The sequence below is a fragment of the Sphingomonas populi genome (genome assembly GCF_004208535.1).
GTDB classification, from domain to species: domain Bacteria; phylum Pseudomonadota; class Alphaproteobacteria; order Sphingomonadales; family Sphingomonadaceae; genus Sphingomonas; species Sphingomonas populi.
In genome coordinates this window covers 1-54,062 of the sequence record NZ_SGIS01000035.1, presented here as the reverse complement: position 1 = coordinate 54,062, position 54,062 = coordinate 1, and the positions used below count along the sequence as shown (strand labels likewise).

The window sequence follows — 54,062 nt, the reverse complement described above, 5'->3', positions numbered from 1 at the left end:
CACAACTTCGAACAACTCTCGAAAACCACGCACCTGCATCTCCCGGTCTTTCCAGAAGACGCTTCAGAATCCTTTTTCCTGCCCGGCGCTACTCCCTCCAGCTCAAATGCGATTCCCCTGCCCCGGAAGGGAGGGGCGGGGGGTGGGTCGGGGAATGTCGCACGGCAGCACCCGCCCCAAGCCAACCCACCCCCAACCCCTTCCTTTCAGAGAGGGGAGATATGAGCGTTCGACACTGCTGGTCTCAAGGCTCCCGAGTCCCTAGATCAGCGGCATCATGTCCGTGCCCAATGCCCCCGATCGCTTCAACGAAGAGAAATCGACCTACACCGTCCGCGGTTCCGACACGCCCGATCTCGAAGCGGGCGTCGCCGCGATCCGCAACGTGTTGAAAACGCTGCCGGTTCGTCCCGGCGTGTACCGCATGCAGGATGCGCGCGGCGACGTGTTGTATGTCGGCAAAGCGAAGGCGCTCAAGAACCGCGTCACCAATTACACCCAGATCGACCGGCTCTCGAAGCGGTTGCAGCGGATGGTCGCGCAGACGCGGTCGATGACGATCGTCACCACCAACAACGAGGCCGAGGCGCTGCTGCTCGAAGCGCAGCTCATCAAGCGCTACCGACCTGCCTACAACGTGCTGCTGCGCGACGACAAATCGTTCCCGTTCATTCTATTACGCGCGGATCATGAGTATCCGCGCATCCAGAAGCATCGCGGCGCGCGCAAGATCAAGGGCGACTATTACGGCCCGTTCGCGAGTGCCGGATCGGTCAACACCACGCTCAACGCGCTCCAGAAGCTGTTCCTGCTGCGCTCCTGCACCGACAGTTTCTTCAAGACGCGCGACCGACCGTGCCTGCTCTATCAGATCAAGCGCTGCTCGGCGCCGTGTGTCGAACGGATCGCGCAAGAGCCGTATCTGGAGCTGGTCGCCGATGCCAAGGCGTTCCTCGCCGGGAAATCGACCGAAGTGCAGGCCAAGCTCGGCCGGCAGATGGAGGCGGCGGCGGAGGCGATGGATTTCGAACTCGCCGCGATCCTACGCGACCGGCTGCGCGCGCTCACCTTCATCCAGGGCAGTCAGGCGATCAACGCCGAAGGCGTCGGCGATGCCGACATCTTCGCGATGGCGTGCAAGCAGGGCGTGATCGGCATTCAGGCGTTCTTCATTCGTGGCGGCCAGAATTGGGGCCACCGCAGCTTCTTCCCCGCGCACACTGCCGACGTGCCCGAGGACGAAGTGCTGACCAGCTTCCTCACCCAATTCTACGAGGAAGTGCCCCCCGCCAAAACGGTGTTCATCGATCGGGAACTGCCCGAGGCGGACTTGCTCGCCGAGGTGATGGCGACGCAGGCGGGGCGCAAGGTCGAGCTGTCCGTGCCCCAGCGTGGCACCCGGCGGCGGCTGCTCGATCAGGCCAAGCGCAACGCCGAGGAAGCGCTCGACCGCCGCCTTGCCGAGAGTACGACGCAGGCCAAGCTGCTACGCGAGGTCGCCGAACTGTTCGGACTGGGCGAACCGCCCGACCGGATCGAGATTTACGACAACAGCCACATTCAGGGCACCGCCGCGCTCGGTGCGATGGTGGTCGCGGGGCCGGAAGGGTTTCGCAAGGGCCAGTATCGCAAGTTCAACATCAAGACGGCGGCGACCAACGACGATTTCGCGATGATGCGCGAGGTGTTCCAGCGCCGCTTCGCCCGCGCGCAGAACGAAGACCCCGATCGCGATTCGGGCGACTGGCCCGACCTCGTGCTGATCGACGGCGGGCGCGGTCAGCTCAACGCGGTCAAGGACGTGCTCGAGGAAATGGGCATCGAGGACGTCTGCCTCGTCGGCATCGCCAAGGGGCCGCACCACGGCCGCGACGGGCGCGAGGTGTTCCACATGCTCGACGGGCGCGAATTCCAGTTGCCGATCAACGCGCCGGTTTTGTTTTACCTCCAGCGCTTGCGCGACGAAGTCCACCGCTTCGCGATCGGCGCGCACCGCGACAAGCGCAGCAAGGCGATCGGCGCCAGCCCGCTCGACGAGGTGCCTGGCATCGGCCCGGCGCGCAAGAAGGCACTGCTGATGCACTTTGGTACGGCGCGGGCGGTGCGCGGGGCGAGTCTGGAGGATTTGCAGAAAGCGCCGGGGGTGTCCCAGGCGGTGGCGCAGCAGGTGTACGATTTCTTTCATACATCATGATGACTTGAGCGCTTCTTGGGGCGCGTTATAAAAACGGACTGGCGAGGCCCGCTAGCGGTTGGTTGTGAGGTAGCGTTGCATTGAGAGGAAAGTGCGTGCGTGCCCCGTCCTGCCGCGCCGTCTTGGTCAAGTTTGAGACCATGCGAGTGAAGCGGGGCGTTTACGTTGGACCCTAACCATATTGTCGAAGCGTTTCGCCAAGCCGCGATCGGAATGACGAGTTGGACTCACGCGCTTCATCTCCTCAGCCAAGCCACGCATGCCAGAATCGGGCAATTAGCGGTCGCAAACGATGTCGGCGGGTTGGCGCTCAATCTGCTTGCAGGCGCAAGCGAGGATGAAACCGCAGCCTATCTTGCCGCTGGCGGACCTGACCCGGCGCTAAATCCGCGCACCCGCGCCGTAATGCGCGCCGCGGTGGGGCAAACCATCGTCGATGCGCAATTCATCGACGCGGCCGAAATTGATCGTACACCGATCTATCGATCGCTGTTTGCGCAATGCGATGTGCCATTCTCTTTGCAGGCGCGGCTACCCATTCGGGGTAAGTTGGCGGTTCTGTCGTTACATCGTTCCCGCTTTGCAGGGGAAGCGGACAGGTCGGAACAAGATTGGCTCGATTCGCTCATACCGGCCATCGCTGGAGCCGTTGATGCCGGCCTGACGTTAGGCCGGGATCGCAATGAGACGCTGTTGACCGTGGCCGAGGGGCTGACGGGACCGGTACTGCTGCTCGGCTCGGAGATGACGCTCATCGCGCATTCTCCAAGCGTCGAACCACTGTTCCGGGATTTACTGACTCTTCGCGATGGGCGCATCGCGGCGATCGACCGACTGGGGCAGTCCCGTCTGAATCAGGCCTTCACCCGTGCCTCCGGCACTCCCCTGTCTGGATCGGCGCGCACTATGCTGCGACGTACAAATGGTACGGCGGTGCCGATCGACTTGGTCGCGTTGCCGGAGAAGGTGTCCGGCCCGCTGTCCGCTGCGCGCGTATTGCTTTCGGTCCAACTCCCGCGTTTATCGGACGAGCATCAGGCGCGGCAGGATCTACGCGATATCTTCGGATTGACGCCGGCCGAAGCCGAAGTGGCGCTGTTACTTGCGGAGGGGTATTCGGCAGAGGCGGTTGCCGTTCACCGGCGATCGAGTGTCGCGACGGTGAAGAGCCAGGTGAAAATGATCTTCGGCAAAACTGGTGTCCAGCGGCAGGTCGATTTGGTCATTATGCTACGCCCGTTTCGATTTTTGTGACCAGCCCATCGAGTGCGTGCGCTCAGGAGATCATTCAACCGGCATTCGTCAGGTTCTTCACAAGGCTACCATACCCTCTTCGGGGGATGCGCTATCCCTTTTTGTCGGCAATTCGAGCCACGTACCGCGGCGCTGATGACGTGGACACTTCGAATTGGGGATGAAATATTATGACGCGTATCAAGGGCTTTATTCAGGTTTGTACTGGCGTCGGGTTGCTGGTGGCGGCCACGCCCAGCTTTGCCGGTGTGACAACCCAAGTTGGGTATGGCTTCACCCGACCGGTGGCCTGTGCGTCAGCAAAGAGAAGCGGCGCCATCGCGGCGCTGAGGCGCGGTGAGGTTACAGGCTATAGCGAATGTCAGTGCGAAGATTCCGGGGTTAACACCCAGCAAAGATGGTCCTGCAACGTCGATGCGTTTTATCGCGATCGGGATTGAGCGGCTCGCGATCACTGATCGCTGATTGGAAACTTCCGTCGAGAAATTGGCGGAAGTTTTTATGTATGCCGGTTCGACGATCCACTGGACACGGCGTCCGTAAATAGCGCTGCATTTTGAACGCACTTCATGGGCTTGCCGTTGCGAGCCACCCGGCTCACTCCTCAATCCCGCCCCTTCAACAGATCGCGATACTGGCGCGGTTGTGAGCGCAGATACTGGTTCGGCGCGGTCACTGTCGCGCCGAGTGCTGCCGCCGCGTGCCAGGGCCAGCGCGGATCGTAGAGGATGCCGCGCGCGAGCGCGATCAGGTCGGCGTCGCCGGTGGCGACGATCGCTTCGGCCTGTTCGGGTTCGGTGATGAGGCCGACCGCGACGACCGGCATCGCCACCGCCTGCTTCACCGCGCGGGCGAGCGGCACCTGATAGTTCGGGCCGACCGGGATCGCCTGGCGCGGATCGAGGCCGCCGCTCGATACGTGGATCGCCGAACAGCCGTGTGCTTCGAGCGCCTGTGCGAAGGCGATGGTCTGTTCGGCGTCCCAGCCGCCGGCCACCCAGTCACTGCCCGAAACGCGCATCGTCACCGGCTTGTGCGCGGGGAAGGCGTCGCGCACCGCATCGAACACTTCGAGCGGGAAGCGCAGGCGGTTTTCGAGGCTGCCGCCATAGTCGTCGTCGCGCTGGTTGGAGAGCGGTGAGAGGAACTGGTGGAGCAGATAGCCGTGCGCGCCGTGGAGCTGGATCGCGTCGATGCCGATCCGCGCCGCGCGCTTCGCCGCCGCCGCGAACGCATCGCGCAGGCGCTTGAGATCGTCACGGTCCAGCGCGAGCGGCGGCGTGTCGCTGGCTGCGAAGGGCAGCGGCGAGGGGGCGTACGTCTGCCAGCCATTCTCGGTGCCGGGCGCGATTTGCTTGCCGCCGAGCCAGGGCAGCTCGGTCGAGGCTTTGCGTCCGGCGTGCGAGAGTTGCAGCGCGATCGGCATGTCGGAGTGGCGGCGGACGCTTTCGAGCGTCCGCGCCATCGCCGCCTCGGTCGCCTCGCCCCACAGGCCGACGTCGCCGTAGGAGATGCGTCCCTCCGGCACCACCGCGGTCGCCTCGATCGTCAGCAGCGCCGCGCCCGAGAGTGCGAGCTGGCCGAGGTGGATGACATGCCAGTCGTTCATGCACCCGCCGACCGCCGAATATTGGCACATTGGCGCGATGACGATTCGGTTGGCGAGCGTGAGCCCGCCGAGGGTGAAAGGCTCGAAAAGTTTGGGGCCGCTCATCATTGCCTCGTTTGCGGGAGGGACGTTATCGTGTCGGAAGAGCCGCTGTGCGCGAGCCGCTCAATAATATCTCGGTATAGGTCCGCGTTGCGGGGTCTGGTCGGGCAGGTCGATCCCGATCTCGTCGACATAGCACCAGCCCCAGCCCTCGGGCGGGTCATAGCCCTCGATGATCGGATGGTGAGTCGCGTGGTAGTGCGCGGTGGCGTGGCGGTTGGGCGACTGGTCGCAGCAGCCGACATGCCCGCAGGCGCGGCACAGCCGCAGATGCACCCACCAGTCGCCGGTCTTGAGGCATTCCTCGCACCCTTTCGCGCTCGGCGTTACATCGGTGATCGTGGCGCTGTGCTGGCAACTGGTCATGCTGGCCTCCGTTCGATATTGCGCCGCACTACCCAAACGTCTCAAGCGCAGAAAGGGTGGCGATGCCGATTTTCCCCGAAGATGTCTTCACCGAGCTGACCGACGTCGATCCCGATACGCTCGCCAATCTCGGCCCGCTGACGCGGCTGGCGGGCGGCTGGCAGGCGCGCAAGGGTGTCGATGTGAACCCCAAGGCCGATGGCCCCGAGCGGCGCGTGTTTATCGAGACGATCCAGTGCGATCCGATCGACCCGCAGGCCAACGGCCCGCAATTGCTCTACGGGCTACGCTATCACATCCACATCACCACCGAGGAAGAGGATATCACCTTCCACGATCAGGTCGGCTATTGGTTGTGGGAGCCGAAGACCGGCGTCGTGATGCAGACGCTCGCGATCCCGCGCGGGCAGGTCGCGCTCGCGGGCGGGCAGGCCAAGCCCGACGACGACCGGATCATCGTCAAGGCCGAACGCGGGCAGACCGAATATGGCATCTCCTCGACCGCGTTCCTCGAATATGCGTTCCGCACCGACAGCTACCAGATTGAGGTGGTGTTCAACGCCGACGGTACGTGGAGCTACACGACGGACACCGTGCTAAAGGTCCACGGTCAGGATGCGCCGTTCGCGCACCGCGACCAGAACACGCTGACCCGGATCAGCGATCCCAAGTCCAACCCGTTGAAGGCAATCCTCGACGCGAAGGCCGCCAAGGCGTGAGCGACCGTATCCTGATCTTCTACGGCTCGTATCGGTCCGATCGGCAGGGCATCAAGCTGGCGCGCTTTCTGGTCGATGGCTTCGCGGCGCGCGGCGCGGATGTCGAACTGATCGACGCCAAGGCGATCGACCTGCCGATGCTCGACCGGATGTACAAGGAATATCGTCCCGGCACCGCTCCCGCCAGGCTGGAGGCGCTGGCGGGCAAGATCCGCGCGGCGGATGCCTTCGTGTTCGTCACCGGCGAATATAATTGGGGCATCCAGCCCGGCCTCAAGAACCTGACCGATCATTTCCTGGAGGAATGGTTCTGGCGGCCAGCCGCGATCGCCAGTTACTCGGCAGGGCGGTTTGCCGGCGCGCGGGCGGCGACGGCATGGCACGGCACCCTCTCGGAAATGGGGATGGTCGTCACCTCGACACTGCTCGCGGTCGGCGGGATCGGCGGGGCGTTCGATGCCGAGGGCGTACCGACAGGTGAGGGCGGTGCCGCCGCCGCGCGCGCCTTCCCGCGCTTCGCCGATGATCTGGCGTGGTGGACCGAGGCGGCGCGCGCGCAGCGCGCGCGCCGTGACCCGCCATATTGATGTGGACAGCGCCAACCCCGACATAAGCCGCCCGAACCCGGAGCCTCAGCATGTACGCCTTTGATATCGACGCCGCCTCGAAGACCGATCTTTACCGCGATCTCGCCGGCGCGCTCGACGCGCTGACCGCTGATGAGGTCGATCCGATCGCCAACATGGCGAACATGGCGGCGCTGCTGTGGGAATATCTGCCCGATCTCAACTGGGCGGGCTTCTACCGGCTGGTCGATGGCGAACTCGTGCTCGGGCCATTTCAGGGCAAGGTCGCGTGCATCCGCATCCCGCTCGGCAAGGGCGTGTGCGGCACGGCGGCGGCAACGCTGGAAACGCAATTGGTCGAGGATGTCCATGCCTTCCCCGGCCACATCGCTTGCGATGCCGCGAGCCGGTCGGAGCTGGTCGTGCCGATCGTCTATCAGGGGCAATTGCTTGGCGTGCTCGATCTCGATAGCCCGCTGCCGGCGCGCTTCGACGCGGGCGATGCGGCGGGATGTTCCGCCCTGGTACGATTGATTGCGCCCCGTCTGGTCGGCTGATCCGTTTCGGCACACAATCCTCAACCCGTCGCTGGTGAACGCGGCATCGATTTGATAGCCTGACCGTTATTCAGTCGAAACGGTGCGCGGGGTTTGTGGCGCCGAACGGGAGTGTTTTGACCATGCGAAACCAGACGATCGCCACTTTGGCGCTGATCGGTGCTGCCCTTGCCGCGCCTGCGGGCGCGCAACGTGTCGGCATGGCGCCGAACGGCGGCTTTCAGGGCGCGATGCCGGGACGGCCTGCGCCATCGATGCCCGCGCCCGCAGCGTCGCAGCAACCGCATTGGAACGGTGGCGGCGGCCAGCAGGGCTGGAACGGGGGTGGCCGCGCGGGCTGGAACGGCAACGGCGGCCAGCAGCATTGGAATGGCGGCGGTCAGCAAGGCTGGAACGGCAATGGTGGCCAGCGTTGGAATGGCAATGGCGGCGGTGTTCGTCCCGGCGGCTGGAACGGGCGGCCCGGTGGCGGCTCACATTGGGGCGGGCGGGTCAATGGCCGCTGGTCGGGCGGCTGGAACGCGCCGGGTGGATGGAACGCCTATCATCGCCCGTCGCGCGGCTGGCGCCTGCCGAGCTACTGGTTCACGCCGAACTTCTACGTCAGCGATTACGGCCTCTACGGCCTCGCGCCGCCGCCCTACGGCTATACCTGGACCCGCTATTACGACGACGCAGTGCTGGTCGACGGTTCTGGGCGCGTGCGCGACTATGTCGGCGGGCTCGACTGGGACCAGTATGACACTGGCTATGATTCGGGTGATTATGACGACGGCTATCAGAGCGACGGTGGCTATGGCGCATCATACCCCGCGCCGCCGGCTGGACCGGGCTATGGAGCGCCCGGCTATGTTTCGGGTGGCAGCGGCGTGACGAGCTATTCGACCAGCGGCGGCTATTCCGCGAACGGCTATTATTATCCGCCCGCGACGACGACCACCGTCACCATCCAGCAGGCGCCTTCGGTGACGACGACCACCACCGAATATGTCGAGACGGTGAAGACCCGCTATGTCGCGCGCAAGGCGTGGAAGCCCAAGCGCAAATGGCACCCCAAGCCGCGGATCAATTGCCTCTGCGGTAGCTGAAGTCGGCCGCTTTGATACACGGTTCTCCCGCGAAGGCGGGAGTCCAGAGCGGCGAACGTTGACGCTTGTGGCTCTGGACTCCCGCTTTCGCGGGAGAACGGTTTATGTATCGGCGAGAGTCGTGGAACGATTTCGGGGTGACGAAGTGTTCCTGGCGATCCGCCGACCTTTGCAAAGTCTTACGAGGTGTCGGCGTTCCGCCCGGCGGCGGATTGGCCTAACGTGCCGCCATGCAATTCCGCGCCGAAGCCATCGTTCTCGCCGTCCGCCAGCATGGCGAGCATGGCGCGATCGTGCGCGCGCTGACCGCCGAACATGGTCTGCAGCCCGGCTATGTGCGCGGTGGCCGTTCGCGGCGGCTGCGGCCGATCCTGCAACCCGCTAACCTCGTGCTGGGCGAATGGCGCGCGCGCACGCCCGACCAACTCGCCCAGCTTTCGGTCGAACTGGTCGAGAGCCGCGCGGCCTCGCACGCCGAGCCGCTTCCCGCCGCCGCGCTCGAATGGGTGACGGCGCTGACCGCGAGCGCATTGCCCGAGGCTCAGCCGTACCCGCGTATCTATGCCGCGCTGACCGGCGTGATCGGCGCGATTGCGGCGGCGCCGGCCGCGCGCGATTGGGCACTGGCGCTGGCGCGGTACGAACTGCTGTTGCTGGCGGAGCTCGGCTTCGGTCTCGATCTCGGCGTGTGCGTCGCGACCGGGGCGAGCGGCGATCTCGCCTTCGTCAGCCCAAAGAGCGGTGGCGCGGTGAGCCGTGGGGCGGCGTTCGGCTATGAGGACAAGCTGTTTGCGCTGCCGCCGGCTTTGCTCACTGGCGGCGAGGCCGATTGGTCCGATATCCTCGCGGCGTTGCGCATCACCGGGCATTTTCTCGCGCGCGATATCCTCGCCGGGCAGGTCGCCGGCCCCGCCGATGCCCGCGCCCGGCTGGTCGAGCGGTTGAAAAGGGCGGTTGCGTGATGCGCGCGGCGGCGGCAAAGGCGGCTTCGCTCCGCTCGTGACGGAGCATTGGCAGGCTCTGTCCGAACGGAAACGATGTGACGACGATTGCGATTTTGGCCGGTGACGGCATCGGCCCCGAAGTAACCGCACAGGCGCGCCGCGTGCTCGAAGCGCTCGATCTCGATCTGACGTTCGAGGACGCGCTGGTCGGCGGCGCGGCCTATTTCGCGGCAGGCCATCCGCTCCCGCCCGAAACGCTCGACGTCGCCAAGCGCGCCGACGCGATCCTGTTCGGCGCGGTGGGTGATCCGCGCTGCGACGCGCTCGAACGCAGGTTCCGGCCTGAACAGGCGATCCTCGGCCTGCGTGCCGCGCTCGGCCTGTTCGCCAACCTCCGCCCGGCGACGTTGTTCCCGGGACTGGAAGACGCGTCCGCGCTCCGCCCGGAGGTCGCGCGTGAGATCGACATGGTCATCCTGCGCGAACTCAACGGCGACGTGTATTTCGGCGAAAAGGGCTTTCGCACCGCAGCCAACGGTACGCGCGAAGGCTATGATGTGATGTCCTACAACGAAGCCGAGGTGCGCCGCATCGCCGTGGTCGGTTTCGAAATGGCCAAGCGCCGCAAGAACAAGCTCTGCTCGGTCGACAAGGCCAACGTGCTGGAAACCTCGCAACTGTGGCGCGATGTCGTGGTCGAGCTGTCCGCCGACTATCCCGAAGTCGCGCTGACCCATATGTATGTCGACAACGCCGCGATGCAGCTCGTGCGCAATCCCGGCCAGTTCGACGTGATCGTGACCGGCAATCTGTTCGGCGACATCCTCTCCGATCAGGCAAGCATGTGCGCGGGTTCGATCGGCATGCTGCCGTCGGCTTCGCTCAGCGCGTGGAGCGGCGCGAATGGCCTGTACGAGCCGATCCACGGCTCCGCGCCCGACATCGCCGGCCAGGGCAAGGCCAATCCGTGTGCGGCGATCCTGTCGGCGGCGATGCTGCTGCGCCACTCGCTCAATCAGGAAGAGGCGGCATTGAAGATCGAGGCGGCGGTGTCGGCGGCTTTGGTCGCCGGCGCGCGCACCCCCGATCTGGGCGGCACCATGACCACCAGCGAGATGGGCGACGCCGTGCTGGCCGCACTGGTGTGAGCCAGCCGCTCGACGTCGCGGTCGTCATCCCGACCTTCAACGAGGTTCGCAACGTGCCCGTGCTCGTCGCACGGCTCGATGCGGCGCTCGCAGGTCGCGCATGGGAAGCGATCTTCGTCGATGACGACAGCCCCGACGGCACTGCCGACGCCGCGCGCGAGATCGCCCGGCGCGACAGCCGGGTGCGCGTGATCCAGCGGATCGGGCGGCGTGGCCTGTCCTCGGCGTGCATCGAAGGCATGTGCGCGACCGCTGCGCCTTTGGTGGCGGTGATCGACGGCGATCTCCAGCATGACGAGACGATCCTGCCGGCGATGGCCGATGCGCTTAACGCCGACGCGAGCCTCGACGTGGTGATCGGATCGCGCTTCGTGAGCGGTGGCGGCACCGGCGACTGGGATCGCGACCGGGTGGCGAAATCCGCTTTCGCAACAAGGCTTTCGCGGCGGGTTCTCAAAGCCGATCTCACCGATCCGATGAGCGGTTTCTTCATGATCCGCACGAAGATCGTGCGCGATCTCGCGCCGCATCTCGCCGCGATCGGCTTCAAGATCCTGCTCGACATCATGACCGGCGCGCCGCACCCGCTCAAATTCCTCGAACTGCCCTATACCTTCCGCGTCCGCAGCGAGGGCGAGAGCAAACTCGATCATGTCGTCGCGATGGAGTTCCTTATCGCGCTCTACGACCGGATGTTCGGGCGGATCGTGCCGGTGCGCTTCGCGATGTTCTCGGCGATCGGCGCGATCGGGGTGGGGGTGCATATGGGCGTGCTCACGCCGATCCTGCTGGTGTGGGGCGACCGCGCCTTCCTGCTCGGGCAGGTGATCGCGGCGATGGTCGCGATGACGGTGAACTTCTTTCTCAACAATGCGCTCACCTATCGCGACCGGCGGCTCACGGGCTGGCGGCAGTTGCTTGATGGCTGGGTGTCGTTCTGCGTCGTCTGTGGGGTCGGGCTGGTCGCCAATGTCGGCGTCGCCGGCTTCCTGCACGAAGCGCGCGACGGCACCTGGGCGACCGCCGCACTGGTCGGCGTGCTGATCGGCGCGGTGTGGAATTATGCGCTTTCCTCGCGGTTTACGTGGGGACGTTACTAACGGATCGGAGCTGCCATGACGCCGGAAATCCTGATCGGAGCGCCGATGCCGCCCGCTGTCGTCGCTGCGCTGGAGGCGGCGTTCACGGTCCACAAGCTCTGGGAGATCGAGGACAAGGCGGGTTTCTTCGCAGGTGCCGGCAAGCGCGTGCGCGGGCTGGCCGCGAGCACTCTGGCCGGCCGCATCGATGGCGCGCTGATGGACAGGCTGCCGGCGCTGGAGATCATTTCGAACTTCGGCGTCGGCTACGACACTGTCGATGCGGTCGCTGCGGCCGAGCGCGGCATCATCGTCACCAACACGCCCGGCGCGCTCGATGATGAGGTGGCGGATCTGACGGTCGGGCTGCTGCTCGCGACGCTGCGCCAGCTTCCGCAGGCCGATCGCTTCGTCCGCGAGGGGCAATGGCCGCAGGGGCCATTCCCGCTGTCGCCGACGTTGCGCGGGCGGCGGATCGGCATTCTCGGCCTGGGTGCGATCGGCAAGGCGATCGCGCAGCGGCTGGAAGCGTTTGGGGTCGAGATCGCCTATCACACCCGATCGCGGAAAGACGACGTAAGCTACGGATATCACGACACTTTGATTTGGCTTGCGGCGGCGAGCGACGTGCTGATCGCGATCGTGCCGGGCGGCGCAAGCACACGCCATATCGTCGATGCCGAGGTGCTGGCGGCGCTTGGTGCGGACGGTGTGTTCATCAACGTCGCGCGCGGCAGTGTCGTCGATCAGCCCGCGCTGATCGCCGCGTTGCAGACGGGTACGATCCTCGCCGCCGGCCTCGACGTGTATCAGGACGAGCCGAATGTACCGGAGGCGCTGATCGCGCTCCCGAACGTCGTGCTGCTGCCGCATCTCGGCTCCGCATCGGTACATACGCGCGCGGCGATGGGGCAACTCGTCGTGGACAATCTCAAGACGTGGTTCGCCGACGGCAAGCCGCTGACGCCGGTCGCCGAGACGCGGCATCTGTTAGCTTAGGGCCAGCTCGGAAACCACATCCAGCGGTGGAAGCTCTGCGGCCCCGCCAGCGGCGCGGCGGAGAGGATCGGGTAGAAGAAGGCGAATAGCCCCAGCGCGACCAGCAGCGCGCCCTCGTCCCACCGCGCGAAGCGGCCCTTGCAGAAACGCTGCAACGTGGCGGCGATCGCGACCGGCAGGAATATGCTCGGCAGATAGTAATAATAGAAAAAGCCGAGCGATTTCGGGATGATGATCCACGGCAGATATGCGCCCGCCCACAGCGCCGCCGCGCCGAGCAGCGCGAGTGATCGCTCGCGCCAGCCGACGTAGGCGCAGGCCGCCACGGCGACGAGACCGCCCCACAGCACCGCCGGGTTGCCGATCATCAGCACGCCGCGCGTCGCGCCATCGACATATTCGTAGAGATACCAGATCGGCCGGATCATCAGCGGCCAACTCCACCATTGCGACTGGTAGGGGTGGCTCGGCAGCACTTCGGTCTGCTGCGCGTACATATTGCCCTGGAACCACAACAGCCGATCGAGGCTGAGCGGCATGTCGTGATAGTAGAACATCGGCGCGAAGGTCGCGAAATACACCCCCACCGAGACGATGCCGAGCGTCATCAGCGCCGGGACCGCCGCCAGCCCCGGCCAGTGCCGATGCCCGCGCGCGTTGAGCGCCCACCAGACCGAGCGGCCGGCGCGACGCGTGTCGACCAGCCGGATCGTCAGGAAGGCGAGCCCCGCATAAGCGACGAACGGCACCGCCGTCCATTTCGCCCCGACCGCGAGGCCGAGCAGTACGCTTCCCGCCAGCCAGCGCGGCCACGCGGCCGTGGCGGACTCCGCCCGCATCGACCACAACAGCATCGCGGTCGCCAGCACGACGAACATCGCCATGAAGCCATCGAGCATCGCGATCCGCGCCTCGATGAAGATCGTGAAATTGAGCAAGGCGAACGCCGCGCCGAAGGCCGCCGTGCGCGTGCGGCCGAACATCAGCCATACGATCCAGAACACGCCCAGCACCGTCGCGGTGCCCGCCACCGTCGAGAAAGCGCGCCAGCCGAGCGGGTTATCGCCGAACAGCGCGATGCCGGCGGCGATGATCTCCTTGCCGACCAGCGGATGCTCGGTGTTGGCGGGCGCCGCCAGCGTGAGCAGCTTTCGCGCGGCGGGCACGTAATGGACCTCGTCGAACATCACCGTATGCGGGATCGTCAGCCGGTAGCTGAACAGCGCCTGCGCCGTGATGCCGATCAGCGCGGCGACTCGGGCGGGACGCCTCCAGCCATGTTCCCCCGCGAAAGCGGGGGTCCAGAGCCACGAACGCAGCGCTGCTTGGCGCTGGACCCCCGCTTTCGCGGGGGAACGGGATTCATCGGTCGCTGGCATCGCCCGGCTATTCCCGCTTCCACCCCCGGTTTCAAGCGAGCCATTGACGGGAAGGGACCGCGAGCGGCAAAGCGGCTCCCATGAAACGCCGTACCGGACAAGACCAGAGCATCACCCGCCAATGGCGCCCCGCGACTCAGGCCGTGCGCGGCGGAACAGCGCGCAGCGAATTCGGCGAAACCTCCGAGGCGATCTTCCTCACCTCGGGCTATAGCTATGATTGCGCGGGCGACGCCGCCGCGCGCTTCGCGGGCGAACAGGTTGGCATGACCTATTCGCGGCTCCAGAACCCGACCGTGGAGATGCTCGAAGGCCGCATCGCCTTGCTCGAAGGCGCCGAGGCGTGCCGGACGATGACGACTGGCATGGCGGCGATGACCGCCGTTCTGCTTTGCCAGTTGCAGCAGGGCGATCACCTCGTCGGCGGGCGCGCCGCGTTCGGATCGTGCCGCTGGCTGACCGACACGTTGCTGCCGAAGTTCGGCATCGAGACCACTGTCGTCGATGCGCGCGACCCGCAACAGTGGATCGACGCGGTGCGGCCCAACACCAAGGTGTTCTTCTTCGAGACGCCCGCCAACCCGACGATGGACGTGGTCGATCTCAAGGCGGTGTGCGGCATCGCGCGCGAGCGCGGTATCACCACCGTGGTTGACAACGCCTTCGCCACGCCAGCGCTCCAGCGCCCGATGGAATGGGGCGCCGACGTCACCGCCTATTCCGCCACCAAGATGATGGACGGGCAGGGCCGCGTGCTCGCCGGGGCGGTGTGCGGGACGAGCCAGTTCATCAACGACGTGCTGCTCCCGTTCACACGCAACACCGGGCCGACGCTCAGCGCGTTCAACGCCTGGGTGGTGCTGAAAGGGCTGGAGACGCTCGACCTGCGCATCCGTCGCCAGAGCGAGAACAGCATGAAAGTCGGCGCGTTCCTCGAAGCGCGCGTGCCGCGTATCCTCCACCCCGGTCTCGCCAGCCACCCGCAGCACAACCTCGCGATGACGCAGATGGACGCGTGCGGGCCGATCTTCGCGTTCGAGGTCGATGGCGGCCGCAAGCAAGCGCACGGGCTGCTCGACGCGCTCGCGCTGGTCGACATCTCCAACAACATCGGCGATTCGCGCTCGCTGATGACCCACCCCGCATCCACGACCCATTACGGCGTCGCCGAGGAGAAGCGGATCGAGATGGGGGTGACCGAAAACCTGTTGCGCCTCAACGTCGGCCTCGAAGATCCGCAGGACGTGATCGAGGATCTCGATCAGGCCCTGACGAAAGTCGGGTTATGATCGGCGATATGGTGAAGTCTCTGTTCCCGCACGTCGCCGAGACGCTGGGCGTGGTGGTGCGTGTGTCGGTCAGCTATTTGCCCGAACAGTCCGAGCCGGCGCGCGGGCGCTGGTTCTGGGCCTATCATATCCGCATCGAGAACGAGGGCGACCAGACCATCCAGTTGCTGACCCGCCACTGGGTCATCACCGATGGACGCGGCGCGCGCCATTCGGTCGAGGGTGAAGGCGTGATCGGCGAACAGCCGCTGATCGCGCCGGGCGCGAGCTACGATTACGTGTCGGGCTGCCCGCTCGCGACGCCGACCGGCGGAATGCAGGGGACGTATCACATGGTCGGCGCGGACGGCGAAGGGTTCGACGTGGAGATCCCCAAATTCGCGCTGCTCGCGCCGGCGGTGGGGGCGTGAGACTCCCCTCCCGCTTGCGGGAGGGAAGCGACATTCTCCCCTCCCGCTTGCGGGAGGGGCTGGGGGAGGGCATGTGCGCCCGATGATGCGTATTCCCGGACAGGCCCTCCCCCGACCCCTCCCGCGAGCGGGAGGGGAGAAGGTGGCATGAAACGCACCCATCTCCCCTTGAACGGCCTGCGCGTGCTCGATGCCGCCGCGCGGCATTTGTCGTTCACCCGCGCCGCCGACGAGTTGGCGGTGACCCCCGCTGCCGTCGGCCAGCAGATCCGCGCGCTTGAGGATACGCTCGGCGTCGTGCTTTTCCGCCGGACCACGCGCGGGCTGGAGTTGACGCCCGAGGGCGAGGCCGGCCTCGAGGCACTCCGCACCGGCTTCCTCCAATTCGAGGAAGCCGTCCGCGCGATGCAGGCCGGGCAGACCTCCAAGTCGCTCACCATCGCCGCGCCACGCGACTTCACCGAAAAGTGGCTGATGCCCCGGCTCGCCGAGATCGCGCGCGGCGACGGCGAATTGCGCTTCGCGATCGTTTCGGCGGACGAGACGATTGACTTCACCGAGGCCAATCTCGATCTCGCGATCCGCTGGGGCGACGGCCCCGGCGAGCATGAGGGCGAAGCGCTCGAATCCGAGGGCATGGTCACGGTCGAGCGGCCGGGCGGTGGCGTCGATACGCGGATTTCCTGGCCGGGCTGCCTCAACGACGAGTCAGTGTCACTGGTCCGTGTCGGCGATGCCGGCCTCGCGATCGATGCTGCCGCCGAGGGGCTAGGCCGCGCGACCGTGCCCGAACTGCTCGCCGCCGCCGATATCGCGGCGGGGCGTGTGGTGGTCGCGAGCGGCCCCAAACCCTTCGCCAAGGGCTATTGGCTGATCGCACCCTTGCCCCAGTGGCGGCAGAAGAAGGTACGCGCGCTGGTCGAAGCGCTGATCGCATGAGCGACGCGACACATGACTCCGCCTGATCTCAACGACCCCGCCGCGCGCGCCGCTTATGCCCGTGAGCTGCGCGCGATTGCCCGCCCGGTGCGGCTGATGGGCGTCGCGCTGGCGGTCGCGGGCGCTTTGCTCGCAGCGCTCCAGCGCACGCGCTATCCGGCGATCCCGACGGTGCTGCCGCTGGTGTTGCTCGCGCTCGGCGCGCTGCACATGCTCGCCGCCGTGGCGGTACGGATGAAGTACCACCAGCGGCGCATGAAGGGCGATCGTTAGAGCCTGATGACATCACCTTCCCCCGTTCGTGCTGAGTAGGGATCGAGTAGGCGCTGGCGCCGTATCGAGAGCCCGTATCGAAGCGCAGGTGGCGCGCGGGGCCTGTCCTTCGATACGCTACCTCGATACGCCCTTCGGGCTACTCGGCAGCTACTCAGGACGAGCGGGGTTACTTAGCGTCATCGCGGGATAGGTTTACGCCGAGGCGACGAGCAGCCCGTGATGCTTTTTGCCGGCGGCGATCCGCACCGGCTCGGCGCCTACCGCGACGATCAGCGCCTCGTCACTCACCTTGTCGTCGCCGACGCGCGCGCCGCCGCCCTTGATGAGCCGCTTGGCCTCGCCCTTCGACGTGACGAGGCCAAGCCCGACCAGCGCGTCGAGAATGCCGATGCTGCCATCCACCGCCAACGTCGGCAGCGAATCGCCAGCGGCGCCTTCCTCGAAGGTACGGCGTGCGGTTTCGGCCGCCTCGGCGGCGGCGACTTCGCCGCGGCACAGAGCGGTGGCGGCGTCGGCGAGCACCTTCTTGGCGTCGTTGATCCCGGCGCCTTCCAGCGCCTCCAACCGCGCGATCTCGTCGAGCGGCAAATCGGTGAACAGCCGCAGGAAGCGTCCGACGTCGCGGTCGTCGGTGTTGCGCCAGAACTGCCAGTAATCATACGCCGAGAGCTGCTCTTCGTTGAGCCACACCGCGCCCGACATGGTCTTGCCCATCTTGCCGCCGTCCGCCGTGGTGATGAGCGGCGTGGTGAGGCCGTACACCGTCTCGCCCGCGACGCGCCGGGTCAGCTCGATGCCGTTGACGATGTTGCCCCATTGGTCCGATCCGCCCATTTGCAGGCGGCAACCGGCGCGGCGGGTCAACTCCAGGAAGTCATAGCCCTGCAGGATCATGTAATTGAATTCGAGGAAGCTCAGCGATTGCTCGCGCTCCAGCCGCAGCTTGACCGAATCGAAGCTCAGCATCCGGTTGACCGAGAAATGCTGGCCGATCTCGCGCAGGAACGGGATGTATTCGAGCTTGTCGAGCCAGTCGGCATTGTCGACCATCACCGCGTCGGTGGGGCCGTCTCCGAAGGTCAGGAAGCGTTCGAACACGCGCTTGATCGAGGCGACGTTGGCGGCGATCGTGTCGTCGGTGAGCAGCTTGCGCGCCTCGTCCTTGAACGAGGGGTCGCCGATCTTGCCGGTGCCGCCGCCCATCAGCACGATCGGCTTGTGGCCGGCCTGCTGGAGCCGGCGCAGCATCATGATCTGGACGAGGCTGCCGACGTGGAGCGACGGCGCGGTCGGATCGAAGCCGATATAGCCGGGCACGATCTGCTTGCCCGCGAGCGCGTCGAGCCCGTGCGCGTCGGTGAGCTGGTGGATATAGCCGCGGCTGGAGAGCAGGCGGAGCAGATCGGAGCTGTAGTCTGTCATAATGCCGCGCCGCTTACAGGCTCGAAGCCGTCCTGAGTAGAGGGGATGCGCGCACGTCGCGGCGGAGCAGCTTGCCGAGTTCGTTATAGGGCAGCGAGTCTAGCACCGCGATCCGTTCGGGGACGTGCGAGGAGCGCAATCGTGCTTTGACGAGCGCGCGCATTTCGGCGGGCTCGGGGGCGGCGTGGCCGGGGCGCAGCACCAACGCCGCGCCGATGCTTTCGCCCCATTCAGCGGAGGGCAGGCCGACCGCGCAGGCCTCGGCGATGGCGGGGTGGGTGAGCAGCACCGCCTCGATTTCGCCGGGCGAGATGTTCTCGCCGCCGCGCACGATCACGTCGTCGGCGCGACCAGCGAGGAACAGATAGCCGTCGGCATCGCGCCAGCCGAGGTCGCGCGTGGCGAACCAGCCGCCGGCATCGCGCGCGTCGCGGTCGCGATATTCGCCTGAGACCTGAACGCCGCGCGCATACACCTCGCCGCGCGCGCCGGCGGGAAGGGGGATACCAGCCGTATCGCGGATGTCGATTTCGATGCCGGGCAGGGGCCGCCCCGCAGATCGCAGTCGGGCGCGCACCGCTGGGTCGCCACTGGCGAACGCTGCCCGATGATCCTCCGGCGTGAGCGACGCGATCGTCGCGCAGGTTTCGGTGAGGCCATAAGCGTTGGTGAAGCGCACGTCGGGAAAGCACTCCAAAGCGCGTTCGAGCAGCGCAGGCGGCATCGGCCCGGCGCCGTAGGACAGCGCCGTCAGCGAGGCGAGACGATCGTCGCCGTCGAGATGGTCGAGGATGCGCGCGAGCATCGTCGGCACCACGAAGGCATAGGTCGGCGCCTCCGCCTCGGCGAGTCGCAGCCACGCTTCCGGCGCGAACGCCGGCAACACCAGCAGGCGGCGGCGCGCCTGAACGGCGGTCAGTACGGCGACGACGTTGGCGACATGATAGGGCGGCACGCTGACCAGCGAGCCTTCCTGCGCGCCTGCCTTTGCCGGCGTAGCGGTGGCGGCGACATAGGCGAGCAGGTGCCGATGCCGCAGCAGCGCCGCCTTGGGTGCGCCGGTCGTGCCGCTGGTGAAGATCTGGACGGCAATGTCGTCGCCGTCGCTTTCGACTGCGCTCGGTGTTGCAGCTTGCGCGGCTGCGACGAACGCAGCGGCGCTCGACACGGTCGCCGCCGCGCCCAACCACGCCGCCCGGTCGTCGCCCGCGATCAGCCACGCGGGCGCGATCCGGTCGAGCAGTGCGGCGACCTCCGCATCGGCGCGGCGGTAGTTGAGCGGCGCGAACGGCAGACCGGCGAGCGCGGCGCCGAACAGCGCGATCACGCCCGCCTCGCCATTGCCGTCGAGCAGCGCCACGTACCGCGCCTCGCTTTCCCGGAACAGCGTCGCCGCACCCCGCGCCGCTGTCCACAGAGCGGCATAGCTCCAGCGACGGCCCTCGCAGACCAGTGCCGTCCGGTCGCCGTCCTCCTCGGCGGCTTGGCGGAGCATGTCGGCGATCGTCATGCGGTCAGCGCCGTTCGATCGCGTCGGCCAGCGCGATCAGGCGGTTGGCGTCATCGACATGGAGTTGCTCGACCATCGCACCATCGATCCGCGCCACGCCAAGGCCCTGCGCGCGCGCGTCCGCCCATGCCGCGACCATCGCGCGGGCGCGCGCGATCTCCTCGGGCGTGGGGCCGAACACGCGGTTGGCGATGGCGATCGAATTGGGATGGACGAGCGATTTGCCGTCGAAGCCGAGGTCTACGCCTTGCCGACATGCCGCCTCGAACCCGTCGAGATCGTCGAGATCGAGATGAACCCCGTCGATCACCGCCAGCCCGTACGCGCGCGCGGCCAGCACCATCAGCGACAGCGCCGTTAGCAGCGGCGTGCGCGCTGGCGTGTGCCGCGCGTGCAGATCCTTGGTGAGATCGTTGGTGCCCGCCACGAACCCGGCGAGCCGATCCGATGCCGCGATCTCGGCGGCGCGCAGCACGCCGAGCGGCGTTTCGATCATGCACCAGATCGGATGCGGGTTGCGCGCCGCCGCGTCCGCCACGGCGGCGGGCGACTCGACCTTGGGCAGCAGCACGCCGTCGATCGGCAGTGCGCTCGCCAGCGCGAAATCCTCGGCGCAGTCCGGCCCGCTCATCCGCAGAATCAGTTCCCGATGCCCATAGCCACCCGCGCGGATCGCCTCCGCAATCCCCTCGCGCGCCCGCGCCTTGTTCTCGGGCGCGACCGCATCTTCCAGATCGAAGAGGATCGCGTCGCAATCGAGCGTTTTTGCCTTTTCGAGCGCGCGTGGCTTGTCGCCGGGGACGTAGAGCATCGAGCGGCGCGGGCGGATCGGCGTGGTCATGCCCGCGTTCGTGGCGGCAGGCGGCGTGCTTGGCAAGCCACTGGCTCAGCGGCGTTCCACGGGATAGGACGCGGCGTGGCACGAACACGGATCTTTTTCGACGGCGGTTGCCGGCCCAACCCCGGTCGCATCGAGATCGCCGTCGTCGCGCGCGGCGTGGTGACCATCGACCGCGATCTCGGCGACGGATCGAGCATGGATGCGGAATGGCACGCGCTGCTGCGCGCGGTGGCGGTGACGCGGTCGCTCGGCTTGGACGAGGCGGTGTTGCTGGGCGATTCGGTGGCGGTGGTGAACCAGGCCAATGCGGCGCTCGCCGGTCGCGTCCGCCCGGGCCACGCGACCGCATTCGTCGCGGCGGCGGCGGGGCTGACGCTGCGCGTGCGGCACATCAAGCGCACGCAGAACCTCGCCGGCATCGCGCTCGCCCGGCTGCATCCATGAGCGTGCTCTACAGCTTCCGCCGCTGCCCGTACGCGATGCGCGCGCGGATGGCGCTGATCGTAGCGGGCGTGCGCTGCGAAATCCGTGAGGTGGTGTTGCGCGACAAGCCCGCCGAACTGATCGCCGTCTCCTCCAAGGCGACCGTGCCGGTGCTGGTGGAAGACGACGGAACGGTGATCGACCAGAGCCTGGATATCCTGCGCTGGGCGCTCGCCCGCCACGACCCGGAGGACTGGCTTGCGGGCGACGACGCCGCGCTGATCGCGGCCAACGACGGCGCGTTCAAACATCATCTCGACCGTTACAAATATCCCGACCGGCACGCCGGCGATCCGCAGGAACACCGTGCGGCCGCGCTGGCGCTACTTGCACCGCTCGAGGCGCGGCTCTCGGGGCGCGCTGATCTGTGCCGCGACGGGCGGTCGCTGGTCGACGTCGCGATCTTCCCGTTCGTGCGCCAGTTCGCCGCTGTCGATCCCGAGTGGTTCGCGGCGCAGCCGGTGGCACGGGTGCGGACGTGGCTCGCGCGCCATTGCGACTCGGCCCTCTTCGAACAGGCGATGGTGAAACGCCCGCGCTGGCGGGCAGGGGACGTACCGTCCTTGTTATAAATCGGCCGATCGCACGCAGGCCTCTTCTCGACGCTTGTAAAATCGGCTCGGAATATTAATTAGCAGCCTAATGGTTGCGAACAGAACTTCTCTCGAGGCGCAGATCGCCGGGCGGCTGCTACCGCTCGCGCGCGTCTGGCGGAAACTGGCGGATGAGGCGCTGGAAGGGCAGGGCCTTTCGGCGGCGACCGCCTGGGTGCTCACGCATCTCGGGCGCATCGGCCCCGACGTGCGGCTCACCGATCTCGCCGAGGCGACCGAGATCGCCGCGCCATCGCTGGTGCGGCTGCTCGATCAACTCGTCGAACAGGGCCTCGTCACGCGCACGCTCGACGACCAGGATCGTCGCAGCAAAAAGCTCGCGCTCACCGCGCGCGCCCGCCCCATCGTCGCGGAAAGCGAACGCTCGCTCGCCGCCCTGCGTCATCGCATCCTCGGCGAGTTCGATGACGCTACGCTCGCCGCCACCGCCGCCGTGCTCGACCGTATGAGCGCCGCCGCCAGTGCCGCGAGCGCGAAATGAAAGATCGCTACGGTCTCGATATCGCACTGTTTTCGCTCAAGAGCTTCATCGCGGCGATGCTCGCCTACTATATCGCCCTGAAGATCGGCCTGACGCACCCCTATTGGGCGGTCAGCACGTCGTACATCGTCGCGCAGCCGCTCGCCGGCGCGGTCATTTCGAAGGCGGTGTTCCGGCTGATCGGCACGGTGCTCGGCGCGGCGGCGGCGGTGGTGCTGGTGCCCAACCTCGTCAATGCGCCCGAACTGCTGTCGCTCGCGCTCGCACTCTGGCTGGGGCTGTGCCTGTTCATTTCGTTGCAGGATCGCACGCCGCGCAGCTACGTGTTCCTGCTTGCGGGATATACGGCCTCGATCATCGGCTTCCCGAGCGTCGCCGCGCCCGGCCAGATCTTTCAGACCTCGGTGCTGCGGGTCGAGGAAATCTCGCTCGGTATCCTGTGCGGTAGCCTCGTCCACGCGCTCGTCTTCCCGCAGAGCGTGGCGGGGCGGTTGCTCGCACGAGTCGATGCGATCGTCGCCGATGTCGAACGCTGGTCGCGCGACGCGCTCACCGGCGCGCCGAACGAGAGGGTGCTGCGCGAACGCCGCCGGCTCGCGCTCGACGTCAACGAGCTTCACCAGCTTTCCACCCACCTTCCGTTCGATACCGCGCGCTTCCTGCCGCGTGTTCGCACCGTGCGCGCGTTGCAGGACCAGCTTTCGTTGCTGCTGCCGCTCGCCAGCGCGGTGGAGGACCGGATCGTCGAATTGCAGGCGCACGGCGGCGTGCCGGAGCGGCTCGTCGCGCTGATCGATCGCGCGTGCGGTTGGCTCGCCGTGCCCGCCACCTCGTTCGTCGAGCGGGCAACCTTCGTCGAGGCGCTTGTCGCCGAGATCCGGGCGGAGGAACCGGCGGTGACGGCACCGCTCGTCTGGCGCGATGCGCTGATCCTCAGCCTCGCGTCGCGGCTCGCCGATCTCGTCCAGTCGCACCGTGCGGTGCGTGACCTGCGCGACCAGATCCGCTCGCCAAGCCGCGCCGCGATCACCCCCGTCGTTCGCGAGGCGCTCCGCAGCGCTTCAAAACGTACCTTCCACCGTGACCGTCTGGTCGCCCTGCGCGCCGCGTTTGGCACGATCGCGACGATGGTGCTCGGCTGCGCCTTCTGGATCTATTCGGGCTGGCCCGACGGCGCGGGCGCGGTGCTGATCGCCGGCGTGTGCTGCGCGCTGTTCGGCAACAGCGATGATCCCGCCCCGGCGATCCGCACGTTCCTGTGGGGGTCTATCATCGGCGTGGTGATCGCCGCCATCTACCTTTTCGCGATCCTGCCCGGCGTGACCGACTACGTCACCGTCGCCGCCGTGCTCGCGCCGATGTTCCTGCTGTTGGGTGCGTTCCTCGCGATACCGAAATATACGTTGGTCTCGCTCGGCGTGGTGCTCGGCCTGGCCAACCTGATCGGTCTCAATGCCAATTATGTGGGTGATTTCGCGGCGTTCACCAACGGGGCGATCGCGCAGCTCGTCGGTACGGCGTTCGCGGTGGTGACGGTCGGCCTGTTCCAGACCGTCGGCGCCGAACGGAGCAGCGCGCGACTGATCCGGGCGGGCTGGCGCGATCTCGCGCGGCGGAGCCTGTTGCCCGGCGAACCCGACGAGATCGGCTGGGTCAGCAAGATGCTCGACCGGATCGGGTTGCTCGCGCCGCGTCTGGTCGCGCGTGGGCAAGACCCCGGGCGGCCGCTGTTCGACGTGCTGGTCGATCTGCGCGTTGGTGTTTCGGTGGCGGGGCTGCGGCGGGTGAAGCTCGCGGCGAGCGATTTCGGGCGCAGCATCGTCGATCCGGTACTGGCGCGGGTGAGCGAACATTACCGCGCGCGCTCGCTCGATCAGCCGGCGATCCATGATCCGGACCTGCTCGCCGCGATCGACACCGCGATGACCGCCTTCGCCGCCGATCCGCAGCCCGACGAGCGCCGCAACGCTTTGCTCGCGCTCACCAGCCTGCGCCGCAACCTGTTCCCTGCCGCGCCGGGCTATGCGGAGGCAGCGGCATGACCGGCGAGGTGAGCCTGTTCGGCGTGTACGTGCCGGGCCTGCTGCTGCTCGCGGTGGCGGCGGCGGTGCTGGCGGCACTGGTTTCGCGGCTGTTCGCGCTGATCGGCCTGTACCGCATCTTCGCCTATCGCCCTTTGGTCGATGTGGCGGTGTATATCCTCATCCTCGGCGGGCTGGTGCTCGCCTTCGCGCCTCCGGGAGTTGCGCTGTGAATCGTTGGACTCGGTATCTTGCCCCCGCAGGTCGCTTCACGGCGACGCTGGTGCTCGTCCTCATCGCGCTGATCGTCGCACTGTGGCTATGGCGCCGCTACGAGGTCGATCCGTGGACGCGCGACGGGCGTGTGCGGGCTGATGTGGTGCGCGTCACCCCCGATGTCGGCGGGTTGATAACCACGGTGGCGGTGCGCGATAATCAGATCGTCCACACCGGCGACCTGCTGTTCGTGGTGGACCGGCCACGCTACGCGCTCGCGCTCGAACAGGCGCAGGCGGCAATCGCCAGCGCGCGCGCGACGCTGGCGCAGAACCGGCGCGAGGCGGCCCGTGATCTCGCGCTCGGCGATCTCGTCGCGGCGGAGGCGCATGAACAGAACGTCGCCCGCGTCGCCACAGCACAGGCCGCACTCGCCCAGGCCGAGGCGCAGGCGGATACCGCGCGCCTCAACCTCGCCCGAACGCAGGTCCGCGCCAGCGTCAACGGCACGATCACCAATCTCGATCTTCACCCCGGCGATTACGTTGCCGCCGGCCAGCAGGCGCTGGCGCTGGTCGATGCCGATTCGCTGCGGATCGAGGCGTATTTTGAGGAAACCAAGCTCGGTAACGTCCGCCCCGGCGCGGTCGCCAAGGTGCGGCTGATGGGTGACCCGCGCGTGCTGACCGGCCATGTCGAGAGCATCGCCGCCGGCATCAGCGATAGCGAGCGCACCAACACCGGCAATTTGCTGCCCAACGTCAACGCGACCTTCTCCTGGGTGCGGCTCGCGCAACGCATTCCGGTGCGCGTCAGGATCGACTCGGTGCCCGCTGATCTGCGGCTGATCTCGGGCCGCACCGCGACGGTGACGCTTGAGCCGCCCGCGCCGCAGCCGATTGTGGTGAGGCCGCGTCCGACCCCGATACCAACGCCGAGCGCGACGCGATGAAGCCGCGTATCGTTGCGATTGCCGCGCTGGCGGCGGCGCTATCGGCCTGCACCGCCGGGCCGGACTATCACCTACCCGAAAGCGCCACCGCGAGATCGCCCGCCGCCAACGGCGCATTTCTCGGCGCGAAGGACAAGGCGTTCGCGGCGGTGCCGCTGCCGGATCACTGGTGGCGGCTCTATGACGACGCGCTGCTCGACAGTCTCGTCACCGAGGGCCTCGCCGCCAACACCGATCTGCGTGCCGCCGATGCGAACCTGCGCGCCGCCAGCGCGATCGTGCGCGAGGCGGAGTCTGAGCGTACCATCCAGACCGGGCTTTCGGGCGGGGCGGCGCTGTCCCGGCCCAATGGCACCGGCGGCAGCCTGCCGGGGCGGGTCGGTTATGATCTCGGCGGCAGCCTGTCCTATCCGCTCGATCTCGCCGGCCGCATCCGCCGTTCGATCGAAGCGGCGCGCGCCGATGCCGAGGCGAGCGAAGCCGCGCGCGACGAGGTTCGCGTCACGGTCGCGGCGGCGGTGACGCGCGCCTATGCGGCAACCTGTACCGCCAACGTCCGCATCGCCGCCGCCAACCGTGTGATCGGCATTCAACAGCAGACCTTCACCGCGACGCGACGGCTTCAGCGCGGCGGGCGCAATACAGCCTTTGACGTGACGCGCGCGCAGACCGCCGTCGAGCAGAGCCAGGCGCAATTGCCGGCTTTGGTCGCGGCGCGGCAAGCCTCGCTGTTCGAACTCGCCGCCTTGCTCGGTCGCGCACCCGCCGACTATCCGCGCGCGGCGGAACACTGCCAGATGCTGCCGCTCGTCCGCACCCCGATACCTGTTGGCGACGGCGCCGCGCTGATCCGCCGACGCCCCGATATCCGTCGCGCCGAACGCACGCTCGCGGCGGCGACCGCGCAGATCGGCGTCGTCACTGCGAACCTCTATCCGCAAGTCACGCTCGGCGGGTCGGCAGGGTTCACCGGGCCGCTTTCGCCGCTTGGCGTCGGCACCGCGTTCCATCTGTCGCTCGGCCCGTTGATAAGCTGGACCTTCCCCAACCGCACCCTCGTCCGCGCGCAGATCGCGGTGGCGGGCGCGCAGGCCGATGCGGCGCTCGCGACCTTCGACGGCACCGTGCTGGAGGGGTTGCGCCAGACCGAAACCGCGTTGTCCGCGTATGCGCGCACCCGCGATCAGGTCGCCGACCTCACCCGCGCCCGCGACAGCGCCGCGCGCGCCGTATCGCAAGCCAACCGGCTCACCCGCTTCGGCCGCGGCACGTTCCTCGATACGCTGAGCGCCCAGGCGACGCTGGCCAGCGCCGAAGCTTCGCTGGCGAGCGCGCAGGCGGCGCTGGTCGATGCCGAGGTGAGCCTGTTCCTCGCCCTAGGCGGCGGCTGGACGGCGGATACGGCGGAGCCTGTATCCACGGCAAAGTAGGCCGCCGCTTTCCGATCGCGGCTGGCCTGCCTCCTAAGCCGCCTTTGCCACCGGGCTGATCGCGGCCAGTTCGAACGGTGTGGACTGGTAGATTTCGTTGATCCAGTTGCCGAACAGCAGATGTGCGTGGCTGCGCCACGTATTCACGGGTGGGCGGGCTGGGTCGTCGTTCGGGAAGTAATGCGCGGGCACCGTCCCCTGATCGCGCGCATATTCATCGGCGAGCGTAGTGGTGTCATATTCGAGGTGGTTGAACATATAGAGCCGCCGCCATGCCGGGTCTTCGAGCAGACACGGCCCGGTCTCGTCGCTGTCGGCGAGGATACGTAGCGCGGGCGCACGCAGCACGTCCTCGCGCCGCACTTCGGTCCAACGTGAAACCGGCACCGCGAAATCGTCCGAGAAACCGCGCAGATAGGGGGAGGCGGGGGCGAGGTTGCGGTGCGGGAACACGCCGCTCGCCTTGGTCTCCAGCGGATGCTTGCCGATGCCGTGGAAATAATAGGCCGCCGCCTGCGCCGCCCAGCAAATCGTCAGGCAGCTATGGACGTGGCTTTGCGTCCAGTCGAAAATCTGGCGCATCTCGCCCCAATAGCGCACGTCCTCGAACGGCAGTTTTTCGACCGGCGCGCCGGTGATGATGAAGCCATCGAACCTTTCGTCGCGCACATCCGACCACGGGCGATAGAACGCGGCCATGTGATCGGCGGAAGTGTTGCGCGCGACATGATCGCTCATCCGCACCAACGTCAGCTCGATCTGGAGCGGGGAGGCGCCGATCAGCCGGGCGAGTTGCGTCTCGGTACTGATCTTGTTGGGCATCAGGTTGAGCAGCCCGATCCGAAGCGGACGGATGTCCTGCCGCGCGGCTTCGGTTTCGCGCATCACGGTGATGCCCTCGGCTTCCAGCGTGCGGGTGGCGGGCAAATCGTCGGGGATCTTGATCGGCACGGGCGTTCGGTCCTTTGACGGAGCGGACGCTTGTGGCTGGGTCCGTTTGGTTGCCGGATCGGCCACATCCTTCCTGATGGAAGTGCCACCTTGCCCGGAAGGCAGGTTGGCGTCGGGCGTCGCCCCAACTCTTGATGTGATAGTGGCTTTACGAAATCGCGCGGTGCTTGGCAATCCACCTATGAGGCTTACATCTGCGCTTATGAGTGAAAGCAAGATCGTCATCTGCCCTGCCTGCGCTAGCGCCAACCGCGTGCCGGTCGAAAAGCTTGGCGCGGGCGGCACCTGCGGACGCTGCCACGCAGCCTTGTTCCAGGCCGCGCCGCTGACGCTGACCGCCGCGAATTTCGACGCGCATGCGGGCAGGGGTGACCTGCCGCTACTGGTCGACTTCTGGGCCGAATGGTGCGGGCCGTGCCGCCAGATGGCGCCGGCCTTCGCGGCCGCCGCGCGCGAGCTTGAGCCGAGGATGCGGCTCGGCAAGCTCGACACCGAGGCGGAAAGCGCGATTGCGGCGCGCTACGCGATCCGCTCGATCCCGACGATGATCCTGGTCAAAGGCGGCCGCGAGGTTGGGCGACAGTCGGGCGCGATGCCGGCGAGCGCGATCGTGGGGTGGGCGCGGGGGCTGGCGTAGTCTGATTCCCCAACCGTTCGTGTCGAGCGAAGTCGAGACACATGGCGCGGCGTTCGCGGCACATCCCTCGACTTCGCTCGGGACGAACGGTTGGGGACGGTACTGCCGGAACGGTCTGGCTGGGCTAGCTCACCGCCGCACGAACACCACCGCGAGGTTGTTGGCCGGCATGTCCACCACGCGGTCCAAACTCAGCCCGAGCGTGTCCGCCGCCGCCGCCACGGCGTCGAGATCGCGAATGCCCCATTCGGGATTGCGCGCGCTAAGGTCCGCGTCGAACGCGATGTTGCTCGCGGCCATGGGTTCCGCGCCGCGCCGGTAGGGTCCGTACAGGAACAGCGGCCCGCCCGGCAGCAACAGCCGCGACGCGCCAGCGAGCAGCCCAAGCGTCGCCGCCCACGGGCTGATATGGACCATGTTGATCGCGAGAACCGCATCCGCCGCCGGGACCGGCCAATCGTGCGTGGAGGCATCCACGTCCAGCGGCGGCAGGATGTTCGTCGGCCGCTCCGCCGCCAGCCACGCCGCGATCGAAGCGCGCGCCGCCTCCGAAGGGTCGCTTGGCTGCCAGATCAGTCCCGGCAGCGCCGCAGCGAAATGCACGATATGCTCGCCCGATCCGCTCGCGATCTCCAGCACGGTGCCGCGCCTGGGCAGCACCGACTTCAAAATGTCGAGGATCGGATCGCGGTTGCGAAGCGCGGCCGGGCTGCTCAAGCGGGCGTCGGTCATCGGTGCATCGCTCAGCAAGGCGCCGGCGCGGGTTCCGCCGAACGCGTCCGCTCGATCACGCGCAGATAGGTGTCGAGCACGACCTGGTTGATCCGCTCCCACTTATACTTGGCGGCCTCGGCAACCCCGGCACGCCCGGCGCCGAGCCGGAACGCTTCGTCCTCGCAGAACCGTTGCAGCGCGTCGGCATAGCCGGCGATGTCGGTCGGCGGGACGATCAGCCCGGTCACGCCTTCCTCCAGTAGCCCGACCGCGCCGCTCGCGCGCGCTGCCACCACAGGCACGCCCGCCGCCATCGCCTCCAGCGTGACGTTGCCGAAGGTCTCGGTCACGCTCGGGTTGAAGAACACGTCCATCGATGCGACCGCGCGGCCGAGATCGTCGCCGGTCACGAACCCGGCGAACACCGCGTCGGGGATTTCCTTGGCGAACCAGTCGCGCGCCGGGCCTTCGCCGACCACCAGCGTCCGGTGCCGCACGCCGCGCGCATCGAGCGCGTGCATTGCTCGCGCGAACACGTCGAGCCCCTTTTCCTTCACCAGCCGCCCGAGGAAGCCGACCGCGATCTCGTCGTCGCCGATGCCGAGCGAGCGCCGCCATTCGAGGCTGCGGCGCGACGGGTTGAAGCGATCGTGGTTCACCCCGCGCGACCAGCGCGTCACGGGCGTCGTCACGCCCCATTCGCGCAGGATTTCGCCCATCATCTGGCTTGGCGCGAGCACCTCGTCGACGCCCTGGTAGAATTTGCGCTGCACCTTGACGATCAGCGGCGCGACGAAGCCGATGCCGTAATATTGCACATAGGTCTCGAACCGCGTGTGGTACGAAGCGACCACCGGGATATTCTTTTCACGCGCGTAGCGAACGGCCGAATGGTTGAGGAAATCCGGCGCCGAGACATGGACGAGATTGGGCGCGAACGCATCGAGATCGGCGCGCACCCGCGCATCGATTGCCAGCCCCAGCTTGTACTCGGCCCGCCCGCCCGGCATCTTGACCGAGCGTGTGCCGACGAGATCGCCGACCGGCGGGAAGGCTGGCCGGCGGCTGACCGGCGAATAGACGCGCACCGCCGCGCCCTGTTTGAGCAAATAGCCGACGAGCAGGTTCAGCGTCTGGTTGGCGCCATCCCTGGTGTAATTGTAATTGCCACTGAAGAGGGCAACGCGGAGGTCTGTCGCCTGCATCGACGCGCCATAGCCGCGCGCTGACGGCTTGGAAACAGACGGTTTCGCGGTAGCCGAGGTGTGGTGCGGCGCGACACGCCCTATATCCGCGGGGCAAAGGAGATTCACCGATGTCTACCGAAACGCCGCTCTCCGATTTCCCGATCACCACGCGCTGGCCGGCGCGGCACTCAGACCGGCTGCAACTCTATTCGCTGCCGACGCCCAATGGCGTCAAAGTGGCGATCATGCTGGAAGAATGCGAGCTTCCGTATGAGGCGCACGGGATCGATTTCGGCGCGGACGACCAGCATTCGGCGGCGTTCGAATCGCTCAATCCCAACGGCAAGATCCCCGCAATCCTCGATCCCGACGGTCCCGGCGGCAAACCGATGGCGCTGTTCGAGAGCGGCGCGATCCTGTTGTACCTCGCCGAGAAGACCGGCAAGTTTCTGCCAGCCGATCCGGTGCTGCGCTATCAGACGATCCAGTGGCTGATGTTTCAGATGGGCGGCGTCGGGCCGATGTTCGGGCAGGTCGGCTATTTCGTGAAATTCGCCGGCAAGGACATCGAGGACAAGCGCCCGCGCGACCGGTACGTTGCCGAGGCGAAGCGGTTGCTTGGCGTGATGGACCGGGTGCTGGATGGGCGCGCATGGTTCATGGGCGACGACTATACGATCGCCGATATTGCGACGCTCGGCTGGGTGCGCGGGCTGGTCAATTTCTACGAAGCGGGCGATCTCGTCGAGTTCGATCGCTTCGCCAACGTCAAGGCGTGGCTTGATCGCGGGCTGGCACGGCCGGCGGTGCAGCGCGGTTTGCTGATCCCGGCGCGGCCGTAGTCCCGGAGTCGATCCGCACGCTCAGGATGGTGGCGACCTGCTCGGCGAAGGCGCGCAGCGTTGCCACCATCTCCGCCGAACTGAGCGCGCGTGGGGCTGGATCGATCGCGCACAACGTGCCGAAGAAGCTGCCGTCGGCGAGAAGTATCGGGATCGAGACATAGCTCTCGAAACCGTAGAGCGCCGGCGTATGGTGCGTGCGCCACGCCGGTTCAGCGGCGACGTGATCGATCACGACGAGCTTGCCGTTTTCGCGGATCTCGTCGCAAATCGTCGATTTCAAATCGAGTTCGTCGCCCGGCTCCAGTCCGAAGTCGATCTTGTCGGCCACCTGGCACGCGATCCAGCGCTGCTCGGTGACGCGCGCGACCGCAGCGAAACCCATGCCGGTGCGCTCACAGACAGCGCTCAGGATCGCGCGGATTTCCGCGACGTCGCCGAGAAATGCGGTGTCGCGCGCGAGTTTGTCGATAGCCGTCACGGGTCGACGATAGCCGATCAGCGGAGCCTGGCAAATGGCCTGCGCTACAGCGGCTTCGCCAGCACCGTCATGAACAGCGGCGGCTCCACGACGATCGGGAAATCGCGGCGCTCGCCGGTTCGCGCATAGCCGCGACGTTCGTAATAGGCGATCAACTCGGCGCGGTTCTCGATGACGGTCATCTCGATGCGGTGCGCCGCGAACGTGTCGCGGGCGGCGCTCTCGGCGGCGGCGATCAACTGCCGGCCGAGACCGGCGGCTTGCAGGCGCGGTTCGATGCACAGCAATCCGAGATAGGCGGTGCCGCTGCCGTGATCGCTCACCTGTACGCAACCGATCGGTGCGTCGCCATCGAACGCGACCAGCAATCGCGTGGCGGGATCGGCGACGATCGCCGCCAGTGTCGGCAGGTCGGTGCGCTCGCCATCGAGCAAATCGGCCTCGTGAGTCCAGCCGGCGCGCGCCGCATCGCCGCGATAGGCGCGTTCGATGACCGGGTGGAGGCGGGGCAGGTCGGTGGCGACAGCGGTACGGATGACGGGATCAGCCATCGTCACGATCCTTCCCGCTCTCCGAAGCCTGCCACAGCACGCCCGCCGGATCGAACAGGAAGCCGACGCGCAGGCCCCATTGCTGCGCCCGGGGCGGGCGTGGCGGTTGCACGTTGAACCGTTCGACCAGCCCCTCGGTGCGACGCCACCACTCGTCGAGGTCGCGCACGAAAAGCTGGAGCATCAGGTTCTCGGCCCAGTCCTTCACGTACAGGTTCTGAAGCAGGAAGCCGGCACCTTCGTAGTCGAAGATGGCAAGGTCCGCATCCTGATAGCCGATCTCGAAGCCGAGCGCCTCGTAGAAGGCTTTCGATGCGGCGAAATCGCTGGCGGGCAGAAAGGGGCGGATCAGGGCCATCATTCGGTCTCCATTGGCGCCGCGGGCGAAGCCCGCGTCGTCGGTCGGCGCTGTAGCGCCGCCGGCCGGACGCGCCTGGTTCGGCTGGCCGCAGCTTCGCTGCGGCTTCGCCCGGCGCGTCACAGCGTCGCGCTGATCGCCCGTGCGGCTGCATCTGGATCGCTCGCGGCGGTGATCGGGCGACCGATCACCAGGATCGACGCGCCCGCATCGAGCGCGGCGCGGGGCGTCACGACGCGCTTCTGGTCGCCGATCTCGCCATCGGCCGGGCGAACGCCCGGCACGACGAAGAAGCCTTTTGGCCAAAGCTTGTGCGCCGCCGCGACTTCCTCGCCCGAGCAGACGATGCCATCGACGCCGGATTCGCGCGCCAGGTCGGTCAGCCGCAGCACCTGTTCGTGCGGTGCATTCGCGCAGCCGATCGTCTTGAGATCGTTCGCATCGAGACTGGTCAGCGTCGTCACCGCGACGACCTTGGTGCCGAGCGGCGCGGCGGCCTTGGCATCCTCCAGCATTGCGCGGCCACCCGAGGCGTGGACGGTCAGGATCGCGGGATCGAGCCCGCGCAGCGCCTGGATCGCCTTGGCGACGGTGTTGGGGATGTCGTGCAGCTTGAGATCGAGAAAGATCGGCAGGCCGAGCTCGTGCATCTCGGTCACGCCATGCCGGCCGTTCGCCATGAAGAACTCAAGCCCCAGCTTGATGCCGCCGACATGATGGCGGACGCGCTGGGCGATCGCGCGCGCGCGGACCATGTCGGGTGTATCGAGCGCGACGAAGATGCGGTTGGTCATATGCGGGTTTCCGGCGCGACGGACTCGGCGGGGATCGCGAGCGGCGGCGTCTCGACGATGACGGCGGCGGGCGTAGCGATCACCTCGCGCAGCGTCGCGATCGTGCGTTCAGCGGTGGCGAGGCGGCTGCGCATCCGCCAGCGCGCGGCATGGTACACGCCGAGCATCGGCAGCAGGCCGACGAGGAAGGTGATGAGCAGCAGCAGCGGCAGGTTGATCTCGGCGATCAGCCCGCCCCACAAATTGACCGGCACCGTCGTCCAGTTGTTGCGCGTGAACATTGCCGCGACGAACGCGAGGAGGCACCAGAACAGTGTTTTGAGGAACTGCATGCGTAACGGTTAAACCGCTTTGGCGCGCTTTGCCAGTCCATCGACGATCAGGCGGGTTCGAGCACCGCCCAGATCGGCAGATGGTCCGAGGCGCGGCGCGCGGTCGGGCTGGAATGGACGCCGCATTCGACGATACGCAGCGCGCGCGACGCCATGATCCGGTCGAGCCGCCCGACCGGGCGGCGCGCGTGGAAGCTGGGGCCGGTCGGTGCGCTGGGGTAATGCGCGCAGAAATCGCGCAGGCAACCGCCGTTCGGTGTCCATTCGTTGAGGTCGCCCATCAGCACCGCCGGCATCGGGTGCGTGCCCGATTCGACATGCGCGATGATCGTGTGCGCCTGCCGCCTGCGCCACAGGCCGGAGAGATCGAGGTGCATCCCGACCACGCGGATCGCCGTGCCATCGACGCGCAGATCGGCAGAGACGGCACCGCGCGGCTCCAGCGCGGGCAGGTGGATCGTCTGGTGGTCGATTACCTCCGCGCTCTTGCGGACGAGGATGGCGTTGCCGTGCCACCCCATGCTCGCGGTGTTGCGGCCGAACGGCACCGCATGCCACGCGCTATGCTCCTCCAGCAGATGCTGCGGGATGACGCGCGCCTTGGTGCCGAAGCGGCGGTCGCATTCCTGAAGGGCGATGACGTCCGCATCGAGTTCGCACAGCACATCGAGGATGCGGCGCGGATCGCGTAGGCGGTCAAGGCCGATGCCCTTGTGCATGTTGTAGCTGGCGACTTTGATCATTCGGGCTCGTTAACGCCTCTAGGGGAAGTTGGTGCCGAAGGCGCAACGATATCGTGGCCCGATCCTTAACCGTTCGTGCCGAGCGAAGTCGAGGCGCCTGCGCTCCGGGCGTGTCCCTCGACTGCGCTCGGGACGAACGGGCGGGGGTCAGGCAAGTGTTGTGCGCTCCACTCCTGTAGGCTTTTCGGTGGAGGACGAAATCGCGATCGTGTTCTGCGGTTCCAAGAAGAGCATGGCCGGCGGCATTCCGATGGCGGCGATCCTGTTCCCCGGCCATGCGGTCGGGCTGATCGTGCTGCCGCTGATGCTGTTCCACCAGGCGCAATTGTTCGTCTGCGCGACGCTGGCGCGGCGCTATGCCGGGCGCGGTTCGGCACCGGAGCGCGCACCCCGCGCGCTCCCCGCCACCGCCGCCTGAGCTACGTCAGTTCCAGTCGCTATGCTCGACCGAATCGAGGATGCGCGCCCCGGCCATGAACACCGCGACCGGGCAGACCGCGAACAGCATCCAGCCGCCGACGCTGCCGTGATATTGCTCGACATAGTGCAGGCCGCGTTCGGCGGCGCCGAGGCCGAGGCCGTAGATGACCAGGAACGCCTCGAACTTGGTCTTGATGACGAACAGCCGGGTGAATTTGCGCCACATGGCCGATGGTTAAGCAAGGTGCGGGCCAATGGCGGAAACGCGGCGATCCGCGTTAACGGATATGGTTACGTGTCAATTAACCCGACAAGATCGAGTGCTTCCAACAGCGCGCGGCGGGCGTTTTCGATGTCCGCGATCAGCGCGGGATCGCCGATCGCGTCGGGCGCAATGTCCTCGGGCCAATGCGCCGCGACGATGGCGGCGATCCGGCCGAGCCTGGCGGCATCGACCAGGAAACGCGGGTCAATCGTCGCGGGATCTGCGACGACGCGCAGCCGCAGGCACGCCGGGCCACCGCCGTTCGCCATCGACTGGCGCACATCGACGACCTCGACCCGGCGGATCGGGCCGTTGCCGGCGAGCATCGCCTGCAGATACGCCCAGACCGACGTGGTCTCGCGCGCTTCCTGTGGCACGATCAGCGTCATGATGCCGTCGGGCGGGGTGACGAGCTGCGCGTTGAACAGATACGAGGCGATGGCGTCAGCAAGGCTGACCTGCGCGGCGGGCACCTCGACGATCTCGACCTCGGGCAGCAGACGGCGCAGATCCGCGTAAAAGCCGTCGCGATCGGCGAAGGCGTGTTCGTGCGCGAACAGCACGCGTTCGTTGGCGACCGCGACCACGTCGTTGTGGAACGCGCCCGCCGCGATCGCCGCGTCGGATTGCTGGACGAACAGCGTGCGATCGGGCGCGAGCCGGTGTGCGCGGGCGATCGCGGCACTTGCTTCAAGGTGCTGGCGCGCAGGGAAGGGGCCGCCCGCCACGCCGTAGACGAACACCTCGACGCCGGCTGAGGCGTGATCGGCGCACAATCGCATATGGTTGGCGGCGCCCTCGTCGCCGAACGGGGCGGGCACGGGGCCATGCACGACAAACGCGGGATCGGCGAAGGCGAGGCGGAGTTGCGCGAGCGTGCCGGGCCATTCGTGGCTGCGGTGCGGCATCGTCACGAGGTTGGCGGCGGAGAGGTGGCAGCGCGCATCGACGGTGTCTGGCGCGGGCGAGACGGTCGCGGCATTCGCCGCCCACATCGCCGACGCCGACAAAGCCTGCGCCCTGAGGTGCGGCGCGGCGGTTGTAAAATCCACCGACAGGCTCGCCAGCCAGCGATGATCGGGCCGGGCGAGTGGCACGAAGATGCCCTGCGTGAGACCAAGCGCGAGGTTGGCGCGCATCTTGGCGATGCCTTCCAGCGCTGCCTTGCGCGGGTGCGCGGTGCGCCCGGCGTTGGCGGTCGCGGCGAGGTTGCCAGGGCTGAGGCCGGCGAAATTGTGGCTCGGGCCGATCAGCCCGTCGAAGTTGATTTCGGTCAGCATCAGGTGCGCGCCACCCAGGCGAGGTCGTCGCCTTCGATCAGCCCGAGCGCGGTGGCGCAGGCGCGGTCGATCGCGACGCCGTCGCCGACCGCGCGCAGCTTGCCATAGGCGCAATGGAAATCACCCAGTCGCCCGCAGGCGACCAGCACCGGCTCGCCACCGTCACCGTCGATCGCGATCAGCCGCGCGGGGCGGACGTTGGCGATCGTGTTCACCTTGTCGGTCGGCGCGGTCATGGTCGGGCCGCCGTCGAAGATGTCGATATATTTGTCGAAGCCGAAGCCCTCGATCTCCAGCATCCGCATTGCCGCGCGGCCCGATGGGTGTGGCAGGCCGATCGCCGCGCGGGCGTTCTCGGGCAGCATCGCGATGTAGATCGGGTGTTTGGGGAACAGATCGGCGATGAACTGGTGGCCGTGGATCGCGTTGAACTGGTCGGCATCCTGGAAATTCATCCCGAAGAAGCGGCCAGCCAGCCCGTCCCAGAACGGCGATCCGCCCGCCTCGTCGATCACCCCACGCAGTTCGGCGAGGATGCGGTCGGCGAAGCGCGCGCGGTGCTGGGCGATGAACATGTAGCGGCTGCGCGCGAGCAACATGCCGAGGCCACCGGCCCGCTCGCCCGGGTGGAGGAACAGCCCGCCGACTTCACTGCATCCTTCGAGATCGGTGGTGAGGCTCAATTGGTCGGCGCGGAATGTGCGGCCGAGTTCCTTGCTGTGCTGCGTGAGCGTGCCGATGCGGTAGCTGTAGAACGGGTAATGCTGGCCGACATGGGTGAAGATCTGGCAGGTGCCGCGCACCTCGCCGGTCGCCGCATTTTCCAGCACCAGCACGAACAGTTCGTCGGCGAGCGTGTCGTCGGTCTTGGCGAAGGCGGCGTGGCTCTTGTCGAGCTTGGCCTTGAGCGAGGGGCGATCGGGCGGCAGGTTGGTGAAGCCGCCGCCGGTCAGCTTGGCCATCTCGTAGAGTGGCTGGAGATCCTCGTCGCGCGCGGCACGGATACGAAACGTCACAATCCCCCCTTTTCGGCGATGCGCAAGATGGTGAGCGCCGAGAGCGCGGCGCGTTCGGCGAGGCTCTCGGGGATGAGGAATTCGTCCGCCGAGTGGATCGCGCCGCCACGCACGCCCATCGTATCGACGACGGGCACGCCGCACGCCGCGATGTTGTTGCCGTCGCACACCCCGCCGGTGTCGCGCCAGGTGATATCGAGGCCGAGGTCGGCGCCGGCCTGTTTGACCACGCCGAACAGTTTGGCCGCGCCGGGATCGATCGGCTTGGGCGGACGGTTGAAACCACCGTGGACGTGGACCGAAACATCATGCGCGGCGGCGACCGTGGCGACGGTCGCGTCGATCCATGCCTGCGCGCGGGCGATCTCGCCCGCGTCGGCGGGGCGGAAGTTGACGCGCAGGATGGCGAGATCGGGCACGACGTTGTTCGGCCCGCCGCCCTCGATCCGGGCCGGATTGACCGAGAGGCGCGGGGAGCGTGCCTCGGCGAGTCGCAGCGCGATGTCGGCGGCGGCGAGAATGGCGTTGCGGCCGTCGTCGGGATTGCGCCCGGCATGCGCGCTGCGGCCCCGGATCAGGATCGAGAAATTGCCCGTCCCGCCGCGCGCGCCAGCCAGCGTGCCGTCAGGCAGTGCGGGTTCGTAGGTGAGCGCCGCCGCCTTGCCTTGCGCGGCGCGAGCGATGAGCGCCGCTGAGGAGAACGAGCCGGTTTCCTCGTCCGAGCCGATCACGACTTCGTAGCCGATCCGGTTGGCGAGCGGACTTGCTTCAACGGCGGAGAGCGCGGCGAGCATCACCGCGAGGCCGCCCTTCATGTCGGCGACGCCGGGGCCGTTGAGTCTGCCGTCGTCCTGCCAGCGCAGGCTCTGGAACGGGTGATCTGCGGGGAACACGGTGTCCATATGGCCGGTCAGCAGGATCTGGACGGACGCGTTCGGGCGGACGGTCAAGTGCAGATGCTGGCCATGATCGAGCGCGGCGAGCGTGCCGTCGGTGAGCAGCGTCTCTGCGGGCGCCGGTTCGGCGAGTGTAAGGACGCCTGGGAGGATGGCGAAAGCATCGGCGAGGTCCGCCGCCATCGCCGCCAGCCCGGCAAGGTTGCGCGTGCCGGAGTTGATCGCCGCCCACGCCTGCGTCTGCGCGAGCATCGGTGCGTCTCCGACCCGTTCGATCGCAGCGCGTTCCGTGGGGGGAAGGATGTCCATCGCCGGAGCCTAGCGCGGGACCGGGCGTTACTCCACCCGTTGCGGTTCGCTTGCCGCCGATCCGTTACCGCTGCGCAATCGGCCCGACGATCAGAAACTATACACGATCGACGCAGTGCTCGACGTATCGGTGCTGACGCGCCCGATCGGCGGCGCGCTCTCATATTGCACGGCGTAGGAGAGTTTCGCGGAGAGCGGCCCGAACAGCTTGGCGTTGATCGCCGAGACGCTGCTGACCGTACTGTTGATTTTCTGGAAATAGACCGACGCGGCCTGAGTGACCGAGATCGCGCGGTTGAGCTTCAGCGCGAAATCCATCGATCCGCGCGCGGCGAAGCTGTTCTCCTGCGTCGCATCGGTGAAGGACGTGCGGCGATAGGCGGGGCCGACTTCGAGATCGAGCTTGACGCCCGGCGCGCGGACCACGCCGAAACCCGCGCCGACCGAGCCGGCATAGCGGTTGTAATAGCCGAGGAAGCGGTCGCTCTCGTAGCTGCCGGTGCCGTAGATATAGCCGCGTTCGGAGAATTTGTAGTTCGGCTCATACGCGGCGAGATAATGCTCGCGGCTGATGACACCGCTGCTCTGCTTGTAGTCGACGGCGAGCGTGACGGTGTGCTTCCACTGTAACGTCTCACGGCTGAGCTTCACCGCCGCGTTGACGCCGAGATCGTTGGTGTTGCCGGTGGTGGCATAGCCGCCGAGCTGGACGCTGCCTTTCCACAGATCGAACGGGCCGGCCTCGACGATCGTCTCGACGCGCTTGGCCTCGCGCGCCTTGCGCCAGCCATCGACCGACGCCTTGATCGTGCGCGCGGATTCGGGCGCGGCGTTGGACGTGTATTTGGCGATGATATTGATGTCGTTCTCGTTGCCCGACGCGATCGCCGCGTCGAGCATCGCCTTGAGCTGCGGCGGCAGCGGTGCGTCGTTTTTGGCCGGCGACGCGCCCGTCGGGGCTGGCGCCGGGTCCAGAACCGGCGCGGCGACCAGAATCAACGAAAATACCATGTCATTACCATAGCATCGGTGGCCATCTTGACGACTTCAGTCTGCCGCCGGGACGGGGCCGCTGACCGCATCAATCGAGATAATCGCGGAACAGCACGAGGATTTCCTCGTACAGCGCCTTCTTGAACGGCACGATCAGCGCGGGCAGTTGGGCGGGTTCGATCCAGCGCCAGGCGATGAATTCCTCATGCTCGGTGGCGATGTCGATCTCGCTGTCGTCGCCGAGGAAGCGGTAGAGGAACCAGCGCTGGCGCTGGCCGCGCCATTTGCCCTTCCACACCTTGCCGACGAGATCGGGCGGCAGATCGTAGGTGAGTTCCTTCGAAGCGATCGCGATCAGTTCGACGCGATCCGCGACGATGCCGGTTTCCTCGTGCAATTCCCGCAGCGCCGCAGTCTCGGCGTCCTCGCCGGGATCGATCCCGCCCTGCGGCATCTGCCACGCCTCGATGCTGGTGTCCTTGCGCTGGCCGACGAAGACGCGGCCCTCGCGGTTGAGGATCATCAGCCCAGCGCACGGGCGATAGGGAAGCATAGTGGGATCGGTCATCGCTCAACGCGCCTCTGAGGTCGGTGCGGGCGACGTTAGCCGCGCGGCCACACTCTCCGCAATCATCGTCTTCGCAAGTGCGAAGACGCCGGCGCAGTCCGCGACCGCCGAGGGGATCGCCTGACGCAAGGTGATGAAGCCGTGAACCGTGCCATTTGCTTCGCGGAACGTCACCGGCACGCCGGCCTGCGCGAGCGCGGCAGCATAGGCACGGCCCTGATCGCGGAGCGGGTCGAGGCTGGTGGTCAGCACCGTGGCGGGCGGCATGTCGGCGAGATCGCCGAGCAACGGCGAGGCGCGTGGGTGGGTGAAATCGGCCTGATAGGCGTCGGCGAACCACTGGAGGCTGTCGCGATCGAGCAGATAGCCGCTCTCGAACGCGGCGAAGCTCGGGTAGGTGCGCGAGCCGTCGGCGGCGGGATAGAACAGCAGGTGCGCCAACACCGGCAGCGGCGCGGGATCGTCACGCAGCGCCATTGCGGTGATGATCGCGAGGTTGCCGCCCGCGCTGTCGCCGCACAAGACGAGGTCGGTCGTGACGCGCGGCAGTTCGGCGGGGTTGCTTGCGACCCAGCGCGCAGCGGCCTCGCAATCGTCGGGCGCGGCGGGCCAGCGATGTTCGGGCGCGAGCCGGTAATCGACCGCCAGCACCGGCAGATCGAGCGCGCGCGCCATTTCGGCGCAGAAGCTCGCATGCGTGTCGAGATCGCCGATGACGAAGCCGCCGCCGTGGAAGAACAGCACCAGCGGGCCGGGATCACGCACGCTACGCGGATCGAACAGCCGCGCGGGCAGATCGCCAGCCGGACCGGGGATGGTCAGGTCGAGCATCGTGCCGAGTGTACCGATCGGCAGATCGGCGATGTCCTTGATAGACCGCAGCATCATACGGGCACGGGCGGCATCGACTTCGTGCATGCGCGGTCCGGGCGCGGCGTTCAGAAAGGCGAGAAAACCACGCACATCGGGGCGAACATACACCTCGGCCAAACACGCCTCCTTATCGCCGCTTTGCACCAAGCGGACCGCGATCCTACCTAAGCGTGGTGATCCCGGTCGTCCATCATCCCGCTTATGTTTCCGCCGCACATGCGAACAGCCCGACTCAGCTCAGCAAGAACGGGCTGCTGCGCGACCTGTTGCGCAACGAGGGCGAGCACCTCGGCTGGTTCGAACCCGAGCCGATGCCGCGCGCGTGGCTGGAGGCGGTGCATGACCCGGAGTATATCGCCGAGGTGCTGGAGGCGCGCGTACCGGCGGAGAAGGCGCGCCGCATCGGCTTCCCGGTGACGGCGGCGGTGGCGGAACGATCGCGGCATGTTGTCGGCGGGACGTGGCTGGCCGGGCGGCTGGCGCTCGACCACGGCTATGCGGCGAACACTGCGGGCGGCAGCCATCATGCGCTCGCGGCCACCGGATCGGGCTATTGCGTGCTCAACGATCTCGCAGTGGCGGCGGTGCGGCTGGTCGAAGAGGGCCGTGTCGAGCGGCTGCTGGTGGTCGATTGCGACGTGCATCAGGGCGACGGCACCGCGTCCTTGTGCGCCGGGCGGGACGGGATCGCGACCTATTCGATCCATGCCGAGAAGAACTTCCCGGCGCGAAAGGCGTGCTCGACGCTCGACGTGGCGCTCCCCGACGGCACCGGCGACGCGGCCTATCTGCATGCGCTGGAGGAGTCGCTCGCGCCTTTGCTGGACAGCGTGCGGCCCCAGCTCATCCTGTATCAGGCCGGCGTCGATCCGTTCGGCGGTGACCGACTCGGCCGGCTCGCGCTCACCGAGGCCGGGCTGATCGCGCGCGAAACACTGGTCGCGCGGCTCGCGATCACACGCGGCATCCCGCTCGCCAGCACGGTCGGCGGCGGATACGGTGCCGATACCGCCGCGATCGCCGCGCGCCACGCCACTGCGATCCTGACCTTGGCGCGTTCCTATGCCGGGGCGAGTCTTGAACCGGGCCAGCGCATCCCCACATGACAGATTGCTAACGACCCGAGCGCCATGCTACGGGCCTGCCGCTGTGGATTCCATCGGTGGATCACTGGGGCGCGATCGGTCTGCATATGTCATATATGATTGATTTTCGGGCAAGAACTGCCTTCCAGTGAGCAACATCGTAACCAGCGCGGCTGAACCCGTGCCCGCCGGAGCCGATCTCGCGACGCCCGGCGCCCCCTCGCATGGCGCGGACCCGCTGCCGAAGCTCGCGCTCGGTGCGATCGGCGTGGTGTTCGGCGATATCGGCACCAGCCCGCTCTACGCCTTTCGCGAAACCTTCGCCGGGCATCACAAGCTCGCTGTCGATGCGCTGCACATCATGGGCGTGGTCAGCCTGATCTTCTGGTCGATGCTGCTCGTCGTGACGATCCAGTACGTCACGATCATCATGCGCGCCGACAACAAGGGCGAGGGCGGCAGTCTCGCCTTGCTCGCGCTGATCTCGGGGCGGGTGAAGCAGATCCGCTGGTCGCGCGGAATCGTGCTGCTTGGCGTGTTCGCGACCGCGTTGTTCTACGGGGACAGCATGATCACGCCCGCCGTGACGGTGCTCGGCGCGGTCGAGGGTCTCGCGGTCGCGCAGCCGAGCCTGTCGCATCTGGTGCTGCCGCTCTCGGCGCTCATCATCATCGCGTTGTTCGTCATCCAGAGCAAAGGCACCGCCAAGATCGGGCTGTTCTTCGGCCCGGTCATGCTGTTGTATTTCGTCGTGATCGCCACGCTCGGCGTGATGAGCATGGTCAAGACGCCGGGCATCCTGTGGGCGCTCTCGCCGCATTACGCCGCCTTGTTCTTCTACCACGATCCGGTGCGGGCGTTCCTCGCGCTCGGCTCGGTTGTGCTGGCGGTGACCGGCGCGGAGGCGCTCTATGCCGACATGGGGCATTTCGGCCGCAAGCCGATTCGCGTGTCGTGGATGTTCTTCGTGCTGCCGGCTTTGATGCTCAACTATATGGGGCAGGGCGCCTTGCTGTTCCGCGACGGCGTGCCGGCGCTGGAAAGCCCGTTCTACAAACTCGCGCCCGAAGGCTGGGAACTGCCGCTGGTCTTCATCGCGACGGCGGCGGCGATGATCGCCAGCCAGGCGGTGATCTCCGGCGCATTCTCGGTGACGCAACAGGCGATCCAGCTCGGCTTCATGCCGCGGTTGCGCATCGAACATACCAATGCCGCGACCGCCGGGCAGATCTACATTCCGCTCATCAACTGGCTGCTGCTGGCGATGGTGCTGCTGCTGGTCGCGTTCTTCCGCAGTTCGTCGAACCTCACCGCTGCCTATGGCATCGCGGTGACGGGGGCGATGCTGATCGACACCTGCCTGCTGGTGGTGGTGCTGCGCCGCTTGTGGAACTGGCCGCTGATCGCCGCCGTGCCGCTGCTCGCGGTGTTCTTCCTGGTCGATGGCGCGTATTTCACCGCCAATTTGACCAAGATCGTGTCGGGCGGCTGGTTCCCGCTGCTTGCCGGCTTCATCATCTTCACGATCCTGACGACCTGGTCGAAAGGGCGGCAGTTGATGATCGCGCGGATGCGCGAGGGCGCGATGCCGATCAAGGTGTTCATCCAGTCCGCCGCCACCGCCGCGACTCGCGTGCCCGGCACGGCGGTGTTCATGACCTCGACCCCGGAGGGTGTGCCGCACGCGCTGCTCCACAACCTCAAGCACAACAAGGTGCTGCACGAGCGGATCATCCTGCTGACGGTGAAGATCGTCGATGAGCCCTATGTCGCGGAGGGGCAGCGCTGCCATCTCGAAGACCTGACCCACGGCTTCCACCGGATGATCCTGAAATACGGCTTCATCGAGGAACCCGACGTGCCGGTCGCGCTCGCCAACGTGCATCGCTGTGGCGCTGAATTCCGCATGATGGACACCAGCTTCTTCCTGGCGCGGCAGACGCTGCTGCCGTCGGCGCGGCCCGGCATGATGATCTGGCGCGAGAAGCTGTTCGCGTGGATGCTGCGCAACGCCGAAAGCGCGATGGAGTTCTTCCGCCTGCCGACCAACCGCGTCGTCGAACTCGGCAGCCAGCTCGAGATTTGAGCGAGGCCTCATCGATAGCTGCGCCCGTTATCGTGACGGCGCTGTTCGGCAAGACCGATGCGGCGTTCTTCGATGGCCTGCGCAAGCGCCACTTCCCGCCTGAGCGCAACCAACTGGCGGCACATCTGACGATGTTCCACCATCTCCCACCCTCGGTCACGGCCGAGCTCAAGCAGCGGCTGTCGGCGGCGACGCGCGGGGTGGCGCCGCCCGATGCGCGGATCGGCGGGCTGATGTCGCTCGGCGGCGGTGTCGCGTTCCGAATCGAAAGCCCGGCGCTGGAGGATATCCGCGATTCGATCGCGCACGCTTTCGCACCGCTATTGATGCCGCAGGACCGCGCCGGCTGGCGTCCGCACGTCACCATCCAGAACAAGGTGCCGCCCGCCGAGGCGAAGGCGCTGCTGGGCGCGCTGTCGGTCGATTTCCGGCCCCGCACGGTGGCGATCGCGGGTCTGGCGAGCTGGTATTATCGCGGCGGCCCGTGGGAGCCGCTGTCGCGCCATATGTTCGCTTGACCGCCCGGTTTCGCGCACTTATAGGCGCCGCTCTCGCGATGACGAGGCGAAGTAGCTCAGTTGGTTAGAGCACGGGAATCATAATCCTGGGGTCGGGGGTTCAAGTCCCTCCTTCGCTACCATTCGACGTTGAGAAATCAGGCACTTAGCGGTTGAAACATCCCCTGCGGGGGCAAAATCCGAAACAATTTCGGAGGCGATGTTTCAGCATGTTTCAAGAATCACCTGCGTCCCCCGTAGGGAGGGATTACCCCCAGCGAATCGGTTCATGACGAGACGTTCCGCTTGTAGAATCGAGCGGAGTTATCGACCTGCTGCGCATGGTCATAAATCTGCGTCGTGCGTGCGTCGCGGTGTCCGAGATGATCCTGTAACGGCTTCCCCGACATGCCGCGCTCCGACATCCGCGTTGCGTGCGTATGGCGGAGCAGGTGGGGGGAGATGGCCGATAGGTCCACGGCATGAACTCGCTTGACGTCGGCTCGGACGTGCGACCACATCCCTTCAACCTGACTTTTGACGAGCGGGAACCAAGCTTTTTCGCGGGTGATCGTCCGGGCGCCAATCTTGAAGGTATGGGGCTTCGCCGTGGCCTGCCAAACCTTCATTAGCTCTTGAAGGCGAGGGGTGAGGTTGATTGTCCGGTCGTCGCCATTCTTCGTAACTTCGCCGGGCAAAAACAGGACAGGGCGGCGCTCGGTCACATTGCCGTCGTCGTCGGTCACTTCGCGATAGCGAATCGAGTGATTCCCGACGCTCAACCCTTCGGATCGGCGACAACCGGTTTCGAGTAGGAAGCGGATATAATCCGCGAAGATTCGCCACTGAGTGGATGAATAGCGGCGGCTGTTGAGCCACACCGCCGCGCCGTCGATCTCCACCCGACCGACTGCACCGATACCAAGCTCGTGCTCTTTGCCATGTTTCACCGCGTAGGCGCGTTCCTCTCTCGCCGCCTGTTTGAGACGCTCAGTGATAACGCTGAAAACGATCTCGTCTTGTGCCCGATCGAGAGTCGCGGTGCGTCCCTTCGACTTCGGCAGGGGCGGGAATGTGGGCATATCATTGATTAGCAGCGTGCCGTTTTCCGGGTGCGTAATCGGTTCTGTGATGGCTTGGCCGATTGCCGCGCCGAGCGCTTGCCGAAGCTGTCCCGCGATCTTTCGAACGTATCCATCGCTGTGGCCTTCGGCGCGAAGCGTCTTGACGACCTCCATCACCAGCGCGCGACCGTTCGGCGGTTCGAACTCGGAAACCATCCGGTCACCGACGATGGCGTTGAGCTTGCGCACGCCAGAAATGTAATTAGCCGGATGTTTGACCGGTCCCCAGATTTCGGGATGTTCAAGGCAGCGGTCGAGCAACCAAGCGACGGTTGGATTCGCCCCCTTGCGCACTTTCATCGGCGAGGCGGTGGGCTTCGCCACTGGCTTGGGACGCTTTGTGGCCCCGTTCTTGTCCAAAAACGCCGCGTAAAGCCCGCCAATGCCCTTCGCGAACTCTTTTGCGGCACGCGTGGCTTCGGCGGCTCCACGGCTCTTGTGAGGCTCTGCGCCGGGAATGACGATGAAGGTGCGCTTGCTCGCGCCGCTCGCGTCCTGAAACTGGATATCGAGACGCCACACTTGGCGTTGCTCGCTCCACGCCGCCTTGGATTTCAAAAGGATCATCGCCCGCTCCGATCGTTGCGGAAAGCGAACTATCTCACATTCGATATTGAAACAAGTCCCTCCAGTTGGACAACGATGTTTCTATGATTGATTATAGCCGCGATCATCCCCGCAATTTTTTCACGAGGTACTTCCAATCCTCCTCGTGTCGCGGTCCCCATTGCGGCCCACGCGGCTCCTCTGCCGTCATTCGGATGTGGGGGCTTTTCGCACCGCACCGCGAGCACTTGATATGATGCCCAATCACTTCGAGCGCGATCGGCCAACCATGCGCGCGAAAATATCGGTCGAGCTTTACAGCGTCGAGCACGGATCGACGGCCACAACGGCACTCGCACCGCAGGTTGCCCTTGTGCTTCACGATATCGGACAACCAAATCAGTTTGATGTTCGCGCCCACAGCGCAGCATCAGAATAGGTGAAGCTGATCAGGATCGTTGACGGGGGGAGGGTTCACGAGACGCTCAACCACGGCTCCGGCAAGCGTCGCAACCGCTTCCTCGCGCAACCTCTCGTTGCCGAAGGTCAAACCGACGCGAGCCCAGCCGGGAGATTCGGATAGCGCCGCAATAGCGTGCTCGAGAAGGGCGGGGTCTGGTGTGAGTCGCTGTGCCATGTCTTGTTTTAGAACAAAACAAGAACCGTAGGAAAGCCCGATCGTGAACGGCAAGGGGCGCACATCACTATGGACGTGCGCCCCAGCCGGGTTTATTGAACTTCAACCCGGCGATCCGCTAATCTGGCGGCTTGCCACATGGGTTTCTCGCTTTCTCCTGCGCTAACGGCGGGTTTGCGATAATTGAGCGGATCAAGGTTGCAGCCCGATCCGCTCGGCAATGCCGGGGCCTAACGGCCCCGGCAAACGCCTCATAGCGCGCCTTTCGCGTCGAGCCAAGCCCATTTAGCAAGTTGAGCGCGCGCAACCGCAAATGATCAATAATAACCCTTGCTATGCGTTTAAACGCAGTGTGCATCCTGTCGTTGGTGTAGTCGCAATGACCTTCTCGGAGTTAGTGTTATTCAAACTAACTTCAGCTTGTTGTCTCAATTAATCTCATGCTGTCTTTTTCGGCAACTTGGAATCCATGTGATGACATTGGTAATGAATGTGTTGAACAGGTTATTGAAGCAGCCAAATCTGCGGCATTCTGCAAACATGCTATGCGTTGGTCGGTGCAAAAACCTGCTGGCGAAAATTGCGGCTCGAATTCGGTGGTCGGTTCACGGCTTCCCCTTCGAAGGCTTCGCCGGTTTCGGTGCCGCGACAGTAGCGCTCGCCACAACTTTTGCCGCTGCCAGCGTGGCTTTCTCGGCTACCTCGCTCGCCTCTTGCTTGGCGCGCATCTCACGGACGCGCTTCGCCGCCGCCTGCGCCTTCTCTGGATTTTCCTCAATCAAAGCGAGGAGCATCGTTAGGCACTGATCAAGATTGTTCATGCGGTGACGCATCGTGGAGATGTCGTTTGCATGAAGGACGCGTTCAAGCTCGATGCGGGATTCGTAAGTCTCGCGCTGCTCGTCAATCCGAGATTCAAGGGAAGTCACGCGTGCGAAATGGTCGGCTTCCTGTTTGGAAAGTTGATCCATTAAATCTTTGCGAAGCTTCTCCTCGCTGGCACGAAGCTTCTCGTCCGATTTGATGGCGAGTTCCCGCATCGGCGCCCGGTTTTTTATGACCGCAATGAAAACCGCACCTAAGCCGCCGCCGGATACGATCGATATAAGGATTGAGCCCCACGTGACTCCCTGTTGCGCTACATGAATCGCGGTCATTTGACAGGCGCCTCAACCTGCACCGGATCGGATGGCGGATTGTCTACGGTCACGTTCTTGCTCGAAGGCGCACGCAAGAGCGTAAACGCACCAGTGATTGCCCCGCTTAATAGCACAACAAGAGCGTCATTAAGCTTGCCCGTAAATGCGAGCAACGCGGCGATAACAAGCGCGAATACCACCAACGCTATGAGGGCAAAGAATGTGGCGAGTAGGTGAGAGGACTCCATACTCTATTTATGACTTTAAGCGAACGGCAACCGATTAAGGAGGTGCATTTAGGCGCCGTTGGCAGGATAACCGCCTGTAATATCAAGAGCGCTTAAACCGGCTATATCGGCTACTGCGATCTTATCGCGGATAGCCGTTCCAGCCTTTTGGCAGGCGCTCAGAAAGCCAACTACGGTCAATCCCATCGCGATCATTTGATCCTCGTTGTGTGTGACAACAGAGTTATCAGCCATCGTCCAATCGACTGAAAACGGTACTCCCGACACCTTGGCGATCATTGCCGCCGTGGCGGCGCCGTTGATGTTCCTTTGAGCATTTGTGTTTGTATCAACCCTGCCAAGAGCGGTGGTGCAACCGGAGGTTGAATAAGCGTCTCGGTAATTGCGCGCCTCGATCCATTTGGCTTCGCGTTGAACGTCGAGTGAAACGCCAGCTACCACGAGTGCGTTGCCCTCCGCGTTGATGATGTGAGGCGCTGCCACATAGTTTGCTTGATTAAAACACACTTCGCCTTCGTGAAGTTGCGCGCGAGCTTCAACCTCATCGGTGGTAATAAACATGCGCGGGCTTTGGCCGGGTGTCCCGATGCAAAACATAGCGATCATCGCTTCGTCACCAGAACGCGTAACACCGATCCGTTCAACGTAATGCGGCTATCGCCATACCAATAAATGGTGATTTGGTGATTACCTGCTGCCATCTGATTAAAGGCGCCGATGCAGGAAATTACGTCAGTGACAGCACCGGAACCCCCGCGTCCGTTATTTTGCGAACCATCAACGTAAATCATCAACTGCCAAGGTGCGTTGGCGATGTTGGTGCTGCTGTAAGATTGTCCCGCGCTTACGTCTATCGAGACATCAGCAACGGTGTCGAGGTTAAGAGTGTAATCAAATACAGTTTGTGTTGCCATTCGTTCCTTATTCGATGCTTTTGTTATGGGTGAAGATGTAGCGGCCTTCGACTTCGCCAGCCGCGTAGGTGCCATCACTTGCGGAGATGAATGCAACAGCGCAGACGCCGACATAATCGAGGCGTTCTATGCGCTCCCAACGGAAGCCATCATCATCAAGGACGGCGATGTCGTGATAACAAGCATGGGCTATTGAAATAACACTGCCGTCGCGCAGCGTTATTGGTGTAGACGTTGATGCAATGAGCGTGATGCCACTCGCAGTCGTAATGCGGTAAGAGGGCTGCTCAATCGTCTTGTTGGATTCAACTTCGCCATCGTGGAAGTTGCTCCCATCGGGGTCGAGCATGATGAGCTTATCACCGGCCTTGAGATCGCCCGCGATTGTCGAAGTCGGTGTAAAGCTATCTATGGCGACGCAACCGAAGCCGCCGCCGCCACCTCCGCCGCCACCGCCTCCACCACCGGGGCCGGAGCCCACGTAGGAGTTGGTATTGGTCATCGCGACGAACTTGGTAACTGCACCTTGCGCAAGCTGCGTCGAGGTGAGCGAACCGCCGACGATCAGATTACCAGCGATCGAAACATCACCGATAATATCAACGCCTGCACCACCGTTTGCATCAGCATGAATCGTTAGCTGCGCTCGATTGTTTCCCGCTACTGCTGTGGTCTGCCAATAAGCCGTGGCCTTCCCGTTAAGGTTCGAAATTGAGCCTTCGGCAGTCGAGACACGAGCGGAAAGACTGCCTGCGGTGGTTTCAAGCGAGCTTGTCCGACTGCTTAACGATGAGGTTTCGTTCGCCCTTGTTGTTTCCTCGTTCGTGATACGGCCCGATAGGTAGCCTGCGGTGCTTTCGAGCGAGTTGGCGCGGTTCGCAACGGCATCCACTTGGTTGGCGCGTGTAGTTTCCTCGTTTGTGATGCGAGCCACGAGAGCACCGTTGCCGATGTTCGAGTTGTTAACCGTCGTTTCCAGCGATGACGCACGATCGGCAAGGGCGGCGACTTGATCAGCGCGTAAGGTTGTCTCGTTTGTGATCGTGGTGGCGATCCCGGCGACCGTAGATTGCGTGGTGGTGACGAGATCATGAAGGGTGCCCTCTTCGAGCTTGGCGCGTGCAACCTCCGCCGCAAGATCGCTGCGCACGCCAGCCGCATCGGTCTGCGCTTGGGCGATCGTGGCAAGCACGGACTCAACCGGGACACCCCCAACGGTTGTGCCAGCCGGTGCCCCAACCGTCGCCCCCGGTTGGATACCGTCGAGCTTGGTGCCATCAGCGGGATTAAGGCCAGAGAGATCGGTTGGACGATCAGGGATGCCCGTCCAGTTTGCTCGCTTTGCCGCCGCATTAGCATTTGCATTAACAAGGTCTTGCCGAGTGAGTTCGTAGTTGGTGGTTCTTGCGTTGAATGTCGCTCGATCAATAACCGTGTCCGCGCTGGTATCGTTGAAGGCGGGGGAAAGGCTGTAAAGGTATGCGGCGAGATCGTTATAAGCGTTTGTGTATGAGGCGACGAAAGACGTTAAACCGAAGCCGTTACCGGTCGAGATGTTGTTGTTTTTCTCTGCCGTGTAGGTTTGGAAATCCTGCGCGAGTTGAAGCTTTTCCGAGCGGCTCAAAATGCCATCTGCGGACATATCCTGATAGCGTTGAATAGCGAGATCGGCTTGCGCCTGCGCGGCATCGGCTGAATCTTGTGCGGCTTCCGCCGCCGCGTTCACTGCGGTGAGATCGCTTGCTAGATCGGCAACGGCTGGCGAAATCTCGCTAATCGAGTTTACATGAAAGACGTGCGTATGCCCGACCTTAACGCGCCATGCGGGTGCGGTCGCGGCTTGATCGGTGTTTTGCTTAATCGAATCGGGGACAACAAGCGGATAGCTGGAACGGTTGGAAGTAAGCGCACCCGGTGTCTTGTTAGAGACATAGCTTGCGAGGCAAAACTTGCCCGTGGCATCAACGATAAGATACCTGCCAGCCGATAGCGCCTCGGCTCGCACACGATCAATTACTTGCACCTGATCGGCTGTATAGAAACCGCAAGTACCCAAGAGCCCGGTAATGCTCGCATCGATCTTATTCGACGCTACACCAGCGGTGGTGAGATACGTGGTGATGACGCTGCCAACGGTTGCCGGTAATCCGATATCAGCGGTGAGCGCTACCGATCCCGGATCACTGGCGAGACGGAACATGCCTACGGCTGGTGCGCTCGCCCATTGTCCCGGCGATAGCGAGAGCGCTTTGAGAGCCGCGTAGCTAGTTGACGAGGTTGAGGCCGGAGCGCCAAGCGTGAGCGCGTTGGAATAAACGGCATTAGTCGGGCAAGCGTCGTAGCCATCAACCTGATAGATGAAGTAGTTGGCATCAACGAGAATGGGAGCAACGTTCGTGCATAAACCCGCTGCCCAAGGTTTGAGAGTGCCCAACATTGTGCCGGGGCCTTCGGCGCCGCCCGTGCCCGCGTAGGTTGCGCTCAACAGATTGCGATTAAGGATCGCCTCATTACCGTAGAGGGCAACGCTCGCGACTTGATCGCTTGTGCGCGTGAAGATGCCTAGTCGGCCCTGCCAAAGCTGGCGATAGTTAGTGAAAGGATCGCCGAGCTTGCCAACCCAAATGGTGCCCGTAGCTCCGTCCCAAATCAGCCTTGCCCAATCGAGGTTAGCAAGCTGCGCATTAGTAATGAAATCAATTTGCCCGTAGCTGACATCAACTGCTTTGGGCTGGCCTGAATCCCAAAGGCTTATCTCGAAATTCGGCCCTCCGATGATAGCCGGAGTCCAGACAAGATTATTAAGAATGGTGCCGCTCGCATCCGCGTTCGCGGAAGCCATGCGAACAGTAGTTGCAAGCCGGGTGTCCGGGTCGATCGGATTAAACTCGATGATGACATTAAATGGCATAGGCAACTATTTAGCTGCCTCACGGTCATCATCGACGGAGCTTACGGGGCAATGCTGGTGATGGTGCTTTCAACGCGCCAAGCGTTATAGAATTCGCTCTTACCGCTAACCGATTGTGTGAAGCGTCCAAAGATCGCGTCAGATTGCCAGTTAGCAGGCGTTCCATCATCGGGGATAAAGAGGATGCCGCGACGCTGCCCAACGCTCTGCAACATCGGGAACCAATCATTTCGCCAAGACGCTTCGCTAATCCATCCCGTTGAAAACTTCCACGAGATCAAAACATCATACTCATCAATTGAGGTGTAACCCGCTCCCGTCGAGATTACAGCGCGATCTACAAAGCCTTGCTCTGCATCAAAATCCACCCCCATTGTGGTGATCGCTTTGCCGATCACGAGGCGGACGGCTTGAACATAACCGCTCGCGTTCGATGAGGTGAAATCAATACGCAAATAGCGTTCGGTGCGCGTCGAGCCGAGACGATAGATACAATCTGCCGAGCTTGCCGGAGACTTCGAGCCCGACCATGCGGGAAGTGCTGTACCAGCATAGCCACCGCTAGTGCCATCATTACCCGTGCCTGTTCTAATCCTCACCGTATCGTTCGCGGCAAGGTTGGTGCCGATCACCGCGACGGTATCATATGCCACTGCGGACGCGCCAAGATCGACGATAATAGATGACGCGTTAGAGCCGCGCCACACCATTCCCGGAATGTCGATATTGAGATTGGCGACGCTTCCAACCAACGGGGCCGGTGAGCTTGCCGCTACCGTGAAGGGAAGGGGAGGGACGAAGATCGCGGCCATAGCTTAACCGCGCACCGTCAATGTGGTGCGGTTTGCCGAGTAGTCAATCTTGGCTCCGATAAGCGTGTAGGTCTTGCCGACACCGGCTGCGGGGTGCTTGTCGAAGCTGACAACGTACCGATTAGGAGAGGTGAGGAAATCGTCCAGATAAAGCACATCCTCAATCTCAACATCGAACTGGCGAGCGATCGAGTTAGTTTGTCCCCATAGCGACGATGCCAATGCCGCGCCGCCAGACGCATCAAGGTTGGTATCAACTTCGATCTCGATAGCGGCGGGGTAGAGCGCCTTTATCGAAGCGTCCTCAACGATCGTGTAGCGATATTCCTGCATCACCAAGGATGCGCGTGCGGGGTCTAGCATTATCTATTTACACCGCTCCGCCGTTGCGGCTGTTGATCTTGGGAGCCGATAGCGTGTTTGTGGACGATCCACCCGCGATCGTAGCCAACGATGCCGCCGCTTGCGCCGCGTAACCGGTCTGCACAGTCAATTGGCTCACAAGCGCGTTTTGCATCGTGGCAATCGCGGCATCGGTGTTCGTTGTGTTTACCGTGCTCGAACCATCCGCCGCCGCTGCTGCGTCTGCGTTGAAGGTCTTGGTGATGAGATCAGATAGCGCCTGCGCGGTATTGGTAAGCTCGGCAAAGATCGCCTGCGCTTCCGGTGTCGCCGAGCCGTCTACATCCTGCGTGAGAGAGAAAATCTCTTTCGCGAGGTTGCTGAAATCGGTTTGATCAACGGTGGTGTCACCGGCCTTGATACGCGTCTCATAATCCCTGAACTTCGTCATGTCGGAGTTAAGCTGATCTACCTTCGTGGTGCCCGATCCGGTCCCCTGAGCTGCTGCCGGTCCCATGGACACCAAGTTAGGCTACATGCGCTTGCCGCTCGAAGTCCATGGGGCTGAGATAGCCCAGCGTCGAGTGCCGGCGCGTCGGGTTGTAGAAGCGCTCGATATAATC

General features: G+C 65.2%; 59 protein-coding genes, 1 tRNA gene, 1 pseudogene and 1 riboswitch. Of the genes and pseudogenes, 29 read left to right on the top strand and 32 right to left on the bottom strand.

What is annotated here, in order from left to right; genetic code table 11:
* Positions 1-277: 277 nt before the first annotated feature.
* The 3 genes from uvrC (at position 278) to EWE75_RS18935 (ending at position 3,888) form a co-directional block, all read left to right on the top strand.
* A complete protein-coding gene (gene uvrC, locus EWE75_RS18945; protein ID WP_130159665.1) occupies positions 278-2,194 on the top strand; it encodes an excinuclease ABC subunit UvrC in 1,917 nt (638 codons plus the stop codon).
* Positions 2,195-2,359: 165 nt separating this feature from the next.
* The gene (locus EWE75_RS18940) at positions 2,360-3,448 is read left to right on the top strand and encodes a helix-turn-helix transcriptional regulator (protein WP_130159664.1); all 1,089 of its coding nucleotides are present in this window, start codon (positions 2,360-2,362) and stop codon (positions 3,446-3,448) included.
* A gap of 170 nt (positions 3,449-3,618) precedes the next feature.
* Complete coding sequence (locus EWE75_RS18935) at positions 3,619-3,888, top strand: hypothetical protein (protein WP_130159663.1); 270 nt, start codon at positions 3,619-3,621, stop codon at positions 3,886-3,888.
* Between the two features lie 164 nt (positions 3,889-4,052).
* On the opposite strand, the gene EWE75_RS18930 is transcribed toward EWE75_RS18935, so the two are convergent.
* Entirely contained in the window at positions 4,053-5,162 is a 1,110-nt protein-coding gene (locus tag EWE75_RS18930) for an NADH:flavin oxidoreductase/NADH oxidase (RefSeq protein ID WP_130159662.1), read from the bottom strand.
* 60 nt (positions 5,163-5,222) lie between these two features.
* A complete protein-coding gene (locus tag EWE75_RS18925; RefSeq protein WP_130159661.1) occupies positions 5,223-5,525 on the bottom strand; it encodes a UBP-type zinc finger domain-containing protein in 303 nt (100 codons plus the stop codon).
* 62 nt (positions 5,526-5,587) lie between these two features.
* On the opposite strand from EWE75_RS18925, the gene EWE75_RS18920 reads away from it, so the two are divergent.
* The 8 genes from EWE75_RS18920 to EWE75_RS18885 all read left to right on the top strand — a co-directional run bounded on the left by EWE75_RS18920 (position 5,588) and on the right by EWE75_RS18885 (position 12,625).
* Positions 5,588-6,244: an FABP family protein gene (locus tag EWE75_RS18920; protein WP_130159660.1), complete on the top strand. Its 657-nt coding sequence runs from the start codon at positions 5,588-5,590 to the stop codon at positions 6,242-6,244.
* Positions 6,241-6,831 carry an NADPH-dependent FMN reductase gene (locus tag EWE75_RS18915; RefSeq protein ID WP_130159659.1) on the top strand — a complete coding sequence of 197 codons (591 nt, stop codon included), beginning with the start codon at positions 6,241-6,243 and terminating at the stop codon, positions 6,829-6,831. The genes EWE75_RS18920 and EWE75_RS18915 overlap by 4 nt, the downstream gene beginning before the upstream one ends.
* 50 nt (positions 6,832-6,881) lie before the next feature.
* Positions 6,882-7,367, top strand: a complete 486-nt coding sequence (locus tag EWE75_RS18910; protein WP_130159658.1) for a GAF domain-containing protein — start codon at positions 6,882-6,884, stop codon at positions 7,365-7,367.
* Between the two features lie 122 nt (positions 7,368-7,489).
* A complete protein-coding gene (locus EWE75_RS18905; protein WP_231708448.1) occupies positions 7,490-8,455 on the top strand; it encodes an RcnB family protein in 966 nt (321 codons plus the stop codon).
* A 230-nt stretch (positions 8,456-8,685) separates the two neighbouring features.
* Positions 8,686-9,417 (top strand): DNA repair protein RecO, encoded by a 732-nt coding sequence (recO, locus tag EWE75_RS18900; RefSeq protein ID WP_130159657.1) that lies wholly within the window; start codon positions 8,686-8,688, stop codon positions 9,415-9,417.
* Positions 9,418-9,494: 77 nt separating this feature from the next.
* Positions 9,495-10,547, top strand: coding sequence for a 3-isopropylmalate dehydrogenase (leuB, locus tag EWE75_RS18895; protein ID WP_130159656.1), 1,053 nt, complete (start codon positions 9,495-9,497; stop codon positions 10,545-10,547).
* A complete protein-coding gene (locus EWE75_RS18890; RefSeq protein WP_130159655.1) occupies positions 10,544-11,647 on the top strand; it encodes a glycosyltransferase family 2 protein in 1,104 nt (367 codons plus the stop codon). Before leuB ends, EWE75_RS18890 begins: the two co-directional genes overlap by 4 nt.
* A gap of 15 nt (positions 11,648-11,662) precedes the next feature.
* The gene (locus EWE75_RS18885) at positions 11,663-12,625 is read left to right on the top strand and encodes a 2-hydroxyacid dehydrogenase (protein ID WP_130159654.1); all 963 of its coding nucleotides are present in this window, start codon (positions 11,663-11,665) and stop codon (positions 12,623-12,625) included.
* Here the strand turns inward: EWE75_RS18885 and EWE75_RS18880 are convergent.
* Complete coding sequence (locus EWE75_RS18880) at positions 12,622-14,004, bottom strand: phospholipid carrier-dependent glycosyltransferase (protein WP_130159653.1); 1,383 nt, start codon at positions 14,002-14,004, stop codon at positions 12,622-12,624. The two genes, EWE75_RS18885 and EWE75_RS18880, sit on opposite strands and share 4 nt — an antisense overlap.
* 80 nt (positions 14,005-14,084) lie before the next feature.
* Here EWE75_RS18880 and EWE75_RS18875 point away from each other — a divergent pair, with 80 nt between their 5' ends.
* The 4 genes from EWE75_RS18875 (at position 14,085) to EWE75_RS18860 (ending at position 16,915) form a co-directional block, all read left to right on the top strand.
* Complete coding sequence (locus tag EWE75_RS18875; protein WP_130159652.1) at positions 14,085-15,293, top strand: trans-sulfuration enzyme family protein; 1,209 nt, start codon at positions 14,085-14,087, stop codon at positions 15,291-15,293.
* Between the two features lie 11 nt (positions 15,294-15,304).
* Positions 15,305-15,703, top strand: a complete 399-nt coding sequence (apaG, locus tag EWE75_RS18870) for a Co2+/Mg2+ efflux protein ApaG (protein WP_130159674.1) — start codon at positions 15,305-15,307, stop codon at positions 15,701-15,703.
* Positions 15,704-15,850: 147 nt separating this feature from the next.
* The gene (locus EWE75_RS18865) at positions 15,851-16,642 is read left to right on the top strand and encodes a LysR family transcriptional regulator (protein WP_130159651.1); all 792 of its coding nucleotides are present in this window, start codon (positions 15,851-15,853) and stop codon (positions 16,640-16,642) included.
* Between the two features lie 12 nt (positions 16,643-16,654).
* On the top strand, positions 16,655-16,915 hold the full coding sequence (locus EWE75_RS18860; protein WP_130159650.1) for a hypothetical protein: 261 nt from the start codon (positions 16,655-16,657) through the stop codon (positions 16,913-16,915).
* Between the two features lie 195 nt (positions 16,916-17,110).
* Here the strand turns inward: EWE75_RS18860 and tyrS are convergent, their stop codons facing one another.
* Genes tyrS through EWE75_RS18845 form a run of 3 tightly spaced genes read right to left on the bottom strand, consistent with a single transcriptional unit; the run spans position 17,111 to position 20,691 of the window.
* Positions 17,111-18,340, bottom strand: coding sequence for a tyrosine--tRNA ligase (gene tyrS / locus EWE75_RS18855; protein ID WP_130159649.1), 1,230 nt, complete (start codon positions 18,338-18,340; stop codon positions 17,111-17,113).
* A 13-nt stretch (positions 18,341-18,353) separates the two neighbouring features.
* The gene (locus tag EWE75_RS18850; RefSeq protein WP_130159648.1) at positions 18,354-19,850 is read right to left on the bottom strand and encodes a class I adenylate-forming enzyme family protein; all 1,497 of its coding nucleotides are present in this window, start codon (positions 19,848-19,850) and stop codon (positions 18,354-18,356) included.
* A 4-nt stretch (positions 19,851-19,854) separates the two neighbouring features.
* Positions 19,855-20,691, bottom strand: coding sequence for an HpcH/HpaI aldolase/citrate lyase family protein (locus EWE75_RS18845; RefSeq protein WP_130159647.1), 837 nt, complete (start codon positions 20,689-20,691; stop codon positions 19,855-19,857).
* Positions 20,692-20,766: 75 nt separating this feature from the next.
* Here EWE75_RS18845 and EWE75_RS18840 point away from each other — a divergent pair, with 75 nt between their 5' ends.
* The 7 genes from EWE75_RS18840 (at position 20,767) to EWE75_RS18810 (ending at position 26,888) form a co-directional block, all read left to right on the top strand.
* Positions 20,767-21,135: a ribonuclease HI gene (locus EWE75_RS18840; protein WP_130159646.1), complete on the top strand. Its 369-nt coding sequence runs from the start codon at positions 20,767-20,769 to the stop codon at positions 21,133-21,135.
* On the top strand, positions 21,132-21,746 hold the full coding sequence (locus tag EWE75_RS18835; RefSeq protein ID WP_130159645.1) for a glutathione S-transferase N-terminal domain-containing protein: 615 nt from the start codon (positions 21,132-21,134) through the stop codon (positions 21,744-21,746). The genes EWE75_RS18840 and EWE75_RS18835 overlap by 4 nt, the downstream gene beginning before the upstream one ends.
* A 70-nt stretch (positions 21,747-21,816) precedes the next feature.
* Positions 21,817-22,269, top strand: a complete 453-nt coding sequence (locus EWE75_RS18830; protein ID WP_130159644.1) for a MarR family transcriptional regulator — start codon at positions 21,817-21,819, stop codon at positions 22,267-22,269.
* A complete protein-coding gene (locus EWE75_RS18825; protein ID WP_130159643.1) occupies positions 22,266-24,311 on the top strand; it encodes an FUSC family protein in 2,046 nt (681 codons plus the stop codon). The genes EWE75_RS18830 and EWE75_RS18825 overlap by 4 nt, the downstream gene beginning before the upstream one ends.
* Positions 24,308-24,523 (top strand): DUF1656 domain-containing protein, encoded by a 216-nt coding sequence (locus EWE75_RS18820; protein ID WP_130159642.1) that lies wholly within the window; start codon positions 24,308-24,310, stop codon positions 24,521-24,523. The genes EWE75_RS18825 and EWE75_RS18820 overlap by 4 nt, the downstream gene beginning before the upstream one ends.
* Positions 24,520-25,458: an efflux RND transporter periplasmic adaptor subunit gene (locus EWE75_RS18815; RefSeq protein ID WP_130159641.1), complete on the top strand. Its 939-nt coding sequence runs from the start codon at positions 24,520-24,522 to the stop codon at positions 25,456-25,458. Before EWE75_RS18820 ends, EWE75_RS18815 begins: the two co-directional genes overlap by 4 nt.
* A complete protein-coding gene (locus tag EWE75_RS18810; protein WP_206364813.1) occupies positions 25,455-26,888 on the top strand; it encodes an efflux transporter outer membrane subunit in 1,434 nt (477 codons plus the stop codon). The genes EWE75_RS18815 and EWE75_RS18810 overlap by 4 nt, the downstream gene beginning before the upstream one ends.
* Positions 26,889-26,921: 33 nt before the next feature.
* Here the strand turns inward: EWE75_RS18810 and EWE75_RS18805 are convergent, their stop codons facing one another.
* A complete protein-coding gene (locus EWE75_RS18805; RefSeq protein ID WP_130159640.1) occupies positions 26,922-27,839 on the bottom strand; it encodes a homoserine O-succinyltransferase in 918 nt (305 codons plus the stop codon).
* Between the two features lie 36 nt (positions 27,840-27,875).
* Positions 27,876-27,982: riboswitch (SAM-I-IV-variant riboswitch) on the bottom strand.
* Positions 27,983-28,041: 59 nt separating this feature from the next.
* On the opposite strand from EWE75_RS18805, the gene trxC reads away from it, so the two are divergent.
* A complete protein-coding gene (gene trxC, locus EWE75_RS18800; RefSeq protein ID WP_130159639.1) occupies positions 28,042-28,476 on the top strand; it encodes a thioredoxin TrxC in 435 nt (144 codons plus the stop codon).
* A gap of 129 nt (positions 28,477-28,605) precedes the next feature.
* Here trxC and EWE75_RS18795 read toward each other — a convergent pair whose 3' ends face one another.
* Both EWE75_RS18795 and EWE75_RS18790 read right to left on the bottom strand, forming a co-directional pair.
* Positions 28,606-29,208 carry a DUF938 domain-containing protein gene (locus EWE75_RS18795; RefSeq protein WP_130159638.1) on the bottom strand — a complete coding sequence of 201 codons (603 nt, stop codon included), beginning with the start codon at positions 29,206-29,208 and terminating at the stop codon, positions 28,606-28,608.
* 11 nt (positions 29,209-29,219) lie between these two features.
* Positions 29,220-30,395 carry a glycosyltransferase family 4 protein gene (locus EWE75_RS18790; protein ID WP_130159637.1) on the bottom strand — a complete coding sequence of 392 codons (1,176 nt, stop codon included), beginning with the start codon at positions 30,393-30,395 and terminating at the stop codon, positions 29,220-29,222.
* A gap of 110 nt (positions 30,396-30,505) precedes the next feature.
* On the opposite strand from EWE75_RS18790, the gene EWE75_RS18785 reads away from it, so the two are divergent.
* Positions 30,506-31,219 (top strand): glutathione S-transferase N-terminal domain-containing protein, encoded by a 714-nt coding sequence (locus tag EWE75_RS18785; RefSeq protein ID WP_130159636.1) that lies wholly within the window; start codon positions 30,506-30,508, stop codon positions 31,217-31,219.
* Here EWE75_RS18785 and EWE75_RS18780 read toward each other — a convergent pair.
* The 6 genes from EWE75_RS18780 to EWE75_RS18755 form a co-directional block, all read right to left on the bottom strand.
* Positions 31,146-31,700, bottom strand: a complete 555-nt coding sequence (locus tag EWE75_RS18780; protein ID WP_231708447.1) for a GAF domain-containing protein — start codon at positions 31,698-31,700, stop codon at positions 31,146-31,148. The two genes, EWE75_RS18785 and EWE75_RS18780, sit on opposite strands and share 74 nt — an antisense overlap.
* A 44-nt stretch (positions 31,701-31,744) precedes the next feature.
* Positions 31,745-32,251, bottom strand: a complete 507-nt coding sequence (locus EWE75_RS18775) for a GNAT family N-acetyltransferase (protein WP_130159635.1) — start codon at positions 32,249-32,251, stop codon at positions 31,745-31,747.
* Positions 32,244-32,609, bottom strand: a complete 366-nt coding sequence (locus EWE75_RS18770; protein WP_130159671.1) for a VOC family protein — start codon at positions 32,607-32,609, stop codon at positions 32,244-32,246. Before EWE75_RS18770 ends, EWE75_RS18775 begins: the two co-directional genes overlap by 8 nt.
* A 119-nt stretch (positions 32,610-32,728) precedes the next feature.
* A complete protein-coding gene (gene pyrF, locus EWE75_RS18765) occupies positions 32,729-33,403 on the bottom strand; it encodes an orotidine-5'-phosphate decarboxylase (protein WP_130159634.1) in 675 nt (224 codons plus the stop codon).
* Complete coding sequence (locus tag EWE75_RS18760) at positions 33,400-33,735, bottom strand: lipopolysaccharide assembly protein LapA domain-containing protein (protein WP_130159633.1); 336 nt, start codon at positions 33,733-33,735, stop codon at positions 33,400-33,402. The genes pyrF and EWE75_RS18760 overlap by 4 nt, the downstream gene beginning before the upstream one ends.
* 47 nt (positions 33,736-33,782) lie before the next feature.
* A complete protein-coding gene (locus EWE75_RS18755; protein WP_130159632.1) occupies positions 33,783-34,478 on the bottom strand; it encodes an endonuclease/exonuclease/phosphatase family protein in 696 nt (231 codons plus the stop codon).
* Positions 34,479-34,644: 166 nt separating this feature from the next.
* On the opposite strand from EWE75_RS18755, the pseudogene EWE75_RS18750 reads away from it, so the two are divergent.
* Positions 34,645-34,896: pseudogene (locus EWE75_RS18750) on the top strand (bile acid:sodium symporter); the annotation flags it as partial.
* Between the two features lie 6 nt (positions 34,897-34,902).
* Here the strand turns inward: EWE75_RS18750 and EWE75_RS18745 are convergent.
* From EWE75_RS18745 to EWE75_RS18715, 7 genes are all read right to left on the bottom strand, one after another.
* On the bottom strand, positions 34,903-35,124 hold the full coding sequence (locus EWE75_RS18745; protein ID WP_130159631.1) for a hypothetical protein: 222 nt from the start codon (positions 35,122-35,124) through the stop codon (positions 34,903-34,905).
* 65 nt (positions 35,125-35,189) lie between these two features.
* Positions 35,190-36,443, bottom strand: coding sequence for an N-succinylarginine dihydrolase (locus EWE75_RS18740; protein ID WP_206364812.1), 1,254 nt, complete (start codon positions 36,441-36,443; stop codon positions 35,190-35,192).
* On the bottom strand, positions 36,443-37,459 hold the full coding sequence (locus tag EWE75_RS18735) for an arginine N-succinyltransferase (protein WP_130159630.1): 1,017 nt from the start codon (positions 37,457-37,459) through the stop codon (positions 36,443-36,445). Before EWE75_RS18735 ends, EWE75_RS18740 begins: the two co-directional genes overlap by 1 nt.
* The gene (locus tag EWE75_RS18730) at positions 37,456-38,664 is read right to left on the bottom strand and encodes a hydrolase (RefSeq protein ID WP_130159629.1); all 1,209 of its coding nucleotides are present in this window, start codon (positions 38,662-38,664) and stop codon (positions 37,456-37,458) included. Before EWE75_RS18730 ends, EWE75_RS18735 begins: the two co-directional genes overlap by 4 nt.
* Before the next feature lie 90 nt (positions 38,665-38,754).
* Positions 38,755-39,675: a DUF481 domain-containing protein gene (locus tag EWE75_RS18725; protein ID WP_130159628.1), complete on the bottom strand. Its 921-nt coding sequence runs from the start codon at positions 39,673-39,675 to the stop codon at positions 38,755-38,757.
* A gap of 70 nt (positions 39,676-39,745) precedes the next feature.
* Positions 39,746-40,225, bottom strand: a complete 480-nt coding sequence (locus tag EWE75_RS18720; RefSeq protein ID WP_130159627.1) for an RNA pyrophosphohydrolase — start codon at positions 40,223-40,225, stop codon at positions 39,746-39,748.
* Between the two features lie 3 nt (positions 40,226-40,228).
* Entirely contained in the window at positions 40,229-41,215 is a 987-nt protein-coding gene (locus EWE75_RS18715) for an alpha/beta hydrolase (RefSeq protein WP_231708446.1), read from the bottom strand.
* 56 nt (positions 41,216-41,271) lie between these two features.
* Here EWE75_RS18715 and EWE75_RS18710 point away from each other — a divergent pair, with 56 nt between their 5' ends.
* The 4 genes from EWE75_RS18710 (at position 41,272) to EWE75_RS18695 (ending at position 44,909) form a co-directional block, all read left to right on the top strand.
* A complete protein-coding gene (locus tag EWE75_RS18710; RefSeq protein WP_130159668.1) occupies positions 41,272-42,204 on the top strand; it encodes a histone deacetylase family protein in 933 nt (310 codons plus the stop codon).
* Positions 42,205-42,421: 217 nt separating this feature from the next.
* Entirely contained in the window at positions 42,422-44,269 is a 1,848-nt protein-coding gene (locus EWE75_RS18705; protein WP_427915798.1) for a potassium transporter Kup, read from the top strand.
* Positions 44,270-44,283: 14 nt separating this feature from the next.
* Positions 44,284-44,787 (top strand): 2'-5' RNA ligase family protein, encoded by a 504-nt coding sequence (locus tag EWE75_RS18700; protein ID WP_130159666.1) that lies wholly within the window; start codon positions 44,284-44,286, stop codon positions 44,785-44,787.
* 45 nt (positions 44,788-44,832) lie between these two features.
* Positions 44,833-44,909 (top strand) — tRNA-Met (locus tag EWE75_RS18695).
* A 144-nt stretch (positions 44,910-45,053) separates the two neighbouring features.
* Here EWE75_RS18695 and EWE75_RS18690 read toward each other — a convergent pair.
* The 10 genes from EWE75_RS18690 to EWE75_RS26170 all read right to left on the bottom strand — a co-directional run.
* Positions 45,054-46,457, bottom strand: coding sequence for a site-specific integrase (locus EWE75_RS18690; RefSeq protein ID WP_130159626.1), 1,404 nt, complete (start codon positions 46,455-46,457; stop codon positions 45,054-45,056).
* A 409-nt stretch (positions 46,458-46,866) separates the two neighbouring features.
* Positions 46,867-47,127, bottom strand: coding sequence for a DUF6771 family protein (locus tag EWE75_RS18685; RefSeq protein ID WP_130159625.1), 261 nt, complete (start codon positions 47,125-47,127; stop codon positions 46,867-46,869).
* 551 nt (positions 47,128-47,678) lie between these two features.
* Positions 47,679-48,230, bottom strand: a complete 552-nt coding sequence (locus EWE75_RS18680; RefSeq protein ID WP_130159624.1) for a hypothetical protein — start codon at positions 48,228-48,230, stop codon at positions 47,679-47,681.
* A gap of 278 nt (positions 48,231-48,508) precedes the next feature.
* On the bottom strand, positions 48,509-49,066 hold the full coding sequence (locus tag EWE75_RS18675; protein WP_130159623.1) for a DUF4376 domain-containing protein: 558 nt from the start codon (positions 49,064-49,066) through the stop codon (positions 48,509-48,511).
* Positions 49,063-49,374: a hypothetical protein gene (locus EWE75_RS18670; protein ID WP_130159622.1), complete on the bottom strand. Its 312-nt coding sequence runs from the start codon at positions 49,372-49,374 to the stop codon at positions 49,063-49,065. The genes EWE75_RS18675 and EWE75_RS18670 overlap by 4 nt, the downstream gene beginning before the upstream one ends.
* 7 nt (positions 49,375-49,381) lie before the next feature.
* Entirely contained in the window at positions 49,382-52,285 is a 2,904-nt protein-coding gene (locus EWE75_RS18665; protein WP_130159621.1) for an autotransporter outer membrane beta-barrel domain-containing protein, read from the bottom strand.
* 41 nt (positions 52,286-52,326) lie between these two features.
* Complete coding sequence (locus EWE75_RS18660; RefSeq protein ID WP_130159620.1) at positions 52,327-53,097, bottom strand: hypothetical protein; 771 nt, start codon at positions 53,095-53,097, stop codon at positions 52,327-52,329.
* 3 nt (positions 53,098-53,100) lie between these two features.
* Positions 53,101-53,460, bottom strand: coding sequence for a hypothetical protein (locus EWE75_RS18655; protein WP_130159619.1), 360 nt, complete (start codon positions 53,458-53,460; stop codon positions 53,101-53,103).
* A gap of 7 nt (positions 53,461-53,467) precedes the next feature.
* Complete coding sequence (locus EWE75_RS18650; RefSeq protein ID WP_130159618.1) at positions 53,468-53,962, bottom strand: hypothetical protein; 495 nt, start codon at positions 53,960-53,962, stop codon at positions 53,468-53,470.
* Positions 53,963-53,966: 4 nt separating this feature from the next.
* On the bottom strand, positions 53,967-54,062 hold a 96-nt coding region (locus EWE75_RS26170; RefSeq protein WP_345789384.1), incomplete at its 5' end, for an IS3 family transposase.

What these genes read in the sequence shown, in the direction of transcription:
- uvrC (WP_130159665.1), top strand. Translation starts at nt 278, where the DNA reads ATGTCCGTGCCCAATGCCCCCGATCGCTTCAACGAAGAGAAATCGACC.
- EWE75_RS18935 (WP_130159663.1), top strand. Translation starts at nt 3,619, where the DNA reads ATGACGCGTATCAAGGGCTTTATTCAGGTTTGTACTGGCGTCGGGTTG.
- EWE75_RS18930 (WP_130159662.1), bottom strand. Translation starts at nt 5,162, where the DNA reads ATGAGCGGCCCCAAACTTTTCGAGCCTTTCACCCTCGGCGGGCTCACG.
- EWE75_RS18925 (WP_130159661.1), bottom strand. Translation starts at nt 5,525, where the DNA reads ATGACCAGTTGCCAGCACAGCGCCACGATCACCGATGTAACGCCGAGC.
- EWE75_RS18920 (WP_130159660.1), top strand. Translation starts at nt 5,588, where the DNA reads ATGCCGATTTTCCCCGAAGATGTCTTCACCGAGCTGACCGACGTCGAT.
- EWE75_RS18910 (WP_130159658.1), top strand. Translation starts at nt 6,882, where the DNA reads ATGTACGCCTTTGATATCGACGCCGCCTCGAAGACCGATCTTTACCGC.
- EWE75_RS18905 (WP_231708448.1), top strand. Translation starts at nt 7,490, where the DNA reads ATGCGAAACCAGACGATCGCCACTTTGGCGCTGATCGGTGCTGCCCTT.
- recO (WP_130159657.1), top strand. Translation starts at nt 8,686, where the DNA reads ATGCAATTCCGCGCCGAAGCCATCGTTCTCGCCGTCCGCCAGCATGGC.
- EWE75_RS18885 (WP_130159654.1), top strand. Translation starts at nt 11,663, where the DNA reads ATGACGCCGGAAATCCTGATCGGAGCGCCGATGCCGCCCGCTGTCGTC.
- EWE75_RS18880 (WP_130159653.1), bottom strand. Translation starts at nt 14,004, where the DNA reads ATGCCAGCGACCGATGAATCCCGTTCCCCCGCGAAAGCGGGGGTCCAG.
- EWE75_RS18875 (WP_130159652.1), top strand. Translation starts at nt 14,085, where the DNA reads ATGAAACGCCGTACCGGACAAGACCAGAGCATCACCCGCCAATGGCGC.
- EWE75_RS18865 (WP_130159651.1), top strand. Translation starts at nt 15,851, where the DNA reads ATGAAACGCACCCATCTCCCCTTGAACGGCCTGCGCGTGCTCGATGCC.
- EWE75_RS18860 (WP_130159650.1), top strand. Translation starts at nt 16,655, where the DNA reads ATGACTCCGCCTGATCTCAACGACCCCGCCGCGCGCGCCGCTTATGCC.
- tyrS (WP_130159649.1), bottom strand. Translation starts at nt 18,340, where the DNA reads ATGACAGACTACAGCTCCGATCTGCTCCGCCTGCTCTCCAGCCGCGGC.
- EWE75_RS18850 (WP_130159648.1), bottom strand. Translation starts at nt 19,850, where the DNA reads ATGACGATCGCCGACATGCTCCGCCAAGCCGCCGAGGAGGACGGCGAC.
- EWE75_RS18845 (WP_130159647.1), bottom strand. Translation starts at nt 20,691, where the DNA reads ATGACCACGCCGATCCGCCCGCGCCGCTCGATGCTCTACGTCCCCGGC.
- EWE75_RS18835 (WP_130159645.1), top strand. Translation starts at nt 21,132, where the DNA reads ATGAGCGTGCTCTACAGCTTCCGCCGCTGCCCGTACGCGATGCGCGCG.
- EWE75_RS18830 (WP_130159644.1), top strand. Translation starts at nt 21,817, where the DNA reads ATGGTTGCGAACAGAACTTCTCTCGAGGCGCAGATCGCCGGGCGGCTG.
- EWE75_RS18825 (WP_130159643.1), top strand. Translation starts at nt 22,266, where the DNA reads ATGAAAGATCGCTACGGTCTCGATATCGCACTGTTTTCGCTCAAGAGC.
- EWE75_RS18820 (WP_130159642.1), top strand. Translation starts at nt 24,308, where the DNA reads ATGACCGGCGAGGTGAGCCTGTTCGGCGTGTACGTGCCGGGCCTGCTG.
- EWE75_RS18810 (WP_206364813.1), top strand. Translation starts at nt 25,455, where the DNA reads ATGAAGCCGCGTATCGTTGCGATTGCCGCGCTGGCGGCGGCGCTATCG.
- trxC (WP_130159639.1), top strand. Translation starts at nt 28,042, where the DNA reads ATGAGTGAAAGCAAGATCGTCATCTGCCCTGCCTGCGCTAGCGCCAAC.
- EWE75_RS18795 (WP_130159638.1), bottom strand. Translation starts at nt 29,208, where the DNA reads ATGACCGACGCCCGCTTGAGCAGCCCGGCCGCGCTTCGCAACCGCGAT.
- EWE75_RS18790 (WP_130159637.1), bottom strand. Translation starts at nt 30,395, where the DNA reads ATGCAGGCGACAGACCTCCGCGTTGCCCTCTTCAGTGGCAATTACAAT.
- EWE75_RS18785 (WP_130159636.1), top strand. Translation starts at nt 30,506, where the DNA reads ATGTCTACCGAAACGCCGCTCTCCGATTTCCCGATCACCACGCGCTGG.
- EWE75_RS18775 (WP_130159635.1), bottom strand. Translation starts at nt 32,251, where the DNA reads ATGGCTGATCCCGTCATCCGTACCGCTGTCGCCACCGACCTGCCCCGC.
- EWE75_RS18770 (WP_130159671.1), bottom strand. Translation starts at nt 32,609, where the DNA reads ATGGCCCTGATCCGCCCCTTTCTGCCCGCCAGCGATTTCGCCGCATCG.
- pyrF (WP_130159634.1), bottom strand. Translation starts at nt 33,403, where the DNA reads ATGACCAACCGCATCTTCGTCGCGCTCGATACACCCGACATGGTCCGC.
- EWE75_RS18760 (WP_130159633.1), bottom strand. Translation starts at nt 33,735, where the DNA reads ATGCAGTTCCTCAAAACACTGTTCTGGTGCCTCCTCGCGTTCGTCGCG.
- EWE75_RS18755 (WP_130159632.1), bottom strand. Translation starts at nt 34,478, where the DNA reads ATGATCAAAGTCGCCAGCTACAACATGCACAAGGGCATCGGCCTTGAC.
- EWE75_RS18745 (WP_130159631.1), bottom strand. Translation starts at nt 35,124, where the DNA reads ATGTGGCGCAAATTCACCCGGCTGTTCGTCATCAAGACCAAGTTCGAG.
- EWE75_RS18740 (WP_206364812.1), bottom strand. Translation starts at nt 36,443, where the DNA reads ATGCTGACCGAAATCAACTTCGACGGGCTGATCGGCCCGAGCCACAAT.
- EWE75_RS18730 (WP_130159629.1), bottom strand. Translation starts at nt 38,664, where the DNA reads ATGGACATCCTTCCCCCCACGGAACGCGCTGCGATCGAACGGGTCGGA.
- EWE75_RS18725 (WP_130159628.1), bottom strand. Translation starts at nt 39,675, where the DNA reads ATGGTATTTTCGTTGATTCTGGTCGCCGCGCCGGTTCTGGACCCGGCG.
- EWE75_RS18720 (WP_130159627.1), bottom strand. Translation starts at nt 40,225, where the DNA reads ATGACCGATCCCACTATGCTTCCCTATCGCCCGTGCGCTGGGCTGATG.
- EWE75_RS18690 (WP_130159626.1), bottom strand. Translation starts at nt 46,457, where the DNA reads ATGATCCTTTTGAAATCCAAGGCGGCGTGGAGCGAGCAACGCCAAGTG.
- EWE75_RS18680 (WP_130159624.1), bottom strand. Translation starts at nt 48,230, where the DNA reads ATGACCGCGATTCATGTAGCGCAACAGGGAGTCACGTGGGGCTCAATC.
- EWE75_RS18675 (WP_130159623.1), bottom strand. Translation starts at nt 49,066, where the DNA reads ATGATCGCTATGTTTTGCATCGGGACACCCGGCCAAAGCCCGCGCATG.
- EWE75_RS18670 (WP_130159622.1), bottom strand. Translation starts at nt 49,374, where the DNA reads ATGGCAACACAAACTGTATTTGATTACACTCTTAACCTCGACACCGTT.
- EWE75_RS18665 (WP_130159621.1), bottom strand. Translation starts at nt 52,285, where the DNA reads ATGCCATTTAATGTCATCATCGAGTTTAATCCGATCGACCCGGACACC.
- EWE75_RS18660 (WP_130159620.1), bottom strand. Translation starts at nt 53,097, where the DNA reads ATGGCCGCGATCTTCGTCCCTCCCCTTCCCTTCACGGTAGCGGCAAGC.
- EWE75_RS18655 (WP_130159619.1), bottom strand. Translation starts at nt 53,460, where the DNA reads ATGCTAGACCCCGCACGCGCATCCTTGGTGATGCAGGAATATCGCTAC.